The sequence below is a fragment of the Saccharopolyspora sp. NPDC050389 genome, from assembly GCF_040655595.1.
GTDB lineage: Bacteria > Actinomycetota > Actinomycetes > Mycobacteriales > Pseudonocardiaceae > Saccharopolyspora.
The window spans coordinates 1-45,776 of record NZ_JBFAKG010000083.1 but is presented as its reverse complement, the minus strand read 5'-3'; the positions used below and the strand labels follow the sequence as shown (position 1 = coordinate 45,776).

Annotated in this window: 55 protein-coding genes, 1 tRNA gene and 2 pseudogenes; 29 read left to right on the top strand and 29 right to left on the bottom strand. The window is 67.8% G+C overall.

Features of this window, described 5'->3' with window-relative positions; all coding sequences use genetic code 11:
* Window positions 1-23: 23 nt before the first annotated feature.
* Together AB0I53_RS38005 and AB0I53_RS38000 are read left to right on the top strand one after the other, a co-directional pair.
* Window positions 24-296 (top strand): annotated as a pseudogene (locus AB0I53_RS38005) (helix-turn-helix domain-containing protein); the annotation flags it as partial.
* Between the two features lie 12 nt (window positions 297-308).
* Window positions 309-710: a hypothetical protein gene (locus AB0I53_RS38000; protein ID WP_358613884.1), complete on the top strand. Its 402-nt coding sequence runs from the start codon at window positions 309-311 to the stop codon at window positions 708-710.
* Between the two features lie 328 nt (window positions 711-1,038).
* Here the strand turns inward: AB0I53_RS38000 and AB0I53_RS37995 are convergent, their stop codons facing one another.
* Entirely contained in the window at window positions 1,039-1,308 is a 270-nt protein-coding gene (locus AB0I53_RS37995; RefSeq protein ID WP_358613878.1) for a DUF397 domain-containing protein, read from the bottom strand.
* Window positions 1,309-1,412: 104 nt separating this feature from the next.
* Complete coding sequence (locus AB0I53_RS37990) at window positions 1,413-2,090, bottom strand: DUF5753 domain-containing protein (RefSeq protein ID WP_358613877.1); 678 nt, start codon at window positions 2,088-2,090, stop codon at window positions 1,413-1,415.
* Window positions 2,091-2,305: 215 nt separating this feature from the next.
* Here AB0I53_RS37990 and AB0I53_RS37985 point away from each other — a divergent pair, with 215 nt between their 5' ends.
* Entirely contained in the window at window positions 2,306-2,515 is a 210-nt protein-coding gene (locus tag AB0I53_RS37985; protein ID WP_358613876.1) for a hypothetical protein, read from the top strand.
* Between the two features lie 74 nt (window positions 2,516-2,589).
* Here the strand turns inward: AB0I53_RS37985 and AB0I53_RS37980 are convergent, their stop codons facing one another.
* Window positions 2,590-3,738: an epoxide hydrolase family protein gene (locus AB0I53_RS37980; RefSeq protein ID WP_358613875.1), complete on the bottom strand. Its 1,149-nt coding sequence runs from the start codon at window positions 3,736-3,738 to the stop codon at window positions 2,590-2,592.
* A 123-nt stretch (window positions 3,739-3,861) separates the two neighbouring features.
* Window positions 3,862-5,271, bottom strand: coding sequence for a sugar porter family MFS transporter (locus tag AB0I53_RS37975; protein ID WP_358613874.1), 1,410 nt, complete (start codon window positions 5,269-5,271; stop codon window positions 3,862-3,864).
* 270 nt (window positions 5,272-5,541) lie between these two features.
* On the opposite strand from AB0I53_RS37975, the gene AB0I53_RS37970 reads away from it, so the two are divergent.
* Window positions 5,542-6,246 (top strand): isochorismatase family cysteine hydrolase, encoded by a 705-nt coding sequence (locus AB0I53_RS37970; protein ID WP_358613873.1) that lies wholly within the window; start codon window positions 5,542-5,544, stop codon window positions 6,244-6,246.
* On the opposite strand, the gene dcd is transcribed toward AB0I53_RS37970, so the two are convergent.
* Window positions 6,215-6,796 (bottom strand): dCTP deaminase, encoded by a 582-nt coding sequence (gene dcd / locus AB0I53_RS37965; RefSeq protein WP_358613872.1) that lies wholly within the window; start codon window positions 6,794-6,796, stop codon window positions 6,215-6,217. The two genes, AB0I53_RS37970 and dcd, sit on opposite strands and share 32 nt — an antisense overlap.
* 82 nt (window positions 6,797-6,878) lie before the next feature.
* Between dcd and AB0I53_RS37960 the strand changes: the two genes are divergently transcribed.
* Window positions 6,879-6,949: transfer RNA gene (locus AB0I53_RS37960), tRNA-Gly, on the top strand.
* 305 nt (window positions 6,950-7,254) lie between these two features.
* Here the strand turns inward: AB0I53_RS37960 and AB0I53_RS37955 are convergent.
* The 4 genes from AB0I53_RS37955 to AB0I53_RS37940 form a co-directional block, all read right to left on the bottom strand.
* Entirely contained in the window at window positions 7,255-7,407 is a 153-nt protein-coding gene (locus AB0I53_RS37955; protein WP_358613871.1) for a hypothetical protein, read from the bottom strand.
* 12 nt (window positions 7,408-7,419) lie between these two features.
* A complete protein-coding gene (locus AB0I53_RS37950; RefSeq protein WP_358613870.1) occupies window positions 7,420-7,782 on the bottom strand; it encodes a hypothetical protein in 363 nt (120 codons plus the stop codon).
* A 333-nt stretch (window positions 7,783-8,115) separates the two neighbouring features.
* Window positions 8,116-8,421, bottom strand: a complete 306-nt coding sequence (locus AB0I53_RS37945; protein ID WP_358613869.1) for a DUF4333 domain-containing protein — start codon at window positions 8,419-8,421, stop codon at window positions 8,116-8,118.
* Window positions 8,422-8,840: 419 nt separating this feature from the next.
* The gene (locus AB0I53_RS37940; RefSeq protein ID WP_358613868.1) at window positions 8,841-9,665 is read right to left on the bottom strand and encodes a DUF1963 domain-containing protein; all 825 of its coding nucleotides are present in this window, start codon (window positions 9,663-9,665) and stop codon (window positions 8,841-8,843) included.
* Between the two features lie 225 nt (window positions 9,666-9,890).
* On the opposite strand from AB0I53_RS37940, the gene AB0I53_RS37935 reads away from it, so the two are divergent.
* On the top strand, window positions 9,891-10,223 hold the full coding sequence (locus AB0I53_RS37935) for a hypothetical protein (protein WP_358613883.1): 333 nt from the start codon (window positions 9,891-9,893) through the stop codon (window positions 10,221-10,223).
* Between the two features lie 8 nt (window positions 10,224-10,231).
* On the opposite strand, the gene AB0I53_RS37930 is transcribed toward AB0I53_RS37935, so the two are convergent.
* A complete protein-coding gene (locus tag AB0I53_RS37930; protein WP_358613867.1) occupies window positions 10,232-10,567 on the bottom strand; it encodes a tRNA-binding protein in 336 nt (111 codons plus the stop codon).
* Between the two features lie 140 nt (window positions 10,568-10,707).
* Between AB0I53_RS37930 and AB0I53_RS37925 the strand changes: the two genes are divergently transcribed.
* Window positions 10,708-11,163, top strand: coding sequence for a pyridoxamine 5'-phosphate oxidase family protein (locus AB0I53_RS37925; protein ID WP_358613865.1), 456 nt, complete (start codon window positions 10,708-10,710; stop codon window positions 11,161-11,163).
* A gap of 4 nt (window positions 11,164-11,167) precedes the next feature.
* On the opposite strand, the gene AB0I53_RS37920 is transcribed toward AB0I53_RS37925, so the two are convergent.
* On the bottom strand, window positions 11,168-11,566 hold the full coding sequence (locus AB0I53_RS37920) for an SSI family serine proteinase inhibitor (protein WP_358613863.1): 399 nt from the start codon (window positions 11,564-11,566) through the stop codon (window positions 11,168-11,170).
* A 213-nt stretch (window positions 11,567-11,779) separates the two neighbouring features.
* On the opposite strand from AB0I53_RS37920, the gene sigJ reads away from it, so the two are divergent.
* Together sigJ and AB0I53_RS37910 are read left to right on the top strand one after the other, a co-directional pair.
* Window positions 11,780-12,655 carry an RNA polymerase sigma factor SigJ gene (gene sigJ, locus AB0I53_RS37915; protein WP_358613861.1) on the top strand — a complete coding sequence of 292 codons (876 nt, stop codon included), beginning with the start codon at window positions 11,780-11,782 and terminating at the stop codon, window positions 12,653-12,655.
* 47 nt (window positions 12,656-12,702) lie between these two features.
* Window positions 12,703-13,140, top strand: coding sequence for a carboxymuconolactone decarboxylase family protein (locus tag AB0I53_RS37910; protein ID WP_358613859.1), 438 nt, complete (start codon window positions 12,703-12,705; stop codon window positions 13,138-13,140).
* Here the strand turns inward: AB0I53_RS37910 and AB0I53_RS37905 are convergent.
* The 3 genes from AB0I53_RS37905 to AB0I53_RS37895 form a co-directional block, all read right to left on the bottom strand.
* A complete protein-coding gene (locus AB0I53_RS37905) occupies window positions 13,100-13,549 on the bottom strand; it encodes a DUF664 domain-containing protein (RefSeq protein WP_358613857.1) in 450 nt (149 codons plus the stop codon). The genes AB0I53_RS37910 and AB0I53_RS37905 overlap by 41 nt on opposite strands.
* Window positions 13,550-13,564: 15 nt before the next feature.
* Window positions 13,565-14,491: an LCP family protein gene (locus AB0I53_RS37900; protein ID WP_358613855.1), complete on the bottom strand. Its 927-nt coding sequence runs from the start codon at window positions 14,489-14,491 to the stop codon at window positions 13,565-13,567.
* 196 nt (window positions 14,492-14,687) lie between these two features.
* Window positions 14,688-15,029, bottom strand: coding sequence for a hypothetical protein (locus tag AB0I53_RS37895; protein ID WP_358613853.1), 342 nt, complete (start codon window positions 15,027-15,029; stop codon window positions 14,688-14,690).
* A gap of 87 nt (window positions 15,030-15,116) precedes the next feature.
* Here AB0I53_RS37895 and AB0I53_RS37890 point away from each other — a divergent pair, with 87 nt between their 5' ends.
* Complete coding sequence (locus AB0I53_RS37890; RefSeq protein ID WP_358613851.1) at window positions 15,117-15,788, top strand: helix-turn-helix domain-containing protein; 672 nt, start codon at window positions 15,117-15,119, stop codon at window positions 15,786-15,788.
* Between the two features lie 34 nt (window positions 15,789-15,822).
* Here AB0I53_RS37890 and AB0I53_RS37885 read toward each other — a convergent pair whose 3' ends face one another.
* A complete protein-coding gene (locus tag AB0I53_RS37885) occupies window positions 15,823-16,245 on the bottom strand; it encodes a hypothetical protein (RefSeq protein WP_358613849.1) in 423 nt (140 codons plus the stop codon).
* Window positions 16,246-16,413: 168 nt separating this feature from the next.
* On the opposite strand from AB0I53_RS37885, the gene AB0I53_RS37880 reads away from it, so the two are divergent.
* Window positions 16,414-17,541 carry a serine hydrolase domain-containing protein gene (locus AB0I53_RS37880; RefSeq protein ID WP_358613847.1) on the top strand — a complete coding sequence of 376 codons (1,128 nt, stop codon included), beginning with the start codon at window positions 16,414-16,416 and terminating at the stop codon, window positions 17,539-17,541.
* Window positions 17,542-17,644: 103 nt separating this feature from the next.
* Here the strand turns inward: AB0I53_RS37880 and AB0I53_RS37875 are convergent, their stop codons facing one another.
* Window positions 17,645-18,253, bottom strand: a complete 609-nt coding sequence (locus tag AB0I53_RS37875; RefSeq protein ID WP_358613845.1) for a class I SAM-dependent methyltransferase — start codon at window positions 18,251-18,253, stop codon at window positions 17,645-17,647.
* Between the two features lie 172 nt (window positions 18,254-18,425).
* On the bottom strand, window positions 18,426-18,779 hold the full coding sequence (locus AB0I53_RS37870) for a GatB/YqeY domain-containing protein (protein ID WP_358613843.1): 354 nt from the start codon (window positions 18,777-18,779) through the stop codon (window positions 18,426-18,428).
* 53 nt (window positions 18,780-18,832) lie between these two features.
* Here AB0I53_RS37870 and AB0I53_RS37865 point away from each other — a divergent pair, with 53 nt between their 5' ends.
* From AB0I53_RS37865 to AB0I53_RS37855, 3 genes are all read left to right on the top strand, one after another.
* The gene (locus AB0I53_RS37865) at window positions 18,833-19,447 is read left to right on the top strand and encodes a TetR family transcriptional regulator C-terminal domain-containing protein (RefSeq protein ID WP_358613841.1); all 615 of its coding nucleotides are present in this window, start codon (window positions 18,833-18,835) and stop codon (window positions 19,445-19,447) included.
* A gap of 98 nt (window positions 19,448-19,545) precedes the next feature.
* Window positions 19,546-21,051: a carboxylesterase family protein gene (locus AB0I53_RS37860; RefSeq protein WP_358613839.1), complete on the top strand. Its 1,506-nt coding sequence runs from the start codon at window positions 19,546-19,548 to the stop codon at window positions 21,049-21,051.
* Between the two features lie 233 nt (window positions 21,052-21,284).
* Window positions 21,285-21,605 carry a maleylpyruvate isomerase family mycothiol-dependent enzyme gene (locus AB0I53_RS37855; RefSeq protein ID WP_358613837.1) on the top strand — a complete coding sequence of 107 codons (321 nt, stop codon included), beginning with the start codon at window positions 21,285-21,287 and terminating at the stop codon, window positions 21,603-21,605.
* On the opposite strand, the gene AB0I53_RS37850 is transcribed toward AB0I53_RS37855, so the two are convergent.
* Entirely contained in the window at window positions 21,492-22,244 is a 753-nt protein-coding gene (locus AB0I53_RS37850; RefSeq protein ID WP_358613835.1) for an SDR family oxidoreductase, read from the bottom strand. The genes AB0I53_RS37855 and AB0I53_RS37850 overlap by 114 nt on opposite strands.
* Window positions 22,241-22,930, bottom strand: a complete 690-nt coding sequence (locus tag AB0I53_RS37845) for a TetR/AcrR family transcriptional regulator (RefSeq protein ID WP_358613833.1) — start codon at window positions 22,928-22,930, stop codon at window positions 22,241-22,243. The genes AB0I53_RS37850 and AB0I53_RS37845 overlap by 4 nt, the downstream gene beginning before the upstream one ends.
* A 198-nt stretch (window positions 22,931-23,128) precedes the next feature.
* Here AB0I53_RS37845 and AB0I53_RS37840 point away from each other — a divergent pair.
* The 4 genes and pseudogenes from AB0I53_RS37840 to AB0I53_RS37825 form a co-directional block, all read left to right on the top strand.
* Window positions 23,129-23,803: pseudogene (locus tag AB0I53_RS37840) on the top strand (NAD(P)-binding domain-containing protein); the annotation flags it as partial.
* Window positions 23,804-23,900: 97 nt separating this feature from the next.
* Complete coding sequence (locus AB0I53_RS37835; RefSeq protein WP_358613831.1) at window positions 23,901-24,050, top strand: hypothetical protein; 150 nt, start codon at window positions 23,901-23,903, stop codon at window positions 24,048-24,050.
* Between the two features lie 506 nt (window positions 24,051-24,556).
* Window positions 24,557-25,435, top strand: a complete 879-nt coding sequence (locus tag AB0I53_RS37830; RefSeq protein WP_358613829.1) for a helix-turn-helix transcriptional regulator — start codon at window positions 24,557-24,559, stop codon at window positions 25,433-25,435.
* Between the two features lie 180 nt (window positions 25,436-25,615).
* Window positions 25,616-26,074, top strand: a complete 459-nt coding sequence (locus AB0I53_RS37825; RefSeq protein ID WP_358613827.1) for an SRPBCC family protein — start codon at window positions 25,616-25,618, stop codon at window positions 26,072-26,074.
* 548 nt (window positions 26,075-26,622) lie between these two features.
* Here the strand turns inward: AB0I53_RS37825 and AB0I53_RS37820 are convergent.
* Window positions 26,623-26,889 carry a helix-turn-helix transcriptional regulator gene (locus tag AB0I53_RS37820; protein ID WP_358613825.1) on the bottom strand — a complete coding sequence of 89 codons (267 nt, stop codon included), beginning with the start codon at window positions 26,887-26,889 and terminating at the stop codon, window positions 26,623-26,625.
* A gap of 77 nt (window positions 26,890-26,966) precedes the next feature.
* On the opposite strand from AB0I53_RS37820, the gene map reads away from it, so the two are divergent.
* The 3 genes from map to infA all read left to right on the top strand — a co-directional run bounded on the left by map (window position 26,967) and on the right by infA (window position 29,267).
* Entirely contained in the window at window positions 26,967-27,761 is a 795-nt protein-coding gene (gene map, locus AB0I53_RS37815; RefSeq protein ID WP_358613882.1) for a type I methionyl aminopeptidase, read from the top strand.
* 340 nt (window positions 27,762-28,101) lie between these two features.
* Complete coding sequence (locus AB0I53_RS37810; protein WP_358613823.1) at window positions 28,102-28,905, top strand: GNAT family N-acetyltransferase; 804 nt, start codon at window positions 28,102-28,104, stop codon at window positions 28,903-28,905.
* Window positions 28,906-29,042: 137 nt separating this feature from the next.
* The gene (gene infA / locus AB0I53_RS37805) at window positions 29,043-29,267 is read left to right on the top strand and encodes a translation initiation factor IF-1 (protein ID WP_358613821.1); all 225 of its coding nucleotides are present in this window, start codon (window positions 29,043-29,045) and stop codon (window positions 29,265-29,267) included.
* Window positions 29,268-29,739: 472 nt separating this feature from the next.
* Here the strand turns inward: infA and AB0I53_RS37800 are convergent, their stop codons facing one another.
* Window positions 29,740-30,420 carry a TetR/AcrR family transcriptional regulator C-terminal domain-containing protein gene (locus AB0I53_RS37800; RefSeq protein WP_358613819.1) on the bottom strand — a complete coding sequence of 227 codons (681 nt, stop codon included), beginning with the start codon at window positions 30,418-30,420 and terminating at the stop codon, window positions 29,740-29,742.
* 65 nt (window positions 30,421-30,485) lie between these two features.
* Between AB0I53_RS37800 and AB0I53_RS37795 the strand changes: the two genes are divergently transcribed.
* Window positions 30,486-31,595, top strand: a complete 1,110-nt coding sequence (locus tag AB0I53_RS37795) for an FAD-dependent monooxygenase (protein ID WP_358613817.1) — start codon at window positions 30,486-30,488, stop codon at window positions 31,593-31,595.
* Window positions 31,596-32,088: 493 nt separating this feature from the next.
* Here AB0I53_RS37795 and AB0I53_RS37790 read toward each other — a convergent pair whose 3' ends face one another.
* Entirely contained in the window at window positions 32,089-32,634 is a 546-nt protein-coding gene (locus AB0I53_RS37790) for a nitroreductase/quinone reductase family protein (RefSeq protein WP_358613815.1), read from the bottom strand.
* Between the two features lie 88 nt (window positions 32,635-32,722).
* Here AB0I53_RS37790 and AB0I53_RS37785 point away from each other — a divergent pair, with 88 nt between their 5' ends.
* The 4 genes from AB0I53_RS37785 (at window position 32,723) to AB0I53_RS37770 (ending at window position 35,826) form a co-directional block, all read left to right on the top strand.
* Window positions 32,723-33,370 (top strand): helix-turn-helix domain-containing protein, encoded by a 648-nt coding sequence (locus tag AB0I53_RS37785; protein WP_358613813.1) that lies wholly within the window; start codon window positions 32,723-32,725, stop codon window positions 33,368-33,370.
* 401 nt (window positions 33,371-33,771) lie between these two features.
* Window positions 33,772-34,221: an alpha/beta fold hydrolase gene (locus tag AB0I53_RS37780; protein WP_358613811.1), complete on the top strand. Its 450-nt coding sequence runs from the start codon at window positions 33,772-33,774 to the stop codon at window positions 34,219-34,221.
* Window positions 34,145-34,474, top strand: a complete 330-nt coding sequence (locus AB0I53_RS37775; RefSeq protein ID WP_358613881.1) for an alpha/beta hydrolase — start codon at window positions 34,145-34,147, stop codon at window positions 34,472-34,474. Before AB0I53_RS37780 ends, AB0I53_RS37775 begins: the two co-directional genes overlap by 77 nt.
* A gap of 389 nt (window positions 34,475-34,863) precedes the next feature.
* A complete protein-coding gene (locus tag AB0I53_RS37770; protein ID WP_358613809.1) occupies window positions 34,864-35,826 on the top strand; it encodes an EamA family transporter in 963 nt (320 codons plus the stop codon).
* Between the two features lie 144 nt (window positions 35,827-35,970).
* Here AB0I53_RS37770 and AB0I53_RS37765 read toward each other — a convergent pair whose 3' ends face one another.
* The 6 genes from AB0I53_RS37765 to AB0I53_RS37740 all read right to left on the bottom strand — a co-directional run bounded on the left by AB0I53_RS37765 (window position 35,971) and on the right by AB0I53_RS37740 (window position 41,919).
* Window positions 35,971-38,640 (bottom strand): replicative DNA helicase, encoded by a 2,670-nt coding sequence (locus AB0I53_RS37765; protein WP_358613880.1) that lies wholly within the window; start codon window positions 38,638-38,640, stop codon window positions 35,971-35,973.
* 417 nt (window positions 38,641-39,057) lie between these two features.
* Complete coding sequence (gene rplI / locus AB0I53_RS37760; RefSeq protein ID WP_358613807.1) at window positions 39,058-39,510, bottom strand: 50S ribosomal protein L9; 453 nt, start codon at window positions 39,508-39,510, stop codon at window positions 39,058-39,060.
* 18 nt (window positions 39,511-39,528) lie between these two features.
* Window positions 39,529-39,765: a 30S ribosomal protein S18 gene (gene rpsR / locus AB0I53_RS37755; protein ID WP_093151213.1), complete on the bottom strand. Its 237-nt coding sequence runs from the start codon at window positions 39,763-39,765 to the stop codon at window positions 39,529-39,531.
* Window positions 39,766-39,810: 45 nt separating this feature from the next.
* Window positions 39,811-40,293, bottom strand: coding sequence for a single-stranded DNA-binding protein (locus tag AB0I53_RS37750; protein ID WP_093263833.1), 483 nt, complete (start codon window positions 40,291-40,293; stop codon window positions 39,811-39,813).
* 42 nt (window positions 40,294-40,335) lie between these two features.
* Complete coding sequence (gene rpsF / locus AB0I53_RS37745; RefSeq protein ID WP_358613805.1) at window positions 40,336-40,686, bottom strand: 30S ribosomal protein S6; 351 nt, start codon at window positions 40,684-40,686, stop codon at window positions 40,336-40,338.
* 291 nt (window positions 40,687-40,977) lie between these two features.
* Window positions 40,978-41,919, bottom strand: coding sequence for a hypothetical protein (locus tag AB0I53_RS37740; protein WP_358613803.1), 942 nt, complete (start codon window positions 41,917-41,919; stop codon window positions 40,978-40,980).
* A gap of 170 nt (window positions 41,920-42,089) precedes the next feature.
* Here AB0I53_RS37740 and AB0I53_RS37735 point away from each other — a divergent pair, with 170 nt between their 5' ends.
* Together AB0I53_RS37735 and AB0I53_RS37730 are read left to right on the top strand one after the other, a co-directional pair.
* Window positions 42,090-42,857: a deoxyribonuclease IV gene (locus tag AB0I53_RS37735; RefSeq protein WP_358613801.1), complete on the top strand. Its 768-nt coding sequence runs from the start codon at window positions 42,090-42,092 to the stop codon at window positions 42,855-42,857.
* A gap of 94 nt (window positions 42,858-42,951) precedes the next feature.
* Window positions 42,952-44,247 (top strand): glycosyltransferase 87 family protein, encoded by a 1,296-nt coding sequence (locus AB0I53_RS37730; protein WP_358613879.1) that lies wholly within the window; start codon window positions 42,952-42,954, stop codon window positions 44,245-44,247.
* On the opposite strand, the gene AB0I53_RS37725 is transcribed toward AB0I53_RS37730, so the two are convergent.
* Window positions 44,216-45,181, bottom strand: coding sequence for a WYL domain-containing protein (locus AB0I53_RS37725; RefSeq protein ID WP_358613799.1), 966 nt, complete (start codon window positions 45,179-45,181; stop codon window positions 44,216-44,218). The two genes, AB0I53_RS37730 and AB0I53_RS37725, sit on opposite strands and share 32 nt — an antisense overlap.
* Window positions 45,182-45,265: 84 nt before the next feature.
* On the opposite strand from AB0I53_RS37725, the gene AB0I53_RS37720 reads away from it, so the two are divergent.
* Window positions 45,266-45,664 carry a DUF3224 domain-containing protein gene (locus tag AB0I53_RS37720; RefSeq protein WP_358613797.1) on the top strand — a complete coding sequence of 133 codons (399 nt, stop codon included), beginning with the start codon at window positions 45,266-45,268 and terminating at the stop codon, window positions 45,662-45,664.
* Window positions 45,665-45,776 lie beyond the last annotated feature (112 nt).

Below are 45,776 nucleotides of genomic sequence, written 5' to 3'. Positions count from 1 at the left end.
CACAGAATCGTTGAAGTTGTCGGGTGGCTCGGGGGCATCGATGTTTTTTTTGTCTAAAATTCGCAGCCCAAAACACTCACGACCCCGGACGCGACCTCCGTTCCTGGGGATGGAGCGAACGGACCGTTTGCCTCGTTAGGTGGAGTCAACAGGCCGTTCGCTCCGTCCCGGGCGCCAAGCGCATCCTCGACGTCGCCGCCGAGCTGTTCTACTCGCGAGGCATCAACGCCGTCGGCGTCGCCGCCGTCGAATCCGGTGTCACCAAGCGGACCCTCTACAACCGCTTCGGGTCGAAGGACGGCCTGCTCGTGACCTACCTGAAGACGCGCGACCAGCAGTGGCGCGAACTCATCGGCACCCGCCTGGACGCCGAGGCAGACCCGCTCAGGCGCGCGCTGGTGCCGTTCGACGTGCTCCCCGAATGGCTCCCGCGGAGCAGCCGGGGATGCAGCTTCGTCAACGCCTTCGCCGAACTCCCGGAACCCGACCACCCCGGGCGACAGCTGATCGTCGCGGAGAAGCAGTGGCTCCGGGACCTGTTCCGCGACCTGCTCACCGAAGCCGGCACCAAGCACCCGGAAGACCTAGCCGTACAACTGCTGAGCCTGCACGAGGGCGCGATCGTGAGCTACTCGATAGCCGACGAATCCTCAGCCGCATCAATCACCCGCGCCGCCGCCGAAGCACTCGTGAAGCAGGCGCTCAACTAACGGTTCGCACGGGGCCGTGAGCACTTTTGGTTGCTATAGAGGCTGTTTTGGATGTGGTGACGTGCGGATGTGGTAATGCGGGTCGTTGTCTTCGAAGCGGCGGAGCCGCTTAGCCCACCCTCGCAACCGGCACCGCCGCGGGTTCTCAGAGGTCTTTCTCGCGAGGACAGCCCCGACGCGTCGTATTGGTCATACGTGTGTCGGGGATCCCACAGCCGAGAAGGCCTCAGTAACTCCCGCAGGGGGGCCGCTACCCGCACCGCCCCGCAAAACAAGTTTGGAAACAGCCTCTATAGCAGCACAAAACACTCACGGCCCCGTTCGCGACTCAGCGCTCGGCAACCCGTCCCAGGAACGCCGCCCACGACGAAGCCGGAAACGCCAGCACCGGCCCGTCGGGCTCTTTCGAGTCCCGCACCGCAACGGCAGGTCCCGCGAACGCCACCTCGACGCAAGCGGCATCATTCCCACCGGTGCTGTAGCTGCTCTTACGCCACTTTGCTTCTACGGATGCGACTTCGACGCAGGCACCGTTGTTTCCGCCGCCGCTGCGGCTGCTCTTGCGCCACCTGACATCGATCAGGTCTACCGCGTACATGCGTCTCGCCTCGCTCACACCGAGCTACCGAGTTCGAGCCACCTGCTCGATCCGCTCCATCGACTTCTCACGAGACAGCGCTATCCCGCGCAGGTGCTCGAACATCAGACTAGCTTCCTGCACCTCGGGCTCCTTCTCCACGTGGATCGAGCCTGTCGGTACGCGATGTACAGCAGTTCTTGGTCTTCCGACTCCGGAAAACTGAGGCTGATGAAGGAACCCTCCATACCTGCATGGGGGCCGGTCTCCCGCCCAATCACGCGCAGCTCCACCTGGTCGTTCTCAGCTGCGCGCAGCACGTTTTTCAGCTGGTCACGCATAACATCCGGGCCGCCGATAGGCCGCCCGAGGGCAACCTCGTCCAGCAAGGCGACCAGCCGTAGCGGCTGCTCCTCATCGGTGAGTCTCTGTTGCCTGATCAGCCGCACCGAGACCTGGTTCTCGAACGCCTTCTTCGTACGTCGCAGCCGGTCGGCGTTGAAGATCGCCCGCATGTAATCCTCGGTCTGGAGCAGACCTGGGATGTACATCAGCGAGAGCTCGCGCACCGTGCAGGCTTCGGTTTCCAGGTCGACGTAACCCCGGTCCTCCACCCCGTAGGCCCGCCACCAGCCACGTTCTCTCGCCGCTCTGGCCAGATCGAGCAGATCCGGGTCGTAGCGGTCGAAGAGATCCATCATCGAGCGGATCTCGTGCACCAACGTCGCCACCTCGCCGGATTCCTTGCGGCTCAAGGCGCTCGTCGACATGTCCAAGCCGGCTGCGGCCTTCTCCTGCGTCATGCCCGCTTCCTCACGCAGTTGGCGAATTCGGCGCGCGAGTCGGCGACGACGGAACGCGGGGCTCGTGCGTGCCACCGGGACCTCCCCGACCGGGATCCTGATCGATCCATGATCCCAACGGGAACCCGGAATCGGGATTCCCGCATCCGGTGATCCCGATTCCGGTATCCCATGTGGACGCTGGCGGTCACACCCCACAACGGGAGGAGCACGCCATGACACCGAAACTCTTCGGCCTGGCCGAGAAGACCGAGACCGGCGAACCCGACCCGGCCCGCGTCCGCATCTGGGGCATGCAGCTCCCGGACCGAGCGATCATGTACCGGCGGGAGGAGCACCGGAACCAGTTCGCGGTCTTCGACGACGCGGCCAGCGCCGAATCCCGCTTCGGCGCCCTCTTCGACATCACCCTCATCTGGCCGTGACCCCGGCCGGGGTGGAGCGAACGGACCGTTTGCCTCACTAGGCGGAGTCAACAGGCCGTTCGCTCCACCCAACCTCAGCCGCGCAACGACGCGAAGAACTCCTGGACGTCGCGGACGTACAGGTCCGGCTCCTCCATCGCCGGGAACGTGCCGCCGCGCTCGTACTCCGTCCAGCGCACGATGTTGTTGATGCGCTCCGCGAACGGGCGCACCGGCGTGAGGATGTCCTTCGGGAACACCGCCACACCGTGCGGCACGGTGCCGTTCTGCAGCTCCGCGATGACGCCTTCCTCCTCCGCCTTCGAGGAGTTGTCCGGAGTCTCCACAAAGGACCGAGCCGCCGAACCCGCCGTGTTGGTGAGCCAGTACAGCATCACCGTGGTCAGGATCCGGTCGCGATCGATGGCGTCCTCCGGCGTGTCCTCGCAGTCGGTCCACTCCTTGAGCACGCCGACGATCCAGCCCAGCAGCCCGATCGGCGAGTCCGCCAGCGAATACGCCAACGCCTGCGGCTTCGTCGACTGGATCAGCTTGTAGCCGTACAGCTCGTCGGTGTAGCGCTGCCACGCGCCCATCCGCGCGTAGTCGGCCTCCGTGAGCCCGGCCATCTCGTCCGGATCGCCCGACGGGAACGTGATCATCCCGTTGGTGTGCAGGCCGATCACGTTGTCCGGCGCGAGGATCGCCAGCTCGCGGGAGATCCACGTGCCCCAGTCGCCGCCCTGCAGGCCGTACCGCTCGTAGCCGAGCCGGCTCATCAGCTCGGCCCAGGCCCGCGCGACCCGGTTGGCGCCCCAACCGACCGAGCGCGTCGGCCCGGACAGGCCGTATCCCGGCAGCGACGGGATGACCAGGTGGAACGACTCGCCGAGCGGCCCGATGACGTCCAGGTACTCGGCGATCGAACTGGGCCAGCCGTGCGTGATCAGCAGCGGCAACGCGTCCGGCCGGGACGAGCGGACGTGCAGGAAGTGGATGTTCTCGCCATCGATTTCGGTGGTGTACTGCGGGAATTCGTTCAGCCGCGTCTCCTGCGCCCGCCAGTCGTAACCGCTGCGCCAGTACTCCGCCAGCTCCCGCAGGTAACCCAGCGGCGGGCCGTAGCTCCAGCCCAGCCCGGGCACCTCGTCGGCCCAGCGGACTCGGGCCAGCCGTTCCCGGAGGTCGTCCAGGTCGTGCTGCGGGATGTCGAGGCGGAACCGGGTGATGTCACGAGAGGCCATGCACGCTCCTTCGTACGTTGTACGGTACTAGATACGCGCAAGGCCCCGGCTTTGTTCCCGAACCCGCGAAAAAAGTTCGAGGGGCGCCCCTAACAGGGGACGCCCCTCGAACATCAGACCAGGTCAGCTGCCCATTTCCTCCAGCGAGCGCCCCTTGGTCTCCTTCAGGTACTTCACCACGAACACCACCGAGATCAGCGCGAACGCGGCGTAGATGAAGTAGGTGACCGGCAGGTTCCAGTCCCGCATGCTCGGGAAGCTCACCGTCACCAGCCAGTTCGCGATCCAGTTCGTCGCGGTGCCGACCGCCAGCGCGGCGGCCCGGATGCGCACCGGGAACATCTCGCCCAGCAGCACCCACATCACCACGCCCCAGGAAGCGGCGAAGAACAGCACGAAGGCGCTCGCCGACACCAGCGCCACGGCGCCCCACTGGAACGGCAGGTGCGCCTCCTCGCCGACGACCTCCGCGAAGCTGAACGCCCACCCGGTCACGGCCAACGACACGGCCATCCCGAGCGAACCGATCACCAGCAGCGGCTTGCGGCCGATCTTGTCGACCAGCGCGATCGCCACGAACGTGCCGACGATGTTCACGATCGACGTGAACAGGCTCAGCAGCAGGGAACTGCTCTCGTCGATGCCCACCGAGTGCCACAGCGACGACGAGTAGTAGAAGATGATGTTGATCCCGACGAACTGCTGCAACGCCGCGATGGCCATCCCGACCCACACGATCGGCAGCACGCCGAACCGGCCCCGCAGATCGCTCAGCCGCGGCTTGCGCTCACCGCCCAGCGCGGCCTGGATCTCGGCGACCTTCGCGTCCGGATCGCCGGAATCGACCTGCGCCAGGACCTCCCGCGCCCGGTCGACCTTGCCGATCGCGACCAGGTACCGCGGCGACTCGGGAATCGTCGAAGCCACCACCAGGTAGATCACCGCGGGGATCGCGGCCACCCCGAGCATCCACTGCCAGGCCTGCAACGGCCCGAGCATCCCGGATGCGCTACCGCCGGCGGCCTGCGCCAGGGCGTAGTTGACCAGCTGCGAAACGGCGATCCCGAGCACGATCGCCAACTGCTGCAAGGACCCCAACCGCCCGCGGTACGCGGCGGGCGCGACCTCGGCGATGTAGGCGGGCGCGATCACCGACGCGATGCCGATGGCGACGCCGCCGACGACCCGCCAGATGGCGAGGTCCCAGATCGCGAACGGCACGGCCGAAGCGACGGCGCTGATGATGAACAGGACCGCGGCCAGCTGCATGACCCGGATCCGGCCGACCCGGTCGGCCAACCCGCCGGCGATCCCGGCGCCCACCGCGGAACCCAGCAGAGCCGAGGAAACGGTCAGCCCGGTCAACGCGGAACCGACGTTGAAGTGCTGCTGGATGGCGTCCACGCCGCCGTTGATCACCGAGGTGTCGTAGCCGAAGAGGAACCCGCCGAGCGCCGCGGCCCCGGCGATCATCACGACGTGCCCGAGGTTCTCGGTGGCAGTGCCCGAGGCGCGCGGCTGCAATGCGGACATCGAGTACTCCTGCTGCCCGCTCGCCGACCCCGCCCCGTTGCGGGATCGTTCCAGAACGCCGGGCGAGGGGGATCGTAAATTCTGAATCCCCAACTTGCTTACTCGATTCAGGGTGAACTAGCTCACCGTGACCACAAACTCGGGACAACGCAACACAAACCGGCACAACCAGGGCAAACGCCACCTGAAGCGTGTCGACATGACTACCAGGCGTCACCGAGTCGCACAGGATCAACTCGGGAGCCCTGATGCCGAAGCGAGAGGCCGACCATGGATGCACCGGAAAAGCTGCACGCATGGCTGATCGAGGACCGCGAATACGCCCGGCACGAAGCGCGCCGCGGCAGGCGCTTCGCGTTCCCCAGCCTCGACCCGGCCCGAACCGCGCTGGTGATCATCGACATGGTGCCGTTCTTCGTGACCGGCAATCCCTACTGCCGAGGCATCGTGCCCAACATCAGCCGCCTGGCGCGAACGCTCAGGACGACCGGCGGCACGGTGGCATGGGTGCTGCCGGCGGTGACCGAACGGACGCCGAAGGCCGAGGAGTTCTACGGCCCGAAAGCGGCCGAGGTGTACCGCGCCGCAGGCGGAACGGGCCCGCTGGCGCAACGCCTGTGGCGGGAGTTCACGATCCACGACGACGACGTACTGGTCGAGAAGTCCGCGCCCAGCGCCTTCTTCCCCGGCCGGTGCCCGCTGCCGGAACTGCTGGAGCAACGCGGAATCGACACGGTCCTGATCGCAGGCACGGTCACCAACGTCTGCTGCGAATCCTCGGCCCGCGACGCGAGCACCCTGGGCTTGCGCGTGATCATGGTCGCGGACGCCAACGCGGCAGGTCGCGACGCGGACCACAACGCCACGCTGCACACCATCTACCGGTCGTTCGGCGATGTTCGCGCCACCGCCGAGGTGGTGGCGATGCTCGAAGAAGCCGGAGTCAGCGACGGGTGTCGGCACGCCCGAAGTTGAGGTACGCCTTCGACGGCGTCGGCCCGCGCTGGCCCTGGTAGCGCGACCCGGCCTCCTTCGAGCCGTACGGGAAGTCCGCGGGACTCGACAGCCGGAACAGGCACAGCTGACCGATCTTCATCCCCGGCCACAACGTGATCGGCAGATTGGCCACGTTGGACAGTTCCAGGGTGATGTGACCGGTGAACCCGGGATCGATGAACCCGGCGGTGGAGTGCGTGAGCAACCCCAGCCGCCCCAACGACGACTTGCCCTCCAGCCGGCCGGCGAGATCGTCGGGCAGCCGCACCGACTCGAACGTCGACCCGAGCACGAACTCGCCCGGGTGCAGCACGAACGGATTGTCGTCGGGCGTCTCCACCAGCGACGTCAGCTCGTCCTGCTGCTTCGACGGATCGATGTGGGTGTACCGGGTGTTGTCGAAGACCCGGAAGAAGCGATCCAGCCGGACGTCGATGCTCGACGGCTGGATCATGGCGGCGTCGAACGGATCAAGTTCGAGCCGGCCATCAGCGAGCTCTTTGCGCAGGTCCCGGTCACTCAGCAACACGCCCCCAGCGTATCGCCAGGCCGGTGATGATCTTCGCCCGCCACCATGTTAGGCTGACAGCGCTCTTCGAGAGAAGAGCTGCGCGGATGTAGTTCAATGGTAGAACATCAGCTTCCCAAGCTGAGAACGCGGGTTCGATTCCCGTCATCCGCTCAGAGCTGAGAGCCCTGTGTTCGCGGAACGCGCGAACCGGGGCTCTTCGCCTTTACATGGGGGGCCGAGCCCCCCAAACCCCCCACGATGCGGTGGTCGCCATTCGTCGGCTCCTTGCGAACGGAGCGTCCCCGGCCTGCTCAGCGACCAGCCTTTTCGTTGCTCATCATTCGGCTGCTGGGTGGGTTCTTCGAATTCCGTGGGCTGTTGGGCTCGTTGGTTCATGGGCGAGCACTTCCGTCAGCCGCCGGTTGATTCATGGTTTCCCGAGGTGGAGCACCGCTCCCTTGGCCGCGAGGGCCTGTTCAGTCCATGAGGTCGGCGGCCTCCAGGAATCCGAAGATCGCCGCGAGGCCGAAGATCACCAACAGCCCGATCCCGACCGGCCCGCAGCCTGCGGCTTTCCCCAGCCGAGCCAGCCCCACGCCGCCCACGACGATGATGAGCAGGAACAGCATCCCGGCCACTGTTCACCCTTTCCCGGACGGCAGCAGCCAGCCGATCACGACAATCGCGCAGAACGCAGCGACGATGCCCGCCGTCGGGTTTTCCCACCCGAGGACGAGCACGGTGACGACGGCTCCGACGATGATCAGGGCCCGGGTGGTGGACGCGGCCCTGCGCCTGCGCTGCGCGGCTGCTTCAGCCGCCATCCGCGCCCGCATGTAGGCCATGTACTCGGCGTCGAACGAGGCCTCTTCGTCGGTTTTCGGCGATTTCCAATTGATCGTGTAGTCGCCACTAACACGACCGATCTGTGACACCGGCCCGTCGAAGGTTCCCCCAGAAATCTCGTTCTCGACGCTCTCGTTCTCGTCGCGCCCGCCTCCCATGTTCCGATGCTAGGCGGGCCGACCGCCGCACGAATCCGCTCATCAGCTCAACTTCGCGCAGGCGAGTGTCCAGCGAGCTCAGGCCTGACGGTGGTGTGCGGGTCATGGCGGCCGTTCGCGCGCCGACCCACCGCCCGACGGCCGACCCAGACGGGATGCGGCTCTGGCTGCGCTGGTGGTCTGCCGGTCCTCAATGCCTCGCTTCCAAGGCGTCAACCTTCTTCCGCAGCTCGGCGGCAACGTCGTCCCAGTCCGGGCCATGCAGCAAAGCCGATGGCCGGTTGGCCCATCCGTCGGGTGCGGCGCTCGTCGGCTCGTAGGCGAGCACGTCCGTCAGCTGGTTGATTCCACTGAGATCTCGCCTTGATCGTTGACGATCTTGACCAGCACTTCCTTCGGGTTGTAGCGGTCCCAGTAGCGGCAGTTGAACTGGTTGCCCGCCTTGACCACTACCGAAGCCGGACAGGCCAGCCGGTCGACGGGCTCGTCCCGCAGACCCCGGATCTCGTCGGACACCTGCCGTTCCAGCGCTGCTTGGTCCAGCACCCGTGGCTGTTCGACCGAGATGATGTCGGTGCTCAGCACCTTTATCGTCACCGCCACCGCGCAGGCGGCGACCACGATCGAGGAGACCGCCATGACGTTGCGCGCGAAGTTCCGTTGGCCCGGAGAGCCCGAACTTCACCTTGATTCCATGCCGGTTCCCGCACTGCTATGCAGGCAATCCGCTGCTCGGACGGCGGGACGACCGTCCTTTGCAGGCACGGTTGTTCGCGGATCTCGGCACAGCACACCTCTTCCACGGCGAGTTCGATGCAGCTATCCGCTACCAGCAGTCTGGCGCCGAACTGTTCGCCGAGCTAGGGCGACCACCCCTGGGGAGCAAGCGCGCATGCCACGGTTGGAGAGATCTTTCTTTAGCTAGCCCGCTACGCCGACGCTTCAGCCTCGACAAAGCACGCATTACAAGTACTAGGCGACTCGGACAACCAGGAAGTTCAAGCAGGAGCCAACGCAGTTCTCGGGCCCCGATCACGCAGGCTTGACGATGGGCTCTTTCAGCAGTTGCGTGTGGTGTTCTCGGCCTTCGTGAAGTCGCCCCTTTCGTATGCTTCGGTCGGGATCGTGAAGTACTGGGCTGCTGCTTCTCCCCAGCTCCAGACCTCTTCTTCCGTTAGTTGGAGCAGGTGGACGTGGGGCTCCTCTCTCCGCATCACGCTTGAGGCGTGGGACAGGCCTGGCCAGCCGAAGGCTCGGTGACCTTCTGCGCTGTTCCCGTCGACTTCCTCGAACTCCGTGAGGATCAGCGATTCCGCTCCGTAGTGCACGCGCTCGTCGAACCCGACGTCTTCGTCCCGCACGTCCCAGCAGTCCGGGAGCATCGTTACCTCGACCGCCCGGACCCGGCGCCGCGGGTAACGCGTCGCCCGTTCCGGTGCTGTGGTTTCCACTGCTTTGGCCGGATCGACCAGCACCACGCGGCATGATTCGGGGCTGTCGCGTTTCAGGTGTTGGTAGTCCTCGTAGGGCAGGTTCGGGTCGAGCAGGAAGAAGTTGAGCAGGCCCCGCACCGGCGGCGCCTGGTCACCGAGCCACGACGCCAGCTCATCGAGATCCAGGACCGCGTACAGCGACAGCGGAATTCCCTCGTAGTCCGGCCATTCCTCGCCCGGCTCCAGCAACGCGGTGCCACCGATGCAGCAGTGGCCGGTCGGTTCGGCATCACCCGCCGGTTCGAGGCGGAACCCGCGCCTCGCCAAGCTCGCGAACTGCCGGCCTGCCGCATCACCAAGTCGCTCGATGCACAACCGCCGCATCTCGTCCGCGTCGTCGAACTCCATGCTCGAATCACAGCACAACCGGCCGACCAGCGGTCCGCTCACCTGCGACGAGGTTGATCGTCGCACCTTGGGCGCCGAGCGCGAGGATGCTGCATCCTCGGCGTTCTTCACCTGGTCGGCTTGTTGCTCTGCCGTGTTACTCGCGAGTAGGTTTGGTTCGGGATCGTGGCGAGGAGGTTGGCAGTGGCGGAACAGCAGCGAGGCGACTCGCCGGAGGTTGCCTCCGCACGTCGCCGGGGTGCGGCCGCTTGGGGGCTTGTTGGGGTTTTGGGTGGGGCTGGGGTTTTGCACTTTCTTGTTCCCCGGCCCTTTGACGCCATCGTTCCGCGGTCTCTGCCTGGGACGGCTCGGACTTGGACTCGGCTTTCTGGGGTTGTCGAGTTGGGGCGTGCTGGTTTGGTTGCCGTTCCTCGGACTCGGCGGCTGGGTGGGCGGCTCTCCGCTTTGCTTTTCGTCGCCGTCTTTCCTGCGAACGTGAAGATGGCCCTCGCCTGGCGGCGTCGTTCATTGCCTTGGAGGGCCGTCGGATTCGCGCGGCTTCCGTTGCAGATTCCGCTCGTTCTGTGGGCTCGGCGGGTCGGCCCGGGCGCCGGGGACTGAGCGGCAGGTCAGAGGAGGCGGGTGCCGTTGGGGACCTGGTGGTCGAAGCCCGCTAGGACCACGCTGTTCTCCTTGTCGTGGGCACCCGTTACCAGTACTTCGGACTTCACTCCCGCGATTCGCTTCGGCTCGAAGTTGCATACGCAGAGGACTTGGCGGCCGATCAGGGCTTCCGGTTCGTAGTGGTCCGTGATCTGGGCGCTCGACGTCTTCAGTCCCATCTCGCCGAGGTCGACGGTCAGGACGTATGCCGGCTTTCGCGCCTTCTCGTTCGGCTTTGCCTGCACGATCGTGCCCACGCGCAATTCTACCTTCTCGAAGTCGGCCCACTCGATCAGCGACATCCTGAACCCTCCTGTTTGGACAGTGGGCAGCGTACTCCGGTGACCCAACGCGACCGCATGACGCACAGCACAACCGGGATTCGGGAATGATCGCGTTGCGGCGTCGGTTGGGGATTGCACCACCGTCGTTGGGAGTTCGGATGTCTGCTGACAAGCCCGGCCAGTCTCGGAAGCTCACCACCGCCGAGCGGGAGGAATTCCTGGCCCAGCCGCACATCGCCGTGCTTAGCGTCGGCAGCGACGACGACCGTCCGCCGTCGACGCTGCCCACCTGGTACAGCTACCGGCCGGGCGGGAACATCGCCGTGGCCGTCAGGAAGGACAAGCGGAAGTCACGGCTCATCCGGCTCGCCGGGAAGGTTTCGATCTCCGTTCAGCGGGCGGAAGTTCCGTACCGGTACGTCACCGTCGAAGGCACCGTCGTCAAGCAGCAGCGGCCCACCCGCGACGAGCTCGTCGCCATTGGCAGCCGCTACCTCCCCGCCGATGCCATCGACGGCTGGGCCGACTGGGAGCTCAGCGGCGGGAACACCGCCGGCGAACCTGAGTACGTCGAGATCCGGCCGGACCGCTGGCAGACCAAGGACTTCGGCTAGCGGCTCAGAAGTCGAAGACGACCCCGGTCTCCACCGTCAGGGCGCAGCTGTTCGGGTAGGTCTCGGTGAAGCTCACCGTCCGCCCGCGCCAGTTTCCTTCCAGCTTCGCCGTGACCGGCTGGTACTGGAGGGTGCAGGCCATCGCCGGCTTCGCCGTCATCAGGCGGAAATCCGCCCCGACCGCGTCCAGGTCGCTGCACGCCTTCGCCGCGTTCTTGTGCATGCCGCCCGCCGGGTGGCACGTCAGGACCGTGTTGCCGAGCGCCGCTCCGCGGCCGTTGTCCAGGGAAAGGCGGAGCGTGCTGGGGGTTTCGCCCTGCGCCGGGGCCACCGCCGCGGCCGTGGCCATCGTTCCGGCGGTCAGGGCAGCAGCGAGCAGGACGCGACGACTGAGTTTCGCCAACAATTTCCGCAACCTTTCGATCAGAACCGTGCGCGAACACGCCGGTCGTAGCGGGGCGAGGTGCGCCTATCGTGAGATCCGAGAACACTGGGGGAGCTCCCCGCCGCAGCGGATGCGGAGAACATTACTGGACTACATGGCGTAATAATCATTAGACCAAATGAGTTAATGATTGAATTTCGGGCGAATGGAACTCGGCTCGGGAGGATCTGCATGAGCGAGCGGTTGGGCGCGGAGTGGCAGGAGCACCGACCTGCCGTCTTCGGCGTGGCCTACCGGCTGCTCGGCAGCGTCGCCGATGCCGAGGACGTCGTGCAGGACGTGTGGCTGCGGGCCGCCGGGGTGGAGCTGGGTGAGGTCGACGACCTGCGGGCCTGGCTGGTCACCGTCGCCGCGCGGCGATCCTACGACATCCTCAAGTCCGCTCGAGTGCAGCGGGAGAGCTACTTCGGGCCGTGGTTGCCGGAGCCGTTGCTGACCGGGCCGGATGCCGCCGAGCCCGTGCTCGTCGACGAGTCGGTCAGCTCCGCGATGCTGCTGATCATGGAGGAGTTGAGCCCGCCGGAGCGAGTGGCTCTCGTGCTGCACGACGTTTTCGGGCTGGAGTTCGCGCGAATCGCCGAGGTGCTGGGCGGCTCGGTGCCCGCCGCCCGGAAGCTGGCCTCGCGGGCGCGGCACCGGGTGGCCGAGGCGAGGAGCAGCGAGCCGGACGCGCCGCGCGCCGAGCGGGAGCGCCTGGTCGTCGCGTTCCGCGCCGCCTACGAGACCGGGGACCTCGCCGCGCTGGTCGAGCTGATGCATCCCGACGCCGTCTACCTCACCGACGGCGGCGGGCAGGTCAGCGCGGCCCGCGTGCCCATCCTCGGCGGCCAGCGCATCGCCGAGGTCCTGGTCCGGGTGGGTCGCCGGTGGCGGGCCGACCGCATCGACATCGTCGAGATCGGCGGCGAGCCGGCGCTGGTGCTCCACCGCGAAGGCGGGATCCACTCCGTCGACACGTTCGAGTTCGCCGATGGCCGGATCGTCGCCTACCGGCGGGTGCTCAACCCGCAGAAACTCGGCCACCTCAAGGCGGTCACATACGAGTAGGCCCGCTCGTCTCCCTGGTGAAAGCCCAGAACGACAGGGAGACAACGATGGCACGTCTGAACCTCGGCGAAGCGGCACCGGAGCCCTACCAGGGCTTCAAGGACGCCGACGCCGCGCTCCGCAAGGGGCCGCTGGACGACAAGGTGCGGGAGCTGGTCAAGATCCGGGTTTCGCAGATCAACGGCTGCGTCTTCTGTGTCGACATGCACGGCCGGGAGGCGCGCCGGATCGGCGAGACCGAGGACCGGCTCCTGCAGCTCGCGGTGTGGCAGGAGTCGGAGCTCTACGACGAGCGGGAGCGGGCCGCGCTGGGCTACGCCGAGGCGGCCACCCGCCGCGAGCACATCGGCGACGACCAGTGGGAGGCGCTGCGCAAGGCGTTCCCGGACGAGGCCGAGCTCGGTCACCTGGTTGCCCAGGTTTCGCTGATCAACGCGTTGAACCTCATCGGCGTGCCGCTGCAGATGAAGCCGCCACGCCGCTGAGGCTGCGGGAGTGCCGTGTGTACTTTCTGCTGCTATAGCAACAGAAAGTACACACGGGGACTTCACTAGTCGCCACGACTTCGCTGGTGCGCCGCCCCTGGTCGCGGAGGGCCGCCACCAGATCATCGCGGGTCTCCTCCGGGGCCACGTACCAGCGGCCGTCCGCCCGGTCGCCCCAAGGGTTTTCGAACCGACGACCCTCGAATCCCCAGTCGATCCAGCGCCGTTCGGCGAAGGTCAGGTGCTTGACCAGTTCCAGCGGCGTCCACCCCGACGGGACCCGGCTGGATCGCGGCTCCGCATCCGGCAGGGCCGCCACCTTGTCGATCACGCTGCCCCGGAAGAAGTCGAGGTAGCGGAGGAGCACCTCGCCGCGCGAGGCCGCAGGAGCCGTGGGTTCCGGGAACATCCGGCGAGTATGCGTTCAGTCGACGATCAGGTCCTCCGGGATGGGCTGGTCGGCGTTCACGGTCTCGAAGAGCTCGGTGGCCTTCTTCTTGCTCCAGCTCTGCGCGGTGCCGTCGGTCACCGGGACCGTCGTCGTCACCACTGCACCTGAGGAGATGCCGCGCATCGCCCACGCCAGTGACAGCAGGTCGCTCGGGCCGTCGTCGCTGGTCATGGTCATCGCCTGGGCTCCCGCGTCCGCCAGGGCGTAGGTGGTGAACGGGTTGATCAGGGTCGTGATGCTCGACGCCTCCTGCGCCAGGGCGCCGATGAACTTGCGCTGGTTCGCGACCCGGTCCAGGTCCGATCGCGGGGTCGCTTCGCTGTAGCGCATGCGGACGAAGGTCAGGGCGTTCGCGCCGTCCAGCCGCTGGCAGCCCGCCTGCAGCGTCTGGCCGGTCTTGGTGTCGTGCATCTCCTGTTCCAGGCACATCTCGACGCCGCCGACTGCGTCGACGATCTCTGCGAACCCGCCGAACCCGATCTCGGCGTAGTGGTCGATGCGCAGGCCCGTCGCCTGCTCCACGGTCTGCGCCAGCAGCTGCGGGCCGCCGTCCGCGAAGGCCGCGTTGATCATCGTCCGCCCGTGGCCGGGAACCGGCACCCGCGAATCGCGCGGGATGCTGATCAGCGTCGGGGCCGTGGAGTTGTCCGGCAGGTGCGCGATCATGATCGTGTCCGTGCGCTGGCCCGCCGCCTCGCCGACGTGCAGCCCGGCCGCCGTCTCCGAGTCCAGCCCTTCTCGGCTGTCCGAACCCACGACCAGCCAATTCGTGCCCGCGCCCGCCGCCGGCCGGCCCGGGTAGTCGGGGAAGGCGTCGATCCGCCGGATCGAGGAATCGACGTGGAACCAGAGCCATCCCGCGAACACCACCGGTAACAGCACTAGAACCAGCACCGCCACCAAGATTTTGCGGCCTCGCCGACGCGGCCTCGTGGCACCGGGGTGCGGCTGGTCCCAGTCATTCCGGAACTGAAAGGCGTTCATATCAGCGAAGACGTGCCACGCGCCGGAAAGTTGCTCGATGTCCCACGAATATGGATATCCCCCGGGGGCTAGCCCTCCAGGCTCGACCGAACCCGCTCACCTGGATGCTTTGTCAGTCGTCCAGCCGGACGGTGACGGTGACGCGGCCCTTCTCGTCACGTCGGGCGACCGCATGCCCCGCGCGGTCGATCCCGTCCAGCTGCAGCGATATCGGGCCGCCATCGCCCAGGAAGTTGCGCCACCACGTCTTGGCGTCGGGAAGCTGAACGCCGATCTTGACGATGCCGGCTGCGCGCCGGTACGCGACGGGCGTGCTGAAGGTGCGCCCCGAGCGGCGACCCGCGTAGGTGACGACCGTGATGTGCCTGCTGACCAGCCGGCCCCATCGAGGCGAGGAGCGCAGCGCCAGGACGCAGGCGTTGACGCGGTCGACCGTTCGCTTCGGAAGCCTCATGGCACCTCCATCGTGACGAGAACCCCTTGTCAGCCAACGTAACACGACAAATGGAGACACCTTTCCATTTAGCCTAAAGTGAGAAGCATGAGCGCCGAGGCCTCTCGAATGCCGACCACCGACGCGGGCTTGCGAGCCGACGCGCGGCAGAACCGCGACCGCATCGTCGAGGTCGCCCGCGAGCTGTTCGCCGAACGCGGGCTCGACGTGCCGATGGCCGCGATCGCCCGGCACGCCCACGTCGGCGTCGCGACGCTCTACCGCCGCTTCCCGACGAAGCAAGCGCTGGTCACCGAGGTGTTCGCCGACCAGTTCGCGACATGCGTGTCGGTCGTCCACGACGCGCTGGCCGATCCGGACCCGTGGCACGGGTTCCGCACGGCCATCGAGAAGGTGTGCGCCATGCAGGCCGTCGACCGAGGCTTCAGCGCGGCCTTCATCGCGGCGTTCCCCGATGCCGTCGACGTCGAGCAGGAGCAGCACCACGCCATGCAGGGCTTCGCCGAGCTGACGCGACGTGCCAAGGCGACCGGGCAGCTGCGCGCCGACTTCGCGCTGGGCGACCTCGCGTTGCTGCTCATGGCCAACGGCGGCGTCGTCGCCGAATCCGCCGAAGCGTCCCTAGCCGCGTCCCGGCGACTCGTCGCCTACCTGCTCAGCGCCTTCCGCGCCACGCAGGCCGAGCCCCTGCCGCCGCCTGCCCCGCTCAGCCTGCGCGACTTCCTGAACTCGGCGACGTCCAACACCCGTCCCGCCTGACCACGCACGATCCGCTTTGGACAGATCGACCCGGTCACTCCTCCATCCGCTGCCGCCACCACGCCTCGGCATTCCATTCGCTCATAGCGGGCGCCCGAGGATGCCGGATGGTGCATCGCCGGAACTCCTCGTCCAGCGGTGCCAGCATCCGGCGGAGCTCGGCTCGGGCCCTGGGAGACAACCTCGGCATCGCGCGTTCCAGCGCGTCACGTGCCGTGACCGGATTGGCGGGCGAGTCGTACGCCGGGATGTAGAGCCAACGGCCTGACTGCCGCAGGAATCTCCGATATCGATCGAGCGGTCGGGAAACCAAGACGAGCCAATACAACCTGCGAGCCTCGACCCGGTCGAGCTCCGCCCACGGCCCGCGCCCGGCACCGCGAATCCGGCCCGACGGCCGGATTCCAGCAATGACTGCTTGTTCGGCGCGCAACGCGCCCGGCGACCTACGCGGCATCGCCCTTTCGTGAGAACGTCATGCCGAAATCATGACATGAGTCGTTCGGTTGCTGCTCCGAACAGCTGCAGCGTTGGTGAATGCCCTGATCCGAATTCAGGGATCTGCCCGATACCCCGGCCCGGCGCCGATCCCAAGCGTGTCGACAGATCAACGATCGGAGCCGACATGCGCACTTCCACGCCCGGCAGGCGAATAACCGCAGCAGCGACTCTCGCCATCCTGCTCACCGCCACGACGACCGCTCCCGCGCTGGCCGCGACCGACCACCAAGACGTCCAGCGCGCGCTGGACGTGCTCACGACGCAGGACGGCGTGCCCGGGGCGCAAGCCATCGCGCACGACCGCACCGGGCCGAGCTGGTCGGTGCGCAGCGGCGTCGGCGACGTGAACACCGGCCTGCCGTTCCCGGAGGACGGGCGGTTCCGCGCAGGCAGCATCACCAAGTCGTTCGTCGCGACCGTCGTGCTGCAGCTGGCCGCCGAAGGCCGGGTCGAACTCGACGCACCGGTCGAGCGGTACCTGCCGGGCGTGATCGCCGGAAACGGCAACGACGGCAACGCGATCACCGTGCGCCAGCTGCTGCAGCACACCAGCGGGCTTTACGACTACCTCCAGGACTTCCTCGACGTCGATCCCGAACAGCTGCGCCACCGCGGCGCCGACCCGGCCGAGCTGGTCGGCATCGCGATGCAGCACCAGCCGCTGTTCCCGCCGGGCGCGAAGTGGTCCTACTCCAACACCAACTACGTCCTGGCCGGGATGCTGGTCGAACGGGTCACCGGAAACGACATCCACACCGAGATCACCACGCGGATCACCCAGCCGCTCGGCCTGCACCACACGTATCTGCCGAAGCGCGGCGACGAAGTCCTCCCGACGCCGCATCCGAGGGGATACGCACCCGCGGGCGAGCTGATCGACTTCACCGAGTTCGACCCGTCGATCGGCGGGGCAGCAGGCGCCCTGGTGTCGACCGGGCAGGACCTGAACCGCTTCTTCGCGGCCCTGCTCGAAGGCCGCCTGCTGCCGGCGGAGCAACTCGCCGAGATGCAGCGCACCGTCCCGGCCGACCTCGGAGGGAAGAGCGCGCACTACGGCCTCGGGCTGGCGAGCGTGCCGCTGTCCTGCGGCGGCGAATTCTGGGGCCACGGCGGCGACATCATCGGCTTCACGACCCTGTCCGCCGCGACCACCGACGGCCGCGGTGCCACCGTCGTGGCCAACCTGAACCCGGCCACGCCCGAAATCCACCGCGACCTCTTCGCCTCCGTCGACACCGCCATCTGCCCCTAGTCCACATCGGACGGTCGCGCGCGATGCGCCGAGGGGTCGTGAGTGTTCGTTCCGGTAAGAACCGGAGTGAACGCTCACGAACGCGCCCCGCTGCGGTGTCAGCTCACCGCAGGCGTTGCGCCCGGAGAACCGTGTCGTGGGTGTGGCCGCCGGGCGACGGCGGGTTTCGCGGGCGGGTTTCGTCGATCAGCACGGTCCAGCCGTCGCCGAGGAGTCCGGCGATCTCGTGGGGCTGGTAGTAGTCGCTCGGATCGAAGCCGTTCTCGTTGTGCGCCGACAGACCTGTCATGTCGTGGCTGACGAACAGGAACGTGCCTTCCGGGGCGACCGAGGCCAGCAAGCCGCGTAGAGCCGTGTGCTCGGGCTGGTGCATGAGTGGGAAGTAGTGCAGCGACACCAGGTCGAACGCGCCGGCCGGCGGCGCGGCGGCGGTCAGGTCGGCCCGCGTCCAGGCCACGGCGGGAACGTCCGCCGCAGCTCGGGCGGCGCGCTCCAGCGCGACCTGCGAGACGTCCACCGCGGTGACCTGCCACCCGCGCCGGGCCAGCCAGAGCGCGTCCGCGCCTTCGCCGCATCCCACGTCGAGCGCTTGCCCGGGCGGCAGATCGGCCGCTTCGGCGACGAGCGCCCCGTTCGGCTCGCCGCTGAACAGCTGGTCCTGGCTGCTGTACCGCTCGTCCCAGAATTCCCGGCCCATCACCTCAGATGCCATGGCGCCGATCTCCCATCACGAGCTCGCAGATGCGCGCTTCCACTTCATTCGCAAAGGGATCCCGCCGGGTGCGGCGGGGCTGCGCTTGTTGGGTCATCTCGACCACCTCCGACACCAACATGACCCCGCCAGCCCCAATCCGGCAACGCTGTTTGCGGAAACAGCAAACGAGTCAGGGAGCGGGCTTCAGGTGGCGGCTCAGCACCTCGGCCTCCGCGCGGAGCCGCTCGGCGAGGTCGTCACGGCCAAGCTGCTCGTACTCCTCCGCCGCGACCGATCGCTCCCGCACCTCGTTCTCCACGATCGACCGCACATCCGCCTCGGTCAGGTTGCGGCGTTGCGCCTCTGCCGCGCCCAGGCCGACCGCGGCGCCCGCAACGTGTTCGCCCCCGCCGCTCAACGGGCGGTCGCCGGGCACGGCTTCGGCGTTGTCGATCGCCGCCAAGGCGGAGCGGAGAGCCGTGACGGCGACGTTGTTCCGGGCCTTGAGAGCGGTTTTCAGGTCGTCACGCAGGCTGGCGCGCATGCGTCGGGACTACAATCCGGGTTTCGATAGCAGTACGGCTGTACGATATTCGGGTGCCGCGGGTTGCAGATCATGATCAGCGTCGCGCCCAGATCGCGCGGGCCTTCCAGCGCCTGCTCGCCGCGGAGGGCTTCGCGGGCGTCTCGTTCTCGCGGGTGGCGAGCGAGGCCGGGATCTCGGTCGGGCTCATCCAGCACTACTTCGCGGGCAAGGACGCGCTGCTGGACTTCGCCTACGAAGACGCCACGCGCCGCATGAGCGAGCGGGTGCGGGCTCGCGTCCGCGACGGCGAGGCTGCCCGCCTCCCGATCGCCGAAGTGCTGCTCGACAGCCTGGTCGAACTGCTGCCGCTCGACGAGGAACGGGACCTCGAGTACCGCGTCCGGCAGGGCTTGCAGGCGCAGGCGCTGCACCATGCCGGGCTCGCCGAGGTCGCCCGGCAGGCGGGCGGCGCCATCCTCGATTACGTCACGATGGCGGTCGCGGACGGCGTGGATGGCGGCGAGGTCGAGCCCGGTGTCGACGCCGTGCTCGCCGCCCGCACGATCCTCGCGACCGTGCAGGGCCTGGCCGATCAGGTCGCGCTCTCGGGCGCGGACGCGTTCTCGGCCCGGGACGCGTTGCGCCCGGTCATCGCCACGGTGTTCACCAGGCATTTCGATCGCTGATCTCCTCACCGCGGGCGAAACCTCGCGACAACAATATGGTCGTACGGCTATCGTAGCAATATGCTCGTATTGTTATTGGCCACCGAGGAGCATGCACGATGACCGAACACGTGACCGTGCGGCTGAGCAGCGGCACCATCCGCGGCCGCCGACTCGACGAACACCTCTCCTTCCAGGGCATCCCGTACGCCGCCGCACCGGTCGGAGAGCGGCGGTGGCGACCGCCCGCGCCGGTCGAGCCGTGGCCCGGAGTCCGGGACACGACCGCGCCCGGGAATCCCGCGCCGCAGCTGGCCCAGTCGTTCGCGGACGTGACCTCCGTCGACGAGGACTGCCTGACGCTCGACGTGACCGCGCCGGCAGCACCGGCGACCGGGCGTCCGGTGCTGGTGTGGCTGCACGGTGGCGGCGGAACGAACGGCACCGCCGCCACCTACGACCCGCGGCGGCTCGCCATCACCGGCGACGTCGTCGTCGTGGCACCGAACTTCCGGCTCGGCGTGTTCGGCTGCTTCGGGCATCCGGGCCTCTCCGACGGCGGAACCTTCGGCCTGCAGGACCAGCAGGCCGCACTGCGCTGGGTGCAGCGGGAGATCGCGCGATTCGGCGGCGACCCGGCGAACGTGACCCTGATGGGAGAGTCCCACGGAGCCCTCACGGTCGCGGCGCACCTGACGTCACCCACCTCGGCCGGCCTGTTCCACCGCGCGATCCTGCAGAGCGGATTCGGAGTGCTGGGCTCGACTCCGGCGCACACCTTCATCCCCGGCGTTCCAGCACTTCCTCCAATGTGGACACCAGCGGCCGAACTGGACCGGCTCGGCGCCGCCACCGCCGCCGAGCACGGCTGGGTCACGCCGGGCAGCGATCCCGAATCGGCGCTCGAGCAGCTCCGGCGGGTTCCGGCGGCGGAACTGCTCCAGGTATCGGGCAACTTCATCCGGCCCGCCTTCGGCGGCACCACGCTGCCCGAATCTCCCGCGGAGGCGCTGCTCGCCGGGCGCTTCCACCGGATGCCGCTGCTGATGGGCACCACCCGCGACGAGGCGCGGTTCTTCGTCGGGCTCTTCGCCGACCTCGCCGGAAACCCGGTCACGGCCGAGAGCTACCCGCGCCTGCTGGCCGAGGCCTTCGGCGACGCGGCGGACGAGGTCGCCGCGCGCTACGCACTCGACCGCTTCGGGACGCCGAGCCTCGCCTGGGCGCAGATCTGCACGGACCGGGCCTGGGCGCGACCGGCCTGGGAACTGGGCCGAGCCCTCGCCGCGCACACCGGCACCTGGTTCTACGAATTCGCCGACCGGGACGCCCCGTCGATCGTCCCGCTCCCCGGATTCCCGGCCGGCGCCCAGCACTCCAGCGAGCTGGCGTACCAGTTCGACCTTCCCGGCGAGTCGCCGCTGTCGGCGGCGCAGCGCGACCTCGGCGACCGGATGAACCGGTACTGGACCGCCTTCGCCACCAGCGGCGACCCGGCCTGCGCCGACCTGCCGACCTGGCCCGACGCAGGCACCGGCCACGTCCAATCCCTGGCACCAGAACGAATCGGCGGCACGGACTACGCGGCCGAGCACGCCCTCGACTTCTGGGCGCGGATGCCCTGAACCCCGCGGCTGCACCAGGTCGGCGGGTCCGCTCGAAAAAACACGCGCCTGAGCGACGATTCGGCCGCACATCCGCAGTCCCACCTGTGACCGACCCGAGGCGGCTGCTCGCGCCAACCCTGCACGAGCAGCCGCCACACGCACAGGAGATTCCGCCGTGACCAGACCAACAGGCTCCCGACGCGCGCTCGGAATCTGGCCGTTGGTGCACGCCGAGCGAGCGGCCCTGGCCGTTGGTGCACGCCGAGCGAGCGGCCCTGGCCGCCGACCTCGCCGACCTGACCGACGAGCAGTGGGCGACGCCGTCGCTGTGCACCGGGCTCACGGTGCGCGAGGTGCTGGCGCACCTCACCGCGGCGGCGAGCCTCAACCCAGCGCGGTGGCTGGCGGGCGTGATCCGCTGCCGGTTCGCTGGCTCCCCCGTCCGGGACCGGCGACGTTCAGCTTCGGTCGACCAGGTAGTCCTCGCCGCCGACGTACACGGTGTGCCCGGTCTCCAGCGGTGCCGTTGCCGCGGACACGATTTCGGTTGCGAAACCGGAGATCGTCGGTAGGGAGCCGGCCTGTGCGCGCCGGGCGCCGATGATGCCGGGGCGGGCGCGCTCCAGGAGCGTCGGGGTGATCGTGCCCTCGATCATGTCTCCCGAGACGACCACCAGGCTGATCCCGCGAGCCGCCAGGCCGGGAATTCGGTCGCGCAGCGCGTCCTCACCGGCCCGCTTGCTCGCGGCCACCGGCTCGTACTCGTCGTAGGTGGGCCGGCTGCCGTGGAAGTGCGCCTGATGACTGGTGACGAAGACGATCCGCGCCGACGGCGACAGCAACGGTGCCGCAGCGTCCACAAGCGACAGTTGAGCGTCGCGGTTCAACCGGAGCGCGTAGTCGGGCGGGACGTCGCGTTCCATGCCACCGGATGCGTTGAGGACCAGCACGTCCAGGCGGCCGCACAGGTCGCGGATCTCGTTGGCCATGGCCGCGACCGCGGCCTGGTCGGTGAGGTCCGCGCGCACAGCCGAGGCCGCGCCTCCCGCGCGAGCGATCTCGTCGACGACCCGTTGAGCGCGTTTGGCCTTCTCCCGGTAGTTCACGAACACGCGGGCGCCCGCGGCACCCAGCAACCGCGCCGTCTCGGCGCCGATGCCCCGCGAACCTCCCGTCACCAGCGCAATCCGCCCAGCAAGGCTCCCGCTCATTCTCGCCCCTTCATCCGCATGACCATCGCGTCCGCACCGGCGGCCACGTCCGCGCTCCGCGACACCGTGGTTCGCGAAAGCCGAGTGCTCACGGCCGCCCCGAAGCCGGCGATCCGGACCACGTCGTTGACGAACTCGTCGAGATCCTCGGGCCACGGCAGCGACGGCTGGTTGATCAGCAGCGACACGCACCCGTGCATCGCAGACCACAAGCTCAGCGCCAGCGTGCGGGGCTCACCGCGCAGCACGCCGTTTTCCACGCACGCCGTGACCGCATCCACCATGTGGGCGAAGCATGCCTCCGACGCGGGCGAAACCTCCGCGCCGCCAGGACGGTGCAGCATCAACACGCGGTACTGCACCGGATGATCGAGCGCGAACCGGACGTAGGCGCGTCCGCACTGACCCAACGCGATGAACGGGTCCGTCAGCCGCGCGCAGGCTTCGCGGATCCGGCTGCCCAGCCCGTCCCACGCCCGCAGGCACACCGCCTCGACCAGCTGGCCCTTGCTCGCGAAATGCCGGTACACCGACGGCGTGGTGACGCCCGCGCGCTCGGCCACGGCGCGCAGGGTGAGCACCTCCTCGGTGCCCGCTTCGACCAGCATCCGCTCGGCCACGAGGAGGATCTCCTCGCGCAGCCGCCCGCCCTCGCCCGGATTGGCCCGCACTCTTCTGCCCGACACGCGATCACAGTGACATCGTCATCCTGACGTTGTCAACTTCCGCCGAGCCGGTTGACCGAAGCCTGCGCGGCCGGGACGGCGATGCCATCGAGCCTGGTCAACGAGCCCAGGACCTGCGACAGGTCTCGTTTTAGTCTCGCTCGTTGACCTCTTCCTAGATTGAAGTTGCACGCTATCGATGTTCGCGTCGGCGAACGGATGAGTGGCACGAAAGGGAACACCATGACGACAACGACAACGACGACCGGCGACCCGACCGGCGCGATCACCGTGCTCGGCCTCGGTGACATGGGATCGGCGATTGCCAAGACGTTCGTCGAGCGCGGATATCGCACGACGGTCTGGAACCGGACCGCGAGCAAGAGCGAGCCACTGGTCGCCGCCGGTGCCACGGCCGCCGCGACGGCTGCGGAGGCGGTGGCGGCGAGCCCGTTGGTCGTGGTCTGCCTGCTCGACAGCACAGCGGTCGACGAGGTGCTGGGCTCTGTCGATGCCGCGATCGCGGGCAAGGTGCTGGTGAACGTCACCAGCGGCTCTCCCGCCCAGGCACGGGAGAACGAGCGCTGGGCGAACGAGCGCGGCGCCGAGTACCTCGACGGCAAGATCATGGGAGATCCGCCGTACGTCGGGACGCCGAACATCATGTTCCCGTTCAGCGGCTCCCGCAGCGCGTTCGACGCCCACGAGTCGACGCTGCAGGTGCTGGGCAGCATCGCGTACCACGGCGAAGACGCCGGCCTGGCCGCCGTGGAGTTCATGGCCCAGGTCGCCGTGGCCTACGAGCTGCTCATCGGCTTCCTGCATGCGCTCAAGCTGGTTCAGGCGGAAGGCGTCGACGTGGTCGAGTTCGCCGAGCGCATCGCCGGCTCGATGGCCGCCTTCCCGCCGCTGCTGACCTCGATGGGCAAGGCGGTCAAGAGCGGCGAATACGCACCCGGATCTCGGCCCGCTCAACGTCCAGGCCGCGCTGATGGACGACATGATCGACCACCGGGAATCCATCGGTGTGGAGGCCGTGCGGATGCGGGAGGTCAAGGAACTGATGGATCGCCGGATCGCAGAAGGCCACGGCGATCAGGGATTCTCGAGCATGTTTGAGTTGTTGGCGAAGCGCCGGTGACGTGCTGCGGGGTGCGGGACGATTCAGGCGCCCGCACCCCGCCTTTCGCCGCATGCCCGGGCAGCGGCACGCCGGAAACCGGGCGCCTACCGGTGATCTCGGTGCCGTAGCGTTCAACCATCCGCCGACTCCGGCAGATCCAGCCTCACCCAGGTGGCGACTCCGCAAGGTCATTTCAACGCAGAGCCCCGGCAATTCGGCGTTCCCGGTGGCCCCGCGAAGCCGCCGGGCGTATTCCTGATCGCGATCATCGCGGCGGTCGGCACGATCGGACTGCTCACCACCAGCTACCTGAGCACGCTGGGCTGGCTGAACGGCGTCATCTCCGGAGATGTCCCTCAAAGCCCGAGCCGGCCACCCGTGCTGAAGCCATGCCCGGCAACGGAATTCCACCACAGATATGGGGTCTCGCCGCCCGCCCGCCAGCCGACGCCTCCCCGGAGGAGATCCCCGTGGGCGACCCCGACACTCCTTGGGCACGGGCCCGGATCAACTAGCCTTGTGCGGTGTTCGACTCGCCTGACTTCGATCTGGCGCCGTACGCGGAGTTCGACATGTCAGCGCTCGTGCGGCGCACCTACTGCAGTTGGGGCGATGCCGGCTGGCGGTCGCTGCTCGTGCAGTGCTTCGACCACGCACCCGAGGCCGACCACTTTCAGATGCCCGGGGCGTCCGACCTGCATCTCGTGCTCTGCGTGGCCGGGGACGTGGTGATGCGGACGCAGGCCGACGGGAAACCGGCCCGCCGACGCTGGGTTCCCGGCAATCTGGAACTCATGGTTCCCGGCCGGGCGAGCGTATTCGACTACCGGGCGACGTCCGCGATGCGCACCATCCAGGTGCACATCCCGTCGGCGACCGTCGATCGCGCCGCGGCTCAACTGGGCGGTTCGGAGCCGGACTTCGAAGCGCTGTCGGCCGCGGTGGGCGCGGGCGATCCGCTTGTCGAACATCTCGTCCGCGCACTGCCCGCCGCCGATGGCGCGAACGACCTCTACGCGGAATCCGCCGCGGCGTTCCTCGCGACGCACCTGCTGGCCCGGGGCCGGCACGAACGCCTGCCGGGGCCCGAACACGCGGCGGTCCGCGCCGGCATCGCCGTCATGCGGGACCGGCTCGCCGAACCGCTGACGCTTGCCGACATCGCCGCCGAAGTGCACCTGAGCGTGTACCACTTCATCCGCGTCTTCCGGGCGGCGACCGGCGAGACGCCCCACCGGTTCCTCACCCGGCTACGGATCGAGCGGGCGCAGCGACTGCTGTCCGACGGCGCCCTCACCATCGGGCAGATCGCCGAGCGCTGCGGTTTCGCCAGTCCTGGAGCGCTGTCGGCGGCCTTCCTGAGTCATGTCGGCGTCCGGCCGTCGGTGTACCGCAAGATCTGATCGAAGGTCGGCAATCCTGCGCATGTCCCTTGGCCGTCGCGCCATCTAGTTTCGGTGGTGACATGCAGCTTTGTCGTTGCCGCGCAGCCCCATTCGTTCAGGGAGCCCCGGTCACAACTCTCGCGATGAGCACCCGGCTATGCCAAAGGCGGTGCGGCGGCGAACGAAAGGATTCCAACCATGCTGAGCTACGACGCGACCTCGACCTCGACGGCATCTCCGGCCGTCGTCTGGCGCCTGCTCATCGACGCACGCACCTGGCCCGTCTGGTCGACCGTCGACAGCCTGGTCACCGAACGTTCCAGCGGCCTCGATCCCGACGGCCGGGATCCCGTCGGGGCGGTCCGCGCGTTCCGCACCGGGCGGACGGTGACCGGAGAGCGGCTGACCGGGCTCGACGAGGAGAAACAACTGACGTACGAGGACGCCTTCAACTCGGCGATCCACGACTACCGGGCGGTCATCGACCTCACACCCGCAGCCGACGGGGGCACGGTCATCCACTGGCACGGCACCTACTCCGCCCGTTGGGGAATGCGTTGGTTGATGAAGCGCGTCATGCAGCGCGTCATGCAGCAGATGGCTGACGGCCTCGCCTCCCACGCGGCGCAGCAGTCGCGCCAAGACCTCGCCGGTTAGGCGGCTACCGGTCCGTTTTCTGGACTTAGCGACAGTGGTCGCGGGCCAAGCGGCGCAGGCCTCGCAGCACCGGGCGGACGATCCCCGAACTCCGTTGCGGTGGATCGGCCGGCGCCGCAACAGCCTTGCCGACAACTGGCGCGACGCCGTGCAGCCGCTCCCAGCGCCGCGGCGAATCCGCCACGGCGCCATCGGTTTTCGGAAGCATCCCGTTCTGGATCCAGAACGGACGCCGGGCGGAAGCTCGGAGTCCGCGCGGCAACGCCGGAGCAACGGGCACCACAGCACCACTGTCCTGCGGCACCAAGCTCCACGCATCTCACGCCGGATCGCAGTTTCAGGCCTGGCCCTGCCATCGCTGGGCTTCAACACATCGGCGAACGCGCGTGCTCGGCGGCATGACAGCGCGTTCGCAGACCCGCTCCCCAACGGCGGAATCGAAAAGCCGCAGGTTGGACGAGATCGGCATGTCAAGCGCGGCGAGCATGGCACGGCCGCAGGACCTCACCATCAATGGCGCGGCAGACGATGGCAGGCGGAGGCAGCTGTCACGACGCCGCCTCAAGCCGCAGGTCATTGCGCCATGCTGCGGCCAGGTCTTGTATCGGCAGGTCGAGTACCTCGCTCAGGCAGACGATCGTGCCGAACGCGGGGGTCGGGAGCCGACCGGTCTCGATCTTGCGCAATGTCTCCGGCGACATGCCTGCCGCGTGCGCCACGCCACCGAGATCGCGACCTGCTCGCGCTTCACGCAGCAGCCTCCCGAGACGCCTGCCGGCCTCGATCTGTTCGGACGTGAGCGGATTGCGAACCACGGCACCAGAGTACGGCTGGTATTTTAATACCTCAAGTGCTACGTTGGTATTATTATACCGACGATGTGAGGGCACCCGTGATCGAACTGAAGACGCCTGCGGAGATCCAACGCATGCATGTGGCCGGGCGTTTTGTCGCCGAGGTGCTCTCCGAGGTCGGCCGACTCGCTGACGTGGGCGTCAACCTCTTGGACCTGGAGCACCACGCGCGCGGCATGATCAAACGGCGCGGGGCGGAGTCGTGCTACTGGGACTACGCTCCGTCCTTCGGCAAGGGCCCGTTCCGCAACGTCATCTGCCTGTCCGTCAACGACGCCGTCCTGCACGGCTTGCCCCACAACTACGCACTGCGCGACGGAGATGTGCTCAGCGCGGACCTCGCAGTCAGCATCGACGGCTGGGTGGCCGACTCGGCGCGCACGATCGTCGTTGGCACTGCTGCCGAGGAGGACCTGCGGATCATCCGTGCCACCGAGGAAGCGTTGGAGGCGGCGATCGAGGTGGCGCGTCCGGGCAACCGCCTGGGTGACATCTCGGCGGCGATCTGGGCAGTGGCCCGCGACTACGGCTATCCGGTCAACACCGAGTTCGGTGGTCACGGCATTGGCCGCACCATGCACGAGGAGCTCCACGTTCCCAACAAGGGCCGGGCAGGCCGCGGCCTGAAGCTCCGGCCGGGGCTGACCCTCGCGCTCGAACCCTGGTTCGCGCGTACGACCGACCGGATCGTCTTCGACCCCGATGGCTGGACCATCCGCTCGGCCGACGGCTCGCGCACCGCCCACTCCGAGCACACGATCGCGATCACCGAAGACGACCCCCTGGTGCTCACCCGACGCCTGCCACACCACGCGGACCCGGCCTCGGCGTGAGTTCGGCCGAGGGGGCGGTCCGCGACACAGTGAGACTCTGCACGACAAGATCGCGTTCCTTTACCACCAACCCCGCGAGCGCTTCGAGATCAGCCGAACGTCCGCTCATGCCGCAGACCGGCAGTTCAACGCGATCCCGCCCGGCGCCTGCAGGAAAATGGTTCGGCGGGGCCACGGCCGGGCTGCTAGCGTGCCGGAGACCGTGACACCGCCCGAGGAGGTGAGACCCATGAACGCTGTACGCACGTGGGTGCTCCCTCGCTTCGTCACGGTTGGGCGATCAATGTAGGTGTCGCCGGGAGCGCCTCGACAACAAGGCACTTCCGAAAGGCGACATCCTATGGATTCTGCGCATTCCGCCGAGGGGACACCACCAGGCGTACCCGCGATAGTGATCACGCGGGTCGCGGAGCGGCAATGGCACGCTGTGGAGGACGACCGAGTGGTCGGCCGCGGCGACGCATCGCCCAGGCCCGACGGGCGGATCTTCCTCAGCATCGACTCGTGGCACGGCGCGGTCTTCGACCAACTCGCCGATGCGATGCTGGCCGGTCTGCCAACGCCGCTGTACACACTGGTCGACGAAGCTGACCTAGAACTGACATCCAGTTGGGCGCGAGCCGGCTTCACGACCCGGCGCCGCGAGTGGGAGTACCTCGTGTCCACGGACCCACGGGTCACGGGACTCGACTCGGTGCCACCGCCGTCGGGCGTGACGATCGTGCCCGTCGGCGCGGCGCAGGAGGGCCCGCTGCGCGAGGTGTACAACACGATTCGCGCCGAAGTCGAAGCCACCGTCGGCTGGGAGTCGATGCCGACAGAGGTGATCCACCGCCCGGTCGGGGCTGCCCCGCATGACCCGTCGAAGTATGCGGTGGCGGCGGAGTCCGGTCGGTACGTGGGACTGGTCCGAGTGGCGGCGCGGCGCCGGCACGCACGGATCGGGCTGGTCGCAGTCCGGGCCGACCTGCGCCGCCGCGGTATCGCTCGGGCGCTGCTGGCCCACATGCTGGGTTCGCTACACCACAGCGGGATCGAAACGGCATCGGCCGAGGTGGACGAATCCAACGGGGCGGCCTTGGCGCTGTTCGAGGGCATCGGCGCCCGGCGCGCGAGCAGCAACCTGGAGTTGGTGCTCCGCTGACGCCTGACCACCTCACCACGCGAGGAAGCACGCGTGGCACAGGCCGATCTGATGAGCAGGCGCATCGTTCACGATCGCGTCAACGGGATTCGTTTCCTCACCGATCTCACCGCCACCGACCGGAGGAGCGCGAGAACATGGCGAAAACAGCAGGGGGTATCGAAGTCGAGGGCACCGTCGTCGAGTGTCTGCCCAATGCCAGCTTCAGGGTGGAGCTCGAGAACGGGCACAAGGTGCTCGCACACATCAGCGGGAAGATACGGAAGAACTACATCAAGATCGTGCTGCTCGACCGGGTACTCGTGGAGCTCAGCCCGTACGACCTCACTCGCGGCCGGATCCTGTTCCGCTACAGGACGTAGTGGTGGGCCGGCACGCGCCGGAGGAGGACGAACACGTCTCCGACCTGGCTCGGAGACGTGCTTGATGTAGGAGCCAAGACCAGAGCCGAGAACCCGGACCGGTTCGGCAGATCACCGGCCTGATGCGACGGCGGTGCCGGCGGCGGACTTCCAGTCGGCCGCCGACACCGCCGGCTCGTCTTTCGTCGGAGTGCCAACAGCGTGAGATTCGGCCAAGTGCCAACGCAGTTGGTTGAGAACCTGCCATCTTCAGTGAGCACGGACAATGGCGGCGAGTCTCACGCCGATGGCACAAGTGCCAACCAGATGCCAAGATCATTGAGAACGGGTTGATCTCCGCTGACCAGCGGATATTTCGGTTGTCCCACGGGATGTAATGCGGGCTTGAATCTCAGTTCCGTGGCATTTCTTCAGTTTTGGTGGGGTTGCGTCGTCTCAACGGTCGGCGCTCGCCTGGTCCCTCGGCCGCGCGTTAGCTTGAGATACGGGCTTCGATGCCGTCGAGGAGGAAGTCGAGGCCGGTCCGGAAGGTTTGGTCGGCGTCGAGGTGGGGGCCATCGTGGACGATCGTGGCCAGCGCGGGGAATCGGCCGGTGGCGAAGGTCCGCTGCAGATAAGGCCCGAAGGTGGCCTGCCACTGCATCTGGTCCATCCCGGAGGCTCGCTCGGCGCGTCGCTCGGTGATCTCCCGGCGCACCGCGCCGATTACGTACGCGTTGACCGCGGCGATCGCCGGCACGACGGTGTCCAGGTCGACGCCGTCCATTCCGGCCGCTACAGCCTCCCCGCTGGCCAGCGTGTTCGGCCCGAGCTGGGGCCGCCCACCGAGCAGGTCGGCGAGCCATTCGTGCTGGTGGGCGGCCTGCCGGGTGGTTTCGGCAAGGGAGCGCAGCACCTCTCGCCAACCGTCTCCGGCCGGCCGGATCTCGGCGTGGACCGCATCGACCATCAGGTCGAGCAACTCCTCCTTGGTGGCGATGTAGCCATACAGCCGCATCGGTCCGACGTCCAGCACCGCGGCGACCTTGCGCAGCGACACCGCGTCCAGGCCGTCCGCATCGGCGAGTTGGATCGCCGCTTGGACGATCCGCTCCCGGCTCAGCGGGGCCGGCACCGGTCGATCCGGCGGCTCCGGCCGCTCCCACACCAACATGCCGACGACAATACAGCGCTGGGATTGATACAGTGTATTGACTGATACGGTGAATCGAGGTAACTATGACCATCGCCATTGTCGGAGCCGGATTGGGTGGCTTGGCCCTTGCTCGGGTGCTGCACGTGAACGGCATCGACGCCGTTGTGCACGAACGTGAATCGTCGCGCGGTGCGCGCGGTCAGGGCGGCATGCTCGACATCCACTCCGGGCAGCGGGCGCTGCGCGAGGCCGGTCTGATCGACCAGTTCTACGCGATTGCCCGTGGTGAGGGCCAGGACATGCGGCTTCTCGAGCCGGACGGCACCCTGCTGCTGCAGGAGGACACGCCCGAGGGCGCCCCGCTTGAGCGACCCGAGGTGGACCGGGCCGATCTGCGCAACCTGCTGCTGGACTCTCTTCCTGAACACGCGGTGCGCTGGGGGCACGCGTTTGAGTCCGCTGACAACGGCCTGCTGCACTTCGCCGACGGCAGCAGTGCGACGTATGACCTGCTGGTCGGCGCCGACGGCGCGAACTCCAGGGTCCGCGCGCTGCTCACCGACGCCCGGCCGGCGCATATCGGCCAGAACGTCGTCGAGCTCGGCATTCCCGACATCGACCGCACCCACCCCGACCTCGCGGCGATGGTCGGGCGCGGCAACTACTGGGTGCTCGGCAACGGACGATCCCTGGCAGCGCAGCGCAACGGCGACGGCCGCGTTCGCATCGGCCTCAGCTTCTACAACACCGCCGAGGACTGGTTCGCCACCAGCGGGATCCCGTTCGACGATCCAGCCGCCGCCCGGGCGCGGCTGATCGACCTGCTCACCGGCTGGGACTCACGGTTCACCGCACTGATCGCAGCCTGCGACGACACGGTCCTGCCACGGTCGATCACTACTCTCCCGGTCGGCCTGACCTGGCCGTCAACGCCAGACGTCACGCTGCTCGGCGATGCCGCGCACCTGATGCCGCCGGTGGGGGAGGGTGCCAACATGGCGCTGCTCGACGGCGCCCTGCTCGGCCTCGCGCTGGCCGCGCACCCGGACGACTTTCCCGCCGCCGTCAAAGAATACGAACGCGAGATGTTCGAACGCACCAGCGCTGCCGCCCGGATGTCCGCGGACATGCAGGAATTGCTGATGTCGCCGGACGCCGGCCAGAAAATGCTCGCATTTTTCCAACCTGGCTGAAGGTAACCGAATACGACCAGGAAACCTGGTCGTCCAGCCAGCGCGATCCCCCGGGCGGTTCGGCCCCTCGGTTGTCTCACCGACATTGGTCGAGCGTGGCCAGGATTGGCATTACTTCTTGTGCGAATTTCTCGCCGGCAGGCGTCAACCTGATGCCCTGAATCGCAGAGGAGACCACCGGCAGGCAAACGCAGGTGACAGTCCGCATGATCGCCTCCCGCACCCGGCTCAACGACAGCCTCGTGAGGCTCGTGACCCAGCGCCTTGTTAACGCCGAGCTCCTAAGGCGGCTGCCGCAAGACCGCGCACGCGCTCCTGCCTACCACGAGGTTCAACGTGCCGGCGGCACATGGGACGCGCTCATCGCCTTGTGCGTTCGCCTCGCGTCCGAATCGTCTGGCGAACTGCAAGCGCCGAGCAATTCAAACGAAATACTGAGGGCATCGCGAATTGCGGTGTCGCGAATTCTCTGCGTGGACGCAGGTTGGCGGGGTCATTTCTCGGTGGTGGGCGGGGTGGAGGCTTGTGCGGGGACACGCTCCAGCACGACGACGGGGATCTGCCTGCCGGCAGCTGCCTCGAACTCGGCGAACTTCGGGACGAGTGCTATCTCTTTCGCCCAGATCCGCTCGCGCTCCGCGCCCTGCGCGAGCCGCGCTACGACCGGCACTCTCTCCGTGCCCACCTCGACTGTGGCCTGCGGGTTCGCCATGAGGTTGTGGTACCAGACCGGATGACGCGGACTGCCACCGTAGGTTCCAAAGACGGCCCAGCTATCGCCGACCGGCTGGAAGAACAATGGGCTGATCCGCTCGCGTCCGGTCTTGGCCCCGGTGTGGTGCACCAAGATCAGCGGCATGCCTCGCTCGTCGAACCCGGGAATCCGGGGCGGGACGGGGCGGCCCGCGGCGAAATCCTCGTCGCTACTCCACGCCGCGTACCCGGCGTTCGCTCGGACCTCAGTGATGATGCGTTCGTTCCATCTGGTGATGTCCGGGGACTTGGCCTCGTTCGCTGTGGTCGTGGACGGGTCGGACATGACATCCCCTTCACTATCCGGAGCACTTGCTCCTCAAAGTATCACAGAGGGGAGCATGTGCTCCGCATAAGGAGGTATGCTCGACCACATGGCAGTGGCTGAACCGGAAGGCACCGCCCGGCGCCGCGCGCCGCGCGTGGACGCGATCCGCAACCGGGAAGCGATCATCGAGGCCGCCGCGGCCGTGCTGGCCGAGCAGGGCACCTCGGTGGACGTGCGCGAGATCGCCCGCCGCAGCGAGGTGGGCATGGGCACCCTCTATCGGCACTTCCCGAAGAAGGAGGACCTCGTTCACACGGTCCTGCGCAAGGACTTCTCGGAATGGGCGGAATCCGCGCGCCAGACGGCGATCGACGCCGAGGACCCCTGGACGGCACTGACCGACTTCTACCAGCAGGCCCTGACCGGCTACGCACGCCACCGCGCGATCATGGAGAACTTCGCGCTGACCTGGTCGGTCCCCGATCTGGAGGGCATCCAGCAGCTTCGCCTCGTCATCGAGGAACTGTGCGCCCGCACCGCCGCGGCGGGTCTGCTGCGCCCCGGCGTGACCACCGACGACCTGCTGCTCCTGCTGGTCTCACTAGGCCACGCCGTCCAGGTCACCGACGAGTGCCGCCCACAGATGTGGCACAGGCTGCTGCGCATCTCCCTCGACGGCCTGCGCGCAGACCACCGCGAACCACTTCCCATCGACACCGCACCAGGCAGCGTCTCACGATTACTTCGTAAATGAGATTGATATGAAGTCATCCGTGAGAAAATGAAGTCAGCCGTGAGATCCTGCAAAGCTGTAGGGTCTCATCGGCCGTGACATTTTGATTCGGTGCGACCTGGCGTTTCTCGGTTGTCTCGCCGTGATGCCACCCCAAGAAGTCTCAGTTTCGTGGCATTTCCTCAGCGGCGAATTCTGGCGCGTTTCGGGGCTGTCGCCTTGGGCGTAGGCCGGGGGCGGCCGGAGCTAACCATCGTACGCGGTGGATTCAAGGACCAGGCAACGAGCGCGGAAGACCTTCCATAGGCCGTCTACTGTTTTCGGGCGCAGGTGTGCCCGTTCGAGCCAAATGTGAAGCTGTAGGTGCTCGGCGAACTCCACATCACCCGGTGCAGTGATCAGCCGACGTAAGTTCGACCTTCGTGGAACGAGCGAAATCGAAGACGTTCATCCTCGTGCATGGTGCCTGGCACGGCCCGTGGTGCTGGTCACGGGTGGGCGAGTACCTGACGGCACGTGGACACGATGTCATATGCCCACGGCTGCCGTCCGACACCGCCGACGCCGGCCAGGACGAGTACCTCTCGGCGATCGAAGACGCACTCCGAACCCGTTCCGACGTCGTTCTCGTCGCGCACTCGATGAGCGGGCTGCTGGCACCGCTGGCGGTCGGCAACCGCGCGGTTAGCTCTCTCGTCCTGCTCGCCGCCCTGGTACGCCGACCCGGAACCACGTGGTCGGACAACGGGCTCGAGCCGTTCGCCGAGCCGATGCGGAAGGTGCTCACCCAGGCCACTGTCGACGAAACCGGTTGCCTGGCCCTGGACCCGGCCGACGCGACCGAGCTGTTCTACCGACTGCCTCCCGGGTGACGCCGCCGACGCGGTTGGACGGTTGCGCCCCGATGCAACCGCGCTGTATCAGCAGACTTGTCCGGATCTACCGGAGCGCAGGGTGCCGACCACCTACGTGGCGTGCCGCGACGATCGCGTGGTGGACGGCGAATGGAACGCCACTGTGGCCCAGGAGTTGCTCGGTGCTGCGGTCCGCGAGATCGACGCCGGACACTCGCCGTTCTGGTCTGCACCGGAACGACTCGCCGGGCTACTGGTCGAGTTGGCCTGACACACCAAGCACTGGACTCCACGAAATGTCGGGCTTCGGGGGCACCAGCGGCCCCCGGCCCACAAGAAGGGCCACGATGTTCCACACGAATGGCCCAATCTCACAACCCACCGCACAAGTGCAGTCGAAATGCAGTCGCGCATGAGAAAGTGCAGCGGAAAATGAGACCCTGCAAAGCCTGTGGGGTCTCAAACCGCGTGACATGTTGATCTTGTTTGGCCTGGGGTTTTGCGCGTTGTCTCAGTCGGACTGCGGGCCTGGGTGTCTCACTTCGGTGGCATTTCTTCATGGGTGAGCAGGCAGCTGGTCCCACGAACGACCTCGGCCCCCGAGCTCTGCCGCCGGAAAATCGCTGTTCAGAAAAGTGATCCCGTAGGCAGACTGCGGGCGTGGCCGTACTGGAGAAGACCGTGCGGGCGCCGGGCCGGGCCCAGGCGACCGGGCTGAGCCTGACCTCGTGGGTGCTGTTCGCGAGTTCCGGCCCGCTCGCCAAGGCGGTAATGGCGGCGGGCTGGTCCCCGATGGCAGTGACCTCGGTGCGGATCACGTTAGCCGCAGTACTGCTGGCGCCAGTGGTCGTGGTGCTGCGGCCGCAGGCACTGCGGTTCCGTCGTGCCGACCTGTGGCTGCTGCTCAGCTACGGCCTGCTCGGCGTCGCCGGAGTGCAGCTGTTCTTCTTCCTGGCCGTGGCCCGGATCCCGGTCGGGGTGGCGATGGTGCTGGTCAACCTGGCGCCCGCGCTCGTCGCACTGTGGGTGCGGGTGGTGCGCCGCACCCGGCTGCCCGGTCTGGTGTGGCTGGGTATCGGGCTGGCCGTGGCCGGGTTGGCCCTGATCGCGGAGATCTGGCAGGGCGCCCGGCTGGACCTGCTCGGCGTCTCCGCTGGGCTGGCCGCGGCGATCTGCTCGGCCGGGTACTTCCTGATCGGAGAGCACGGCGCGAGCCGGCACGACGCGTTCGGGCTGACCGCAGCCGGGCTGGCGATCGGCGCGGTGGTGGTGGTCGCGGTCAGCCCGCCGTGGACGCTGCCCTCGGGCCTGCTCACCGCACCCGCGGTACTCGGCGGCCTGCAGGCCCCGGTGTGGCTGACACTGCTGATGCTGGCCGTGGCCGGCACCGCGTTGCCCTACCTGGCCGGACTGCGGGCACTGCGCGATCTGCCCTCGGCTTTGGCCAGCGTGCTGGCCCTGGTGGAACCGTTGGTCGCCGCCGTGCTGGCCTGGCTGCTGCTCGGCCAGGCGCTCGGCCTGACGCAGCTGGCCGGGGCGGTAGTTCTGCTCACCGGCGCGGTGCTGGTGCAACTGGCCGGCCCGAAGCCACTCCCGGACGGCCCCGATCTTGCACAGCGCTAGTTTGTCCAGTCAGGCGCCCTGGTCTGCGGATCGGTCGATCTAGTGATCAACAGCCCATTTCTCAGTCCGATGGCCAATTGGCCAGACAGTGGCCATCAAGACTGAGAATTGGCCACGAGTTTTGAGAACCTGCAAAGCCGGGAGCTACTCCTGGGCCATGTCGACGAAGCGACTGTAGTGCAGCTGGTGGGCGACCGTGATCGTCGCCGTCGGGCCGGCACGGTGCTTCGCCAGGATCAGGTCTGCCTCGCCCATCCGCGGGTCGTCCCGCTCGAACGCGTCCGGCCGGTGGATCAGGATCACCATGTCCGCGTCCTGCTCCAGCGAGTTGTGCATTGCAATGCAGTTGGCTACGAAGTTGTGCGTGCCGTTTACCGTTGCGTCGTAGACGGGCTGCTCGCCGATGCTGGTGATCTCAGCGATCTCGTCCCAGAAGACGTCGTTGGTCGCCAGCATCTCCAAGTCCGCGTCGTCCAGTACAGCCGCTGCACGTGCCAACCGGGTCCGGCTGGGTGCGTGCTTCCAGATGGTCGAGCCGCAGAACTGGGTGTTCATCTGCGCCGAGAAGTCCCGTTGCGTCATCGAACGAGCGGCGAGGAGCCCGCGAATCCGGTCCCAAACTTCCTTGGGCACCGTATCCCGGTTGGTGTTCCCGGCGATCGCTCGCAGCTTCTCGACCGCGACGGCGGCCGGAACGGACCGGGCACCGTAGATTCCAGCCTCGTCCAGAAACTTCAGCTGGTTCTCCGCGCCGTAGACGAGCACGTGATAGCAGTCTCGATAGCCAGCCTTCTTGGCTGGCTTGATCCGCGCGAGGACACCGAGCCGAAGTAGAAGTCGCGACAGGTCCTCGGCAAGTCGGCGACTCGTCGTCGCGTAGTAAAGCCGCGCCTGCCCGGCCTTCTCGTCCCACCGCACCGAGCCGTCCGTCGCCCACAGATGCCGAAGGAACAGCGCGATCTGCTCTCGTGGCAGCGAGAAGACCTGGTCTGGGATGAACTTCTCGTGGCTGCGCAGCCCGAACAGACCCATCGCGTCGAGCCAGGCCGCGATCGGGTTCCGCTTGCCGTGCGTCAGACGATACGGTGCCGGGAGTCGGAGCGTCGTCACCTTCGCAGCTGCGTAATCGTCGCGGACTGCGGTAATGCCGAAGTGCTTCGCCGCTTCCGTCACTGCTTCCAGGTTCGCTTCGTCCACGCTCGTGTACCGGAGCGGCTGCCGCTTCACGAACGAGCCGTCGCCGATCAAATGCGCGAGCATCACGATCTCGGCTTCGGGCAACGCCTTCACATCCAGCGGCTCCGGCAGCTGTCGCGGTACGGCGACCCGCGTCCCCTCGGCCAGTTCGCCCAGTGGCACCCAACCGTCCACGGTGAGCATCGGATGGTTGGCAGTCGCCTCGATCTCGCGACCGGATGCGAGCCGGACCTTGAAGGCTTCCTTGACGCCACTGGAGAAGACGTTCGTGATAGGCCGGGGCACCAGACGCATCCGGTCGTCCAGCGACCAGACGATCGGCCGCTCGCCGGTCCTCATCAGCTCACCAAAGGTGACCTCGGCGCCGGTGTCCGCGCGAAGCAGTCGCGTGTCAGCGGTCAGACAACCGGATTCGCGGAGGTCCGAGAGCTGCGGGCGCTTGTCCGTGCGCTGTTCCGGGCCACGGTTGAGCTGGGAGATCGCGATCAGCGGCACTTCGAGTTCCTTGGCCAGCAGCTTGAGGTTTCGGGAGAACTCCGAGACCTCCTGCTGCCGGGACTCGACGCGCTTGCCGGAGGTCATCAGCTGCATGTAGTCCAGCACGATCAGCTGGATGTCGTGGCGCTGCTTGAGCCGCCGGGCCTTCGCGCGGATTTCCATCATGGTCAGGTTCGGCGAGTCGTCGACGAACAGCGGCGCCTCGCTGATCTCGCTCATCCGCCGCGCCAACCGCGTCCAGTCGTCGTCGGTCATCCGGCCACCGCGCATGTCGCCGAGCCGGATCCGGGCCTCGGCGGAGAGCATGCGCATGACGATCTCGGTGCGCCCCATTTCCAGCGAGAAGATGACGCTGCCGAGCCCGTGCTTCACCGACACCGACCTGGCGATATCCAGTCCCAGGGTGCTCTTGCCGACACCGGGCCGCGCCGCGACGATGATCATCTGGCCCGCGTGGAGGCCGTTGGTCAGGGCATCGAGGTCAGCGAAACCCGTTGGGATGCCTTGGGATTCTCCTCCTCGGGAGGCGATGGCATCGATCTCGTCCATCGTCGGCTGGAGGAGTTCTTCGAGGGCGTGGTAGTCCTCGCTGGCCCGGCGCTCCGTCACGTCGTAGATCGCGGACTGGGCCCGGTCGACGACCTCTTCGATCGCCGCGCCCTCGGAGCCGTGGTAGCCGAGCTGCACGATCCGGGTGCCCGCCTCCACCAGGCGGCGCAGGATCGCCTTCTCCGAGACGATCTCCGCGTAGTAGCCGGCGTTCGCCGCCGTGGGAACCGTGGCGATCAGGGTGTGCAGGTACGGCGCGCCGCCGACCTTGAGCAGCTCCTGGCGGCGCTCCAGCTCGGCCGACACAGTGATCGCGTCCGCCGGTTCACCGCGGCCGTAGAGGTCGAGGACGCAGTCGTAGATCGCCTGGTGCGCCGGGCGGTAGAAGTCGTTGGGGCTGAGCACCTCGACGACGTCGGCGATGGCGTCCTTGCTCAGCATCATGCCGCCGAGCACCGATTGCTCCGCCGCGAGGTCCTGCGGGGGCTGTCGTTCGAAGGTGGTAGCGCTGCTGCTCGACCCGCCGTCGCTGTCGAAGTACGGATCTTCCTGCTCGTCGGGCACCGCCACCGGACCCGTCACCTCCTCCGGCACAAGGCGATCACGCGTGGTGTGCGTGAACGCCCGCGCGCGAAGCTAGATCGCCCGCCTGGAGCAGGCAAGTCAAGCTGTGGACAAAGCTCGGGACAACCTGTGGATAGATCGAATCGAGCTGGGGATAACTCGCGTCAGCCTTCCACGCAGCTGGGGACAACTTGGGGACAAGTCGGTGTGATCGACAAAAAACCCCAGTTCAGCCCCTGTGCGAAGGCTGTGGAAGAAATCCGTGGAAAAGTCCCGGTGTGTCGCTGTCTTCGGCGTGTCGGAACTCGGCGGGGCTCGGCCTCCGCCGTGACAACCGGTGCGCGCACCGGACGCAGCATCGCCCACCCGTCACACGAATGCCGGAGTGGACGATGCCGCGTTGTGGAAACCGGTACTACCGGGTCACTGCTCGCCGGCGACCTGGACGCTGACGTTGGCCGTCACGTCCGGGTGCAGCTGCACGTCGACGACGTGCTTGCCGAGCGACTTGATGTGGCCGCGCAGGTCGACGGAGCGCTTGTCCAGGTTCGGACCACCGGCCTTGCGCACCGCGGCGACGATGTCGCCGCTGGTGATCGAGCCGAACAGCTTGCCCTGCGAGGACACCTTCGCGGTCAGCGTGACCGGGCCGAGGTCCTTCAGCTGCTGCTTGAGCTCGTGGGCGTGCTCCAGGTTGCGCACCCGGCGGTTCTCCTGCACGCGGCGGATCGTCTCGATCTGCTTCTGCGCGCCCTTGCTGGCCACGATGGCCAGGCTGCGGGGCAGCAGGTAGTTGCGCGCGTAACCGTCCTTGACCTCGACGATGTCGCCAGACTCGCCGAGACCGGTCACGTCAGCGGTAAGGATGATCTTCACGACGTGTCTCCTTCCGGGTCAGCGAGCGGTCGAGGTGTAGGGCAGCAGGGCCATCTCACGGGCGTTCTTCACCGCGATGGCGACGTCGCGCTGGTGCTGGCTGCAGTTGCCGGTCACGCGACGGGCACGGATCTTGCCGCGGTCGGAGATGTACTTCCGCAGCAGCGTCGTGTCCTTGTAGTCGATCTGCGCCGCCTTGTCCTTGCAGAACACGCAGACCTTCTTCTTCGGCTTGCGCACGGGCGCCTTGGCCATAGGTCTTCCTCCTGAGCGAAAACTTCGTAAGCGTTGCTGCGCCGTTTAGAACGGCGGCTCGTCGCTGAACCCACCACCGGAACCGGCGGGCGGCGCGGAGCCCCACGGGTCGTCGGCCGGGGGACCGGACGGGCCCCCGCCACCACTGAAGCCACTGCCGCCACGGCTGACCTTGTTCACCTTGGCGGTGGCGTAGCGCAGGGACGGCCCGATCTCGTCGACCTCGAGCTCGACGACAGTGCGCTTCTCGCCTTCCTTCGTTTCGAAGGAACGCTGCCGCAACCTGCCCTGCACGACCACGCGCATGCCGCGGGTCAGCGACTCGGCCACGTTCTCCGCGGCCTGCCGCCAGATGTTGCAGCGCAGGAACAGCGCCTCGCCGTCCTTCCACTCGCCGGACTGGCGATCGAAGGTCCGGGGCGTGGACGCGACCGTGAAGTTCGCGACCGCGGCACCGGAAGGGGTGAAGCGCAGCTCCGGATCGGCGGTCAGGTTGCCGACCACCGTGATTACCGTTTCACCAGCCATGACCTGGGGACTCCAGTCTGGTCGTTAGCGGAATCGGGCCGGTCAGGCGGACGCCTGAGCGGCGCGGGCCTTGGCGGCGCGCGCGGCCTTGCGGGGCTCGACGATCTTGCGGATGACCTTCGTCCGCAGAATCGACTCGTTGAGGTTCAGCTGCCGGTCCAGTTCCTTGATGGTGGCCGGCTCGCTGTTGAGGTCCAGGACGACGTAGATGCCCTCGGCGTTCTTCTCGATCTCGAACGAGAGCCGCCGGCGGCCCCAGACGTCGACCTTCTCGACGGTGCCACCGTCGTTGCGGACAACGTTGAGGAAGTTCTCCAAGGACGGAGCGACGGTGCGCTCGTCCATGCTCGGGTCCAGGATGACCATGAGCTCGTAGTGACGCATGAAGACCATTCACCTCCTGTGGACTCACGGCCACGGACTTTCCATGGCAGGAGGGTCGTTCGCGTCGACGAACTGGACAAGGCTAGCAAGCGGCGCCGACAACTCGGCCGACGGGGCGATGGACAGCACCGGGCCCCGGCTTCAGAACAGGAACGGGGCCACTGGGGGCTGATCCGGCCCTGGGGCGAGCGCTTCCCGCGCTGGATCCCCGGTGCCGTCTGCTTCGACGTGCCCGAGCTGGACGCGGGGCTGCTATAGCGACCCAAAAGACTCACGGCCCCGTGACCAGCCGAAACGAGCTCAGTGCCGGCGGAGGACCCAGCTGCGGACGAGGGCCGCCGTGACCACCGCCAGCGAGATCGCGGCGAGCAGCACCGGAGCCGCGACCCGGTCGGTCACCTCGGTCGGCAGCGCCTCCGCCTTGCCCGCGGCGCGGATCTCTTCCTGCTGCTCGCGGGCCTTCTGCTGCTCCTGGGACTGCTTCGCGAGGTCGCCGACGTCCGGCGTCAGGCCCGGGACCTGGCCGTAGCGGGCCTGCGCCCACGGCAGCGAGCCGCCCTGGAGGTCACGCAGGCTGGGCGGCAGAACGCTGAGCGCCGCCGGTGCCCCGCCGTTGGGCGTCAGGGCCGGTTGCGGCGGCGTGGGTGGCGGCAGGGTGGAGCTCGGCGGCGGCGGGTTCGTGCTGGGCTGCGGGTTCGGCGCCGGCTGCGGCTTCTCGGTCGGCGGCGGTTGCGGGGACGGCGGCGGCTGTTCCACCGCTGGCTTCGCGGCCTTCACCGTGAGGGCGTTGCCGAGGCTGACGAGGTTGGTGAAGTGCCAGGTCACCGCGTCGACCTTGCCGGCGGGCAGGCCGATCTCGGCGAGCCTGGGCGCGGCGGCCTTGGCGATGTCATTGCCGGAGTAGAAGGTGCGGCCCTCCGGAGCGGCCCCGAGCGAGATCGGCGTCAGGTCGCCGAACTTCTCGGCGGCGTCGTCTGCCGGGCCGAAGGCCAGCGGCATGGCGAGCAGCACGGCCTCGCGGACCTTGAAGTCGAGCGTGGACGGCGCGATGGTGATCTGCTGGCCGGGTTCCGCGTCGACGATCGCCAGGGGCTGGTCGACGACCAGCGGGTCGGCCGCGAAGGCGGTGCTCGCGCCGAGGAAGGTGCTCGCGGTGATCGCTAAGCCGACCAGGCCGGCGGACACGGTCCGGCCGAGCGCGTTCGGCCTGACCAGCGGATTGGGTTTCCCCCGTGCGCCCATTTCTCGTCTCCCCACGGCAGTCCGAATGCCGATCACTCTCTCAAGATTAATAACGCCCGAACACCGCCATTGGTGACGCCCCCCGGGGAAAAACCGCGGGTTCCCGCGCTGTGGGACCGGGCCGTTCACGCCGCCGGGAGGCGATCCGGTCGGCCGCCTAGACTTCGGGTATGCGTATCGGCGCCCACGTTCGCGATGATGACCCGTTGGCCGCCGCCGCCGAGCGCGGCGCGGAGGTCGTGCAGTTCTTCCTGTCGGACCCGCAGGGCTGGAAGGCCCCGAAGCCGCATCCGCAGGCGGAGCAGTTGCGCGACAGCGACGTCGCGGTGTTCATCCACGCGCCGTACGTGATCAACGTTGCCTCGCTGAACAACCGGATCCGGATTCCGTCCCGCAAGGCCGTGGCGCAGCAGGCGACGGCAGCGGCCGCGGTGGGCGCGCAGGGCCTGATCGTGCACGGCGGGCACGTGACCAAGGACGACGCGCCCGCAGAGGGCGTGTCGAACTGGCGGAAGCTGTTCGAGCGGCAGGCCGCGGACGGCGGTTTCGACGTGCCGATCCTGATCGAGAACACCGCAGGCGGGGCCAATGCGATGGCGCGGCGGTTCGACGCGCTGGCGCGGTTGTGGGATGCGGTCGGCGAGTTCGGGGCGGGTTTCTGCCTGGACACCTGCCACGCGCACGCCGCGGGCGAGGAGCTGCTGGACATCGTCGACCGGGTGAAGGCGATCACCGGGCGGATCGATCTGGTGCACCTCAACGATTCGCGGGACGAGTTCGGCTCGTCGCGGGACCGGCACGCCAACATCGGGGCGGGCAACATCGATCCGGATCTGCTGGTCGCGGTGTGCGCGAGCGCGGGGGCGCCGGTGGTGGTGGAGACGCCGGACGAGGGCCAGGCCGACGACATCGCGTTCCTCCGCGGCAAGGTCGCCTGAACGCATCGACTTTTCGCGGTATCGAACGGGAGTGATCGGCATCAGCGCTAGGACTGCCCGCGGGTTGACGATCTCCGGCTTAGTCGCGCTGTGCATGTTCACCGCGCTGTCGCTGGCGCTGGGTTACGCGAACAAGGCCCGTTGCACCGGCCCGCTCTTCGACGAGTGGGGACGTTCGGAGCCCGCTTACCAGGAGCGGGCTTACGGCGATGTGTGCTACTCCGACATCCAGAACCTGTGGGTCGGCCGGGACATCGACCGGCACGTCTTCCCCTACGTGCACGGCGGGATCGAGCCCGACGGGACGTTGTACGGCGGGGTGGTCGAGTACCCGGTGCTGACCGGCGTGCTGATCTGGGTGGGCGCGTTGTTCGCCGACACGGACGCGGGCTTCCTGGCCTCGTCGGCGTTGTTGATGGCGCCGTTCGGGTTGGCCGTCGCGTGGTGGTTGGGCCGGTTGAGCGGCTGGCGGGCGTTGTTGTGGGCGTTGAGCCCGCCGTTGGTGCTTTATGCGTTCCACAACTGGGATTTGCCGGTCGTGGCGTGCGCGGTGGCCGCGGTGTTCGTCGTGCATCGGTGGACGTCGGTGTCGTTGCGTCGGCGGGCGACGGCGGCCGCGGTGTTGTTGGGCTTGGGTTTCGCGCTCAAGCTGTACCCGGCGCTTTTCGTGCTGCCGTTGGCGTTGTACGTGCTGACCGAGGGCCGTGGCGAGGAGCGGCGGTTCGACGTGCGTGGCGCGTTGCAGGTCGTCGGGGCCGCGGTCGGGACGGCGGTGCTGGCGAATGTGCCGTTCATGCTGGCCGGGTTCGGCGGCTGGCTGGCGTCGTTCGACTTCCAGTCCCGGCGGCAGGTGGACATCAGCACGAACTCGATCTGGTACTGGGGTTTCCGGCATTGGACGGAGTACGAGGGCTTCCAGTCGGCGATGAGCGTGGTGTCGCCGCTGCTGATGCTGTTGTCGTTCGCGGTGGCTTGCGCGGTCGGCTGGTTGCGCTACGAGCGCACCGGCACGTATCCGTGGGTTCAGGTGTCGGCGGCGATGCTGTGCGGTTTCTTGTTGCTGCACAAGGTGCATTCGCCGCAGTACACGTTGTGGTTGTTGCCGTTCTTCGTGCTGCTGGCGGTGCGCTGGGGCTGGATCGTGGCGTACCTGGTGGCGGACCTGGCGATGGGCATCAGCATCTTCCGCTGGTTCTACCTGAACATGGCGGGCGAGCCGAACGGCATCCACGACGGTTTCACGTCGCAGGCGCTGATGATCGGCGTCTGGGGCCGGGCGGCGCTGCTGGTGGGCCTGTTCGTGGCGTTCCTCGCCGCGCGCTCCACTGTGGATGATGGTGCCGCCGGGCGGAGCGTGTTCAGGATGCGTACCGAGTCGCCAGCGCGGTGACGGTTTCGGCGACCGCGGCGCGGAGCTCGGGCGGGCCGAGGACCTCGGCTTCGGCGCCGAGGCGGAGCACGTCGTGGACTGCGACGTCCTGCTGTTCGACGAGCAGGTCGACCTCCACCCAGCCGTGCTCGTCGGGCGGCCCGGCGGCGGCGAGGGCGTTGGTGCCGAGGGAGCCGAACTTCGCGGGCAGCAACCGTTGCGCGAGCGGCGAGATCCGCAGGCGAGCGGTTCCGCGGTACATCGCGGCTTCCATGCGCCGGGCGGATTCCGCCCAGCTGGCGGCGAGGTCGAAGCCCGCGGGCCGGGCGAAGGTGGCCGGGGTGATCTCCACGGCCAGGAAGCGGGAGATCCGGTAGGTGCGGATGGCTTCGCCGACCTGGGCCACGAGGTACCAGATCCCGCCTTTCAGGACGATGCCCAGCGGCTGGAGCTCTCGGTGCACCTCGCCGCGCCAGCGGCGGTAGTGCACGCGCAGCACGCGTTGTTCCCACACCGCCTGGGCGATCTCGGCCAGGTGCGGCACCTCGTCGGCGTCGCGGAACCAGCCCTTCGCGTCGAGGTGGAACCGGTCCTGGATGCGGCGGGCCCGCTCGGCCAGTTCGGCCGGCAGCGCGGCTTGGACCTTCAGCTGCGCGGTGGCCAGGACCGCGCCGAGGCCGAGCTCCCGCGCCGGTCCGGGCGCGCCGGCGAGGAAGAGGGAGCCGGCTTCGGCGTCGGTGAGGCCGGTCAGCCGGGTGCGGTAGCCGTCCATCAGGCGGTAGCCGCCGTCGGGTCCGCGGTCGGCGCAGACCGGGACGCCCGCCGCGCCTAGGGCCTCGATGTCGCGGTAGACGGTGCGGACCGACACCTCCAGCGCCGCGGCGAGCTCGGTCGCGGTCATCCGGCCGCGGTTCTGCAGCAGCAGGAGCACGGTGAGGAGCCGGTCGGCGCGCATGCCCGGAATTTTGCCCGCCGTACCTGACAGGAGATGTCAGGTACGGCGTTCAGGCTGGTCGCAAGACCGATTGAAGGGATGTCCATGACCACCGGAAGCTTCACCGTCGTCCGCTGGGACGAGAGCGTCATCGGCGATGGCGAGCAGCACCCGAAGCTCGCCCGCGCCGCGATCACCAACAAGTTCACCGGTGGCATCGAGGCGGCCGAGGTCGCCTGCGAGTACACCCTCACGTACAGCACCGAGCTGACCGGTTCGTTCATCGGGATGCAGCTGATCCGCGGGACGCTCGACGGGCGCAAGGGCGCTTTCGCCATCCAGGAGCGCGGCCACTTCGGCGACGACGGCTCGATCCACGCCACCTTCGAGGTGGTGCCGGGCTCGGGCACCGACGAGCTGTCCGGGCTGCGCGGCACCGGCCGCTACACGGCCACCAGCGGCGAGCTCACGGTGCCCTACGAGTTCGACTACGCGCTGGACTGACGATCGGGGCCGTGAGTCTTTTGCCGATCTCCTGCCAGGCCCGGGCGTCGGCGAAGACGTCCCAGAACCTCTCCAGGATCACCACGTCGCCGCGCTGGTCGCGACCCACGGT

What these genes read in the sequence shown, in the direction of transcription:
- AB0I53_RS37995 (WP_358613878.1), bottom strand. Translation starts at nt 1,308, where the DNA reads ATGTACGCGGTAGACCTGATCGATGTCAGGTGGCGCAAGAGCAGCCGC.
- AB0I53_RS37990 (WP_358613877.1), bottom strand. Translation starts at nt 2,090, where the DNA reads ATGACGCAGGAGAAGGCCGCAGCCGGCTTGGACATGTCGACGAGCGCC.
- AB0I53_RS37985 (WP_358613876.1), top strand. Translation starts at nt 2,306, where the DNA reads ATGACACCGAAACTCTTCGGCCTGGCCGAGAAGACCGAGACCGGCGAA.
- AB0I53_RS37980 (WP_358613875.1), bottom strand. Translation starts at nt 3,738, where the DNA reads ATGGCCTCTCGTGACATCACCCGGTTCCGCCTCGACATCCCGCAGCAC.
- AB0I53_RS37975 (WP_358613874.1), bottom strand. Translation starts at nt 5,271, where the DNA reads ATGTCCGCATTGCAGCCGCGCGCCTCGGGCACTGCCACCGAGAACCTC.
- AB0I53_RS37970 (WP_358613873.1), top strand. Translation starts at nt 5,542, where the DNA reads ATGGATGCACCGGAAAAGCTGCACGCATGGCTGATCGAGGACCGCGAA.
- AB0I53_RS37955 (WP_358613871.1), bottom strand. Translation starts at nt 7,407, where the DNA reads ATGCTGTTCCTGCTCATCATCGTCGTGGGCGGCGTGGGGCTGGCTCGG.
- AB0I53_RS37950 (WP_358613870.1), bottom strand. Translation starts at nt 7,782, where the DNA reads ATGGGAGGCGGGCGCGACGAGAACGAGAGCGTCGAGAACGAGATTTCT.
- AB0I53_RS37945 (WP_358613869.1), bottom strand. Translation starts at nt 8,421, where the DNA reads ATGGCGGTCTCCTCGATCGTGGTCGCCGCCTGCGCGGTGGCGGTGACG.
- AB0I53_RS37930 (WP_358613867.1), bottom strand. Translation starts at nt 10,567, where the DNA reads ATGTCGCTGATCGAGTGGGCCGACTTCGAGAAGGTAGAATTGCGCGTG.
- AB0I53_RS37925 (WP_358613865.1), top strand. Translation starts at nt 10,708, where the DNA reads ATGTCTGCTGACAAGCCCGGCCAGTCTCGGAAGCTCACCACCGCCGAG.
- sigJ (WP_358613861.1), top strand. Translation starts at nt 11,780, where the DNA reads ATGAGCGAGCGGTTGGGCGCGGAGTGGCAGGAGCACCGACCTGCCGTC.
- AB0I53_RS37910 (WP_358613859.1), top strand. Translation starts at nt 12,703, where the DNA reads ATGGCACGTCTGAACCTCGGCGAAGCGGCACCGGAGCCCTACCAGGGC.
- AB0I53_RS37905 (WP_358613857.1), bottom strand. Translation starts at nt 13,549, where the DNA reads ATGTTCCCGGAACCCACGGCTCCTGCGGCCTCGCGCGGCGAGGTGCTC.
- AB0I53_RS37895 (WP_358613853.1), bottom strand. Translation starts at nt 15,029, where the DNA reads ATGAGGCTTCCGAAGCGAACGGTCGACCGCGTCAACGCCTGCGTCCTG.
- AB0I53_RS37890 (WP_358613851.1), top strand. Translation starts at nt 15,117, where the DNA reads ATGAGCGCCGAGGCCTCTCGAATGCCGACCACCGACGCGGGCTTGCGA.
- AB0I53_RS37885 (WP_358613849.1), bottom strand. Translation starts at nt 16,245, where the DNA reads ATGCCGCGTAGGTCGCCGGGCGCGTTGCGCGCCGAACAAGCAGTCATT.
- AB0I53_RS37880 (WP_358613847.1), top strand. Translation starts at nt 16,414, where the DNA reads ATGCGCACTTCCACGCCCGGCAGGCGAATAACCGCAGCAGCGACTCTC.
- AB0I53_RS37875 (WP_358613845.1), bottom strand. Translation starts at nt 18,253, where the DNA reads ATGGCATCTGAGGTGATGGGCCGGGAATTCTGGGACGAGCGGTACAGC.
- AB0I53_RS37870 (WP_358613843.1), bottom strand. Translation starts at nt 18,779, where the DNA reads ATGCGCGCCAGCCTGCGTGACGACCTGAAAACCGCTCTCAAGGCCCGG.
- AB0I53_RS37860 (WP_358613839.1), top strand. Translation starts at nt 19,546, where the DNA reads ATGACCGAACACGTGACCGTGCGGCTGAGCAGCGGCACCATCCGCGGC.
- AB0I53_RS37850 (WP_358613835.1), bottom strand. Translation starts at nt 22,244, where the DNA reads ATGAGCGGGAGCCTTGCTGGGCGGATTGCGCTGGTGACGGGAGGTTCG.
- AB0I53_RS37835 (WP_358613831.1), top strand. Translation starts at nt 23,901, where the DNA reads ATGGACGACATGATCGACCACCGGGAATCCATCGGTGTGGAGGCCGTG.
- AB0I53_RS37825 (WP_358613827.1), top strand. Translation starts at nt 25,616, where the DNA reads ATGCTGAGCTACGACGCGACCTCGACCTCGACGGCATCTCCGGCCGTC.
- AB0I53_RS37810 (WP_358613823.1), top strand. Translation starts at nt 28,102, where the DNA reads ATGGATTCTGCGCATTCCGCCGAGGGGACACCACCAGGCGTACCCGCG.
- infA (WP_358613821.1), top strand. Translation starts at nt 29,043, where the DNA reads ATGGCGAAAACAGCAGGGGGTATCGAAGTCGAGGGCACCGTCGTCGAG.
- AB0I53_RS37800 (WP_358613819.1), bottom strand. Translation starts at nt 30,420, where the DNA reads ATGTTGGTGTGGGAGCGGCCGGAGCCGCCGGATCGACCGGTGCCGGCC.
- AB0I53_RS37795 (WP_358613817.1), top strand. Translation starts at nt 30,486, where the DNA reads ATGACCATCGCCATTGTCGGAGCCGGATTGGGTGGCTTGGCCCTTGCT.
- AB0I53_RS37790 (WP_358613815.1), bottom strand. Translation starts at nt 32,634, where the DNA reads ATGTCCGACCCGTCCACGACCACAGCGAACGAGGCCAAGTCCCCGGAC.
- AB0I53_RS37785 (WP_358613813.1), top strand. Translation starts at nt 32,723, where the DNA reads ATGGCAGTGGCTGAACCGGAAGGCACCGCCCGGCGCCGCGCGCCGCGC.
- rpsR (WP_093151213.1), bottom strand. Translation starts at nt 39,765, where the DNA reads ATGGCCAAGGCGCCCGTGCGCAAGCCGAAGAAGAAGGTCTGCGTGTTC.
- AB0I53_RS37750 (WP_093263833.1), bottom strand. Translation starts at nt 40,293, where the DNA reads ATGGCTGGTGAAACGGTAATCACGGTGGTCGGCAACCTGACCGCCGAT.
- rpsF (WP_358613805.1), bottom strand. Translation starts at nt 40,686, where the DNA reads ATGGTCTTCATGCGTCACTACGAGCTCATGGTCATCCTGGACCCGAGC.
- AB0I53_RS37740 (WP_358613803.1), bottom strand. Translation starts at nt 41,919, where the DNA reads ATGGGCGCACGGGGGAAACCCAATCCGCTGGTCAGGCCGAACGCGCTC.
- AB0I53_RS37735 (WP_358613801.1), top strand. Translation starts at nt 42,090, where the DNA reads ATGCGTATCGGCGCCCACGTTCGCGATGATGACCCGTTGGCCGCCGCC.
- AB0I53_RS37730 (WP_358613879.1), top strand. Translation starts at nt 42,952, where the DNA reads ATGTTCACCGCGCTGTCGCTGGCGCTGGGTTACGCGAACAAGGCCCGT.
- AB0I53_RS37725 (WP_358613799.1), bottom strand. Translation starts at nt 45,181, where the DNA reads ATGCGCGCCGACCGGCTCCTCACCGTGCTCCTGCTGCTGCAGAACCGC.
- AB0I53_RS37720 (WP_358613797.1), top strand. Translation starts at nt 45,266, where the DNA reads ATGACCACCGGAAGCTTCACCGTCGTCCGCTGGGACGAGAGCGTCATC.